Genomic DNA, 57,671 nt, shown 5'->3' on the forward strand with positions numbered 1-57,671 from the left:
CTCTTTCATCTATTTATTACCTCTCATTTTAAGATACATTAATAGTACTTGAATATCTGCTGGAGAAACCCCTGAAATTCTTGAGGCTTGACCTATGTTATACGGTCTAACTTGCTTAAGTTTATCTTTAGCTTCTTTAGGCATATTTTCTAAAGAATCATAATCCATATCTTCAGGAAGTTTTTTAGTTTCCAATCCTTTATGTTTTTCTATCATTTTTAATGATTTTTGAATATATCCAGAATATTTTACTTGAACTTCAACTTGGTATTCTGTATCTTCACAATATTCACCTAAGTCAAACTTCTCTATTAATTCAGAAATATACTTTATATCAGAATAAGTTACTTCCGGTCTTCTCAATAATTCTATTAATGTTATTCCAGACTTAACTTCAGGTTCGTTTGCTCTTAATAACACTTCATTCACTCTTGGATTACTACTTCCAACGTGTTGCTTTTCTAACTTATCAATTATTTCTGCTACATCTGACTCTTTCGTTTGTACTCTTCTGTATTCTTCATCTGAAACAAGCCCAATCTCATGACCTATTTTTGTCAATCTTAAATCAGCGTTATCTTCTCTTAAAACTAATCTATACTCACTTCTAGCTGTAAACATTCTATATGGTTCATTTGTTCCTTTTGAAACCAAATCATCTATCAATGTTCCTATATACGAATCTGCTCTATCTAATATTACAGGCTCTTTTCCAAATACTTTTCTAGTCGCATTTATTCCTGCCATAAGCCCTTGAGCTCCAGCTTCTTCATACCCTGATGTTCCATTAATTTGTCCCGCTAAGAATAAATTCTCTACTTTTTTAGTTTCTAAGGTATACTTTATCTCTTCTGGAATTATATAATCGTATTCTATTGCATAAGCATATCTCATTATCTTTGCATTCTCTAATCCTTCAATACCTTTTAACATTTGATATTGAACATCTGTTGGTAAAGATGATGAGAATCCACTTATATAAACTTCATTTGTATCATAGCCCTCTTTCTCTAAAAACAGATGATGTCTATCTTTATCAGGATATCTGAATACTTTATCTTCGATTGATGGACAATATCTTGGTCCAGTTCCTTGAATTGTTCCATTGAATAATGGAGATCTATCTTTATTTGAAATAATTGTGTCGTGAACCTCTCTATTTGTAAACACCATATGGCAAGGTATCTGCTTTCTTGTTAAAACTTCTTCGTCTGTTGTTCTGCTTGAAAACTTTAGAACTCCTTCGTCACCAGGTTGAATTTCTACTTTTGAATAATCAATTGTTCTAGCATCAATTCTTGGAGGTGTTCCTGTTTTAAATCTTCCTAATTTTATTCCTAAGTTTGCTAGCGATACAGGTAACTCTTCTGAAGACAACTCTCCCATTCTTCCACCTTGGAATTGTTTCTCTCCAATATGAATAAGTCCTCTCATAAATGTTCCTGTTGCAATAACAACAGCTTTAGCCCTATATTCTACACCCTCTTTTGTTTTTACTCCAACAACTTTATTGTTTTCAACAACAATATCAGTTACCATACCTTGAATTACATCTAAATTATCTGTATTTTCTAGAGTTTTCTTCATCTCTTTACTGTAGTTTACTTTGTCAGCTTGAGCTCTTAAAGATCTAACCGCTGGTCCTTTTTTTGTGTTCAGAACTCTTATTTGAATAAATGTTTTATCTATATTTCTTCCCATCTCTCCACCTAGAGCATCAACCTCTTTCACTAAATGTGATTTAGCCGGTCCTCCTAAAGATGGATTACAAGACATGTATCCTATATTATCTAACAGTATTGTGAACACTGCTGTTTTGGCACCCATTCTTGCAGCAGCTAGTGCGGCTTCACACCCTGCATGCCCTGCTCCTACAACTATAACATCAAAATTTTGCATTTCTACTCCTCTCTATTACTTTAAATTCTTTAGTTCTGCAGCTGTTTTGGCATCTGTTATTACAAGTAAAATATCTCCTTGTTCTATAACTGTATCAGCTGATAAATTAGGAATAAAGTTTCTATTTCCTTTTTTTATTCCTACTATATTTACATTATACCTTTTTCTTATGTCTAATTCTATTAAAGTTTTATTCCAAAAACTTTCTGGTGATTTTATCTCTGCTAATAGGAAATCTTTTGAGAATCTAAAATGTTCAATCATATTTGGATCCATTGCAGCTAGTGCTGTTCTTTTTCCCATATACTCTTCTGGATAAACAACTTGATTAGCTCCAATTTTTTCTAGAACTCTTCCATGTCTTCTTGATATTGCTTTTACAATAATTTTTTTTACACCTAATTCTTTTAAATTCAATGTAACCATTATACTTGGCTCAATAGCTCCTATACATACAAAAGCTACATCAAATCCTTCTAGTCCTATATTTTTCAATTCCTTATCATCTGTTGCATCTGCAACAACTGCATTTTCAACTATCCCACTGTTTACAGCCTCTTGGATTGTATCTTCAGATTCATCTATTGCTAAAACTTCTTCGTTTGATTTATATAAAGTCTCTGCAACACTTGCTCCAAATCTTCCCATACCAATTACTACATATTGCTTCATTTTTCCTCCATTATTAACCAACTAAAATATTTTCTTTCGGATATCTTAAACTTTGTTTAACTTTCTTTTCTCCCAATGCTAAAGCAAATGTCATTGGACCTAATCTACCTATAAACATTGTTATTATTATCAATATCTTTGATAATGCCCTTAAATCAGCTGTTATCCCCATAGATAACCCTGCTGTTCCAAACGCTGAAACAACTTCAAAGGCTATTTTGTCAAAGCTTACCCCTGTTTCTATTGTCATAACAGCCATTATTATTATAGAAACATATATTATTGATATTACTAATATTGCTAAGGCTCTATTTAATATATCCCAACTGATTCTTCTATTGAATACATTTATATTTTCTTTTCCTTGAATAACTCCTAAAACATATAAAACAATTACCCCTATTGTAGTTGTTTTTATTCCTCCACCTGTAGATCCAGGGGAAGCTCCTATGAACATCAATATGCAAAACATGAATATCGTTGCTGGATTTAAAGTTCCCATTGGAACTGTATTAAACCCCGCAGTTCTCGTTGTAACACTTTGGAAAAAAGAAGCTAAAATTTTATCAAACCAACTCAAATTTCCTATAGTTGTAGGATTTTTATACTCTAATAAAAAGAATAAAATCATTCCAACAAACGTTAAAAACATCGAAACTAAAATAGCTACTTTTGAAGTCAAAGTAAATCTTTTTACATCTCGTCTCACTGCAATTAAAACTGAGTTTATTACAGAGAATCCTATTCCACCTAAAATAATCAAATATGCAACTGTCATATTCATAAGAACACTTCCTGCATAATTTTCTAAATTGTTTGAAAACAATGAAAATCCAGCATTACAAAAAGCTGATATCGAATGAAATATTCCAAAATATAAAGCTTTTGAAAATTCAAAAGTTTTTAAAAATTCCAATGTTAAAAAGAACGCTCCTATTCCTTCTATCAATAGTACAATTATTACTATTTTTTTTATAAAATCTACTACTTCACCACTACTTTCAGCATTTCTTTCCTCTTTTATAAGTTCTCTATCTTTGTAACTCATCTTTTTTCCAATCAATAGGAAAAAGAGTGATGAAAATGTCATTACACCAAGTCCACCTAACTGAATAAATACTAGTAAAATTATTTGTCCTTCAAATGACAGTACCTGACTTATATCTATTACAGATAATCCTGTTACACATATTGCCGAAGTTATTGTGAACACCGCTGTCAAAAAACTTATTTTTTGCCCATTTTGCAACGAGAATGGCATATATAGTAATATAGACCCAAATAAAATTGCTGCAAAAAATCCAAGTATTAACTTTCTCGAAAGAGATAGTCGACCTATTGGGCTTAAAAATTTGCTTATCATCTATTTCCTCCTATGAAAAAATGCTTTTGAAATTATACATTATTTTTATCATTTTTTCAAGTTCACTAAATAATTAACAAGGATAGAATTAAGAAATCCTATCCTTGTTTTAATTAATATTTTTTTATCTATATGATTTGTAATCCGGATTTACACCTTTCTCTAAAAGTAATTTTTCTAGATTCTTATAACCTAATCTTTTTACTTTTAAATAAACCTCACCTAATATATTCTCACCATATATATTTTTTTCATCAAGATTATATTGAGCATCTAATAGCACACTTATAACCTCTTCTGAATTAGCATAATATATCGGATAGTTTCCTTTTTTATCTTTTAACAAATATAAGCTTTTATCTTTAGTTAACATTCTTTTTAAAATCTCTTCATTCTCTATATTCACAGCCCAAAAAATTGGATACCATTCACTCGAATCAAGAATTTTTAATTGAACATCGTTATCTATTAATACAATAACTAAATCTTCCGGCTTTGTTTTTATATAAAAATTTAAAAGTAACTGTCCATCACTTGTAAATGCATTTAAATTCGATCTTTCATTTAAAAACATTTTTAAAGCATCCATGCTATTAACATAAAATATTGGTGGTCTTGGGGAAGTTACCGTATTGATTCCGATATTTTTTTTTGCAGGTAAATCTTTATTTAAATCAGCACCATTAGCTAATAGTGAAGATATTACCTGAAGAGAGTCCTCTTTTAAAGCTAAGCTTAAAAGAGTATCTCCATTTTTTAACTGTTGATCTATGTTAAAACCATTCTTTATTGCTCTATTTAATATATATACATTATCCACAACAACTGCTGCTATTATTTCATCTTCTGTATATATTTTTCTATTGAAACTACTACATCCCACTAATGTCAGAAGTAATAAAAATAAAACTAATAATTTTTTCATAGACTACCTCTTAATTTTTTATGTATTATTTAGAGTTTTTTCTTCTATCGCTTTCTTTTAAGAACTTTTTTCTTATTCTGATGTTTACTGGTGTAATTTCTACTAACTCATCATCAGCAATATAGTCTAAAGCTTGCTCAAGAGTATATTTTCTTGGTGTTGCCATTTTTATAGCATCGTCACTTCCTGAAGCTCTCATATTAGTTAATTTCTTAGCTTTACATACGTTTACTACTAAGTCATTTTCTCTATTGTGCTCTCCTACGATCATTCCTTCGTAAACAGCAACTCCTGGTTCAGTAAATAATACTCCTCTGTCTTGTAATCCACCTAAAGCATAAGCTACAGTAGTTCCTTGCTCTAAAGAGATTAAAACTCCCTTAGGTCTTGTAGGGATTGGCCCTTTGTAAAGTTCGAAATCATAGAATGAATGGTTTAAGATTCCTGTTCCTTTTGTATCTGTTAAGAATTCGTTTCTGAATCCGATTAATCCTCTTGCAGGTACCTTGAACTCTAATCTTGTGTATCCATCAGTTCCTGGAGTCATTGTTATCATTTCTCCTTTTCTGATTCCCATTTTTTCAATTACAACACCTACGAATGCATCGTCAACGTCAACCATTGCTAACTCGATTGGTTCGAATTTTTCTCCGTCGATATCTTTTAATAATACTCTTGGCTTTGAAACTTGAATTTCAAATCCTTCTCTTCTCATGTTTTCTAAAAGTATAGAAAGTTGAAGTTCTCCTCTTCCTTTAACTACGAATGCATCCGCATTTTCTGTAGCTTCTACTCTCATACTTACGTTAGTTTGAAGTTCTTTTTGTAATCTATCCCAGATATTTCTAGAAGTTACAAACTTTCCTTCTTTTCCAGCGAATGGAGAATCATTTACCATAAATGTCATAGCAAGTGTTGGCTCATCTATATCGATTACTGGTAATGCGATTGGCTCATTGAAATCAGCAATTGTTTCTCCGATATCTATATTATCTAATCCTGCTACACAGAAGATATCTCCTGAGAAAGCTTCTTGAATCTCTACTCTTTTTAGACCTTCATATCCATACATTACAGATACTTTTCCTCTAACTTGTTTTCCATCTCTTTTTATTAACATAACCTCTTGGTTTCTTTTTAATGTACCGTTATAAAGTCTTCCAACAGCAAGTTTACCAACATAGTTATCATACTCTATATTAGTTATTAAGAACTGAGTTGGTTTAGCGCTGTCTCCCTCTGGATCTTCAACGTGCTCTAAAATTGTCTCAAATAATGGTTGCATGTTGTCGCTGTTATCTTCTAATTCTTTCTTAGCAAATCCAGCTTTTCCTGAAGCGTAAACAACAGGGAACTCTAATTGTAAATCATTTGCATTTAATTCTATGAATAAATCATAAACCATGTATAAAACCTCTTCAGGTCTTGCGTTTGGTCTATCTACTTTATTAACAACAACTATTGGTCTATGCCCTTGCTCTAAAGCTTTCTTTAAAACATATTTAGTTTGTGGCATTGGTCCTTCAAACGCATCTACTAGTAAAACAACACAGTCAACCATCTTCATGATTCTTTGAACTTCTCCTCCGAAGTCCGCATGTCCTGGAGTATCTACTATGTTAATCTTGTAATCTCCATATCTTACTGAAGCATTCTTAGAGAAAATTGTAATTCCTCTTTCTTTCTCAATATCATTTGAATCCATTACTCTTTCTGCAACTTTTTCAAGTTCGTGAGCTCCGAAAACTCCTGATTGTCTTAATAAACAGTCAACCAGAGTTGTTTTTCCATGGTCAACGTGCGCTATAATCGCAATGTTTTTTATTTTCATAATCTCTTCCTCTCTATTAAAATTAATAATACTTATAACCTTTTAACAAACCGTTTGTAACTTCACCTAAGCCTATAAATTTATTCTTAGAATAAACACTATATTTTCCTTCATTTATTCTTTTTTTACATCTTTGTCCATTTACAAAAAGTTTTAAATCATTCTCATCTTCAATATCTGTTCTTGGGAATTTAAAATAATCCTCTACAGAAATTAAAAATGAAAAATTATTCTCTGCAACCATTTCCTCTATTTTCTCTAAAGTAAACGATCTATCTAAATCCTCTTTTCCAACTCTAGTTCTTCTTAATCCTGTCATTGTAGCAAAAGTACCTAGCTTTTCTCCTAAATCATAGATTAAACTTCTTATGTAAGTCCCTTTTGAAACTGTACAATTAATTTTAGCTTTGATTCCATCAAAAGATATTGTTTCTAAGTTTGTTATACTAACATCTCTAGCTTTTCTTTCGATTTCTACTCCCTCTCTAGCTAATTCATAAAGTTTTTTTCCATCAACTTTTATTGCTGAATACATCGGTGGTATTTGTTTTATATCACCCTTAAATGTTTCTAAAGTCGCTTTAAAAGTTTCATCAGATATATTGAAATTTTCTACTCTATCTAAAGTTTTTCCTTCTATATCATAAGTGTCCGTTTTAAAACCAAGTTCTAAATCTGCAACATATTCCTTTTCATATCCTTCTATATCTTGAGCTAATTTCGTAGCTCTTCCAACACAAATCACTAGAATTCCTGTTGCCAACGGATCTAAAGTTCCTGTATGTCCAATTCTTCTCTCTTTTAAATTCCTTCTCAAAACCCTTATGACATCAAAAGAAGTTATACCGATAGGTTTATCTATAACTATTATTCCTTCCAATTTTTTCTCCTTCAATTTAGTCAAATGACATTATATCATACACTATACTTTTTTTAAACATTTATTTTTAATTCGCTGTAATCTTGTAATTATTGCTAGGACTCCACAATAGATACTCTGTCACACCTAAATCATTCATCGCTTTTATCTGTTCTCTTATCTCTTTCTCATTATAAGGAATATACCCTTTTACCCATTTAGCTGTAAAAGCTTGAATCCAAGGTCTCACAGTTGCTGGCGAAGCAATATTTTCACTTCTATTTATCGAATCTCTAACAGAATGATATATAGTTTTATATGGTTGCGCATCTGGAACAGGAATTCCATACGCTCCATTTCCATAATGACTTGGATACATCATAGGCGATATATAGTCTACAACTTGACTTACTGTTTCCCAATGTTGACCTAATCCCATATCATCACTAAATGTTCCAACCTGACCATATACATCTGCACTTGTATAAACTCCTAATGCATTGATTCTTTGTCTAGCGTACTTTAAATATTTTTGAATTGTTTCAGGTTTAGATTCATTTTTAGTGTTTCTATAGTTTAATTTCGCATCTAGTTTTCCACCATTTGATGCAGGGAATCTTACATAATCAAATTGAATTTCATTAAATCCTGCTTTAGCTGCCTCCTCTGCAACAGCCAAATTATATTCCCATAAATTTCTATCATGAGGTGAAACCCAAATTATCCCATCACTGTTTGTATAAGGTTTACCTGTATCTCTTGAAATAATCACTTTATCAGAATTAGATTTAGCATATGTAGGATCTTTAAAAGACACTATTCTTGCGATAGCATAGATATTATTCTCTTTTAATTTTTTCATAAATAACTCTATATTTTTTATAGGATAATTCTTTGTAGCTTGCACCCCAAACTTCTTAGGTGCTTCCATCTCAAACGATAAAACCCCATTATCATCTTTTACATCTATTACAAAGGCATTAATTTCAGTTGTTTTAGCAAGCTCTATTAATCTCTCCATTTTCTTTGTACTTCCTATAGTATAGATGTTTAAATAAATCCCTTTTACATTTACTCTTGGATTATTAGCAAAATTATTCATAGGATAACTTGTGTTAAAATCTATATTTTTCCAATTAGCCGGCAAAGTTTCATTAAGAGTCTTAGCCAACTCCACTTTTCCAATCCAACCAATCTTATCTTTCAAATCTTTTCTATAAGATATTTTTAGAACACTTTTTTTCAAGTCGCCCTCTCCTATAGTTTTCTCTTCTAAAACTTCAACTTTCGTACTCTTTCTTAATGTATCAACTCTCTCCTTTTGATTTTCATCTTTAAATACAAAAATTGATTGATTCTTTATAAAATTAAATTTTTTAGGCTGATTTTCTATTTTTTCTTCTTTTTTCTCTTCGAAAATTACCTCTTTCGTCTCCTCTTCTTTTTTAACCTCGATTAACTCTTTTTTTTTAAGTTCTAAAGGAGTATTATCTTTATTCAAAGATAATACATCAACCTTTATTTCATCACTTACCATCTCTACTTTTTTAGGTTCGTCATTAAATACAAATCTTTTTACTCCACAAGAGATTGTAAAGATAAAAATCACCAGTAATATTAGAAATCTGAAAAATTTCCTTTTGTCTTTTATTCTCACGCCAGCCTCCACTAATAATATTTACTTTATATATTTTATCAATTTTATATAAAAAAATCTACTAAATAATCCTTTTAATAAAAGATATAAAATGTTACTATTTATCTATATCATAACGAACTTACCGAGGAGGATTTTATGAATAAACGAATATCATTTACCATCTTATTTTTTTTATTTTTACAAATTTTTTCTTTTTCAAATTCTATTCACAAACTAGTTCCTTCTGAGAATCTCATCTCTGGAAAACTAGATAATGGTTTAGAATACTATATTCTTAAAAATACAAAACCTGAAAATAGAGCTTCTTTAAATCTAGTTGTTAAAGCTGGATCACTTCTAGAAGATGATAATCAACAAGGCTTAGCTCATTTCTTAGAACATATGGCCTTTAATGGAACTACTAAATATCAAAAAAACGAACTTATCCAGTATTTACAATCTCTTGGTCTTAGTTTTGGTGGAGATTTAAATGCCTATACAAGTTTTTCTGAAACGGTTTATAAGCTTCAAGTTCCTACTTCTGAAAAAGATTTATCTATTGGATTTGATGTGTTAAAAGAATGGTCTTCTGAAATAACATTAGATCCTAAAGATGTTGAGAACGAAAAAAAGATTATTATCGAAGAATGGAGGCTTCGTCAGGGTATTTCACAAAGAGTTGGAGATTTACAGAAAAAAATCTTATACGGAAACTCATGCTATTCAAAAAGATTTCCTATTGGCTTTCCCAAAACAATTAATGATGCTACCCCTGAAGTTTTAAGAGATTATTACACTAAATGGTATCAACCTCAAAATATGGCTGTAGTTGCTGTAGGAGATTTTGATGTTGCTGTAGTAAAAAAACTTATACTAGACAACTTCTCTTCATTGAAAAATAAAACTTCCCCTGAAAAAAAGGAGTTTGATATAGCATTATCCAAAGAGGACTCAGTTACAATATTTACAGATCCCGAATTAACTACAACTAATCTTAATATTATGTGGAAAGAAAATATAGAGCCTGTAAATAGTGAGGAAGCATTTAAAAAAGGTCTTGAAAAAATATTATTTAACTCAATCTTAAATACTAGATTTTCTATTTTATCCAAAAATAAAAATTCTCCTTTTGTTTATTCGTCAATCTACAATTTTTCTTTAAATGATAAAACAGGATTGTATGCAGTCTCTAGTTTAATCAGAGAGGATAGTGTAAACGAAACTGTATCAGTTATTATTAACAACCTTAAAGATATTTCTATCAATGGAATCTCATCTAAGGAATTAGAGAATGAAAAAATTAATTTAATCAATAATTTAAAAACACTAACAAATAATAAAGAAAGTATTAAGAATGATACATACATATCTTCTATTGTGGATTACATACTAAACAATAATACTTTTTTAAGTCCTGATGAAGAGTATAATCTAACTTCAAAACTTATTAAAGAGATTTCTGTTGAGAGTTTAAAAAACTTGAGTTTTAATATTCTATCTTTAAATTATGATGTCTTAATTACATCTAGAGAAAACATGAAAGACACTCTACCCAAAGAGAATGATTTAAAAAAATATATTGATACCCTACTTATCCAAAATACTTCTAATATAAAATCATTAGATTTTAATATTGAAATACCCGAGATAAAAAATGAACCTGGAAAAACTGAAATAATCAAAAAAAATAAAGACTACACACAACTAAAACTTTCTAATGGGATTGAAGTATTTTTTAAAGAGACTAGTTTTGATAAAGATAAAATAAACATCAATCTAATCAAACTTCAAGGAAGCTCTAGCTTAGATTATTCAGAATACATAAATACGCTTTTCATTCCTGAAATTCTATCAAATTCTGGTGTTGGAAATATCGGATACGATTCTTTAGAAATATATTTCAAGGGAAAAAACTTTAGTGTTGATAGTTATATAAATGATTACACTCAAGGATTTAAAATAGTATCTAATAAATCGGATTTAAATGAAGCTTTAAAATATTTCAGAACTTTAATTAACAAACCGAAATTTGATGATAATATTATCGAAACGACTTTAAAAACGAATAGAGAACTGATTAAAAATCGTGATTTTTCTCCTAGATCTACTTTTAGAAAAACTTATCTTGAAACTTTAAATTCTAATCATCCTAGAAGAACACCTCTAGAAATAAATGATCTTGAATTTATAACAAAAGAGAATCTAGAAAAAACTTACTTAGATCTTTTTAGTAGTTTTAAAGATTATAAATTAGTTATTACTGGTTCAATTGACGAAAATCAAGTTATCAGTATTTTAAACAACTACTTTGCAAATCTTCCTACAGAAAATATTTTATCTAATTTAAAACCATTAGATGTAAAATATCCCCAAGAATCGCTAAAGAAAACTATCGTTCAGGGTATCGATAAAAAAGCAACTGTTGTTTTAACATTTCCATATAAAAGTACATTTAATATAGAAAATAGAAGTTTATACAATGGATTATCAAGCTTGTTGAATATCTTACTTATCGAAAATGTTCGTGAAAAAATAGGTGGAGTTTACTCTATATCTTCTTCAACAAACTTGGAGAAGCTAAATTTTGGAGAAAACTATCTACAGATAATGTTTAGTACAGATACTAAAAGAGTTGAAGAGGTTATTTCTAAAACTAAAAGTGTTATTGAAAACATACAAAAGGGAGAGTTTCCACAAAATAAGATTTTGGATATTCAAAAAAATTATGAACTCACTTTTGAAACAGCATTAAAAACTAATAATTTTTGGAACAACTACCTTGAGAAAAAAATTTTAATATCAGACTATGAATTTTATACTCCTATGAGGTATAATAAAATTGTAAACTATAACTCTATTGTTAATTTTTCTAATAGAGCACTTAATATAAATAACTGTGTAGAAGTTATTCTTCTACCAGAAAAGGAGGACTAAAATGCCACACTTAAAATTTAGAGGTATTGACAAGAAAATTTTAATCGAAAATAGCAAAGAATTAATCGATGGTTTAACTAATATTATCAAATGTGACAGAACTTGGTTCACAATTGAGCATACTGAAACTGAGTACATCTTTGATGGAGCTATCGTTCCTGGATATATATTTGTTGATGTTGCTTGGTTTGATAGAGGACAAGAAACAAAAGATTTAGTTGCTAACTTTATTACTAAATTTTGTAAAAAACTAACTAATGATAATGATACTACTGTTATCTTCTATCCCCTTGAAGGTTCTGATTATTATGATAACGGAGAGCATTTCTAAGTTTTATGAAAGCTAATATTGCTCTCATAGGCTTTATGGGTAGCGGAAAAACTACAATTGGAAGAATTCTTGCTAAAAGTCTAGATATGAAGTTTATAGATATCGATCGTTGTATATCTATCAGAGAAAAGAAAACTATCTCTGAAATATTTGAAGAATATGGTGAAAAATACTTTAGAGATCTTGAAAGAAAAATTATCGAAGAGGAGTCAAGAGATAATAATATTATTATTTCAACTGGGGGAGGCGCTATCGTTGATAATGTGAATATCAAAAACTTAAAGACAACATCTTTTGTTGTTTATTTAGATTGTGATATAAATACAATTTACGAGAGAGTTAAACGAAGTAAGACTAGACCTCTTCTAAATAACTCTGAAGATATTTTTAAAACCATTGAAGAGCTTTACGAAAAAAGAAAAACACTTTATAAAATCTCTTCTGATTTTTCAATTAAAATAGATTTAAACACAAATATTTATGATAGTGTTGAAAAAATAAAAAATGCTTATATTTTAAGCTAAGGGGGTTTCTATGAACAAATTATATGGTAAAACGGTTTTCATTACAGGTGCTACAAAAGGAATCGGAAGAAGTTGTGCTCTTGCATATGCTGAAAAAGGTGCTAATCTAATTTTAACAGCGAGAAGCTCTGACCTTCTTGATTCATTAAAAGAAGAGCTTATTAGAAAATATGGAATTAGAGTTTATACTTTAGTTATGGATGTAACTAAAAGCTCAGATATCGAAGAACAAGTAAACTCTCTTCCAGAATCTTTTAGAAAGATTGATATTTTAATCAATAATGCCGGATTAGCTTTAGGTTTAGATAAAGTTTATCTTGCATCACCTACAGATATCGACACTGTTATCGATACTAATATAAAAGGAATGCTTTATGTAACTAGTACTATTGTTCCTTTAATGTTAAAAAATGATAGTGGACATATCGTTAACATCGGATCTATCGCTGGAGATTGCGCTTATGCTGGTGGGGCTATCTACTGTGCAACGAAAGCTGCTGTAAAAACATTCTCTGACGGTCTTAGAATCGACCTTGTTGACACTAATATCAGAGTTACAAATATCAAACCTGGCTTAGTTGAAACTGAATTTAGCAAAGTAAGATTTAAAGGTGATAGTGAAAAAGCGAAAAATACTTATAAGGGTATTGATGCTTTAACTCCAGATGACGTAGCAGATGTTGTTATCTATGCCACTGGTTTACCTGAAAATGTTCAGTTAACAGAAATTGCAATGACACCAAACCATCAAGCTGATGGAAGAACTGTTCATAGAAACAAATAGTAATTTAAAAGAGGAGTACGCTTAGAATTAAGCGACTCCTCTTTTTTTATTAATCGTTCATATATAACTTTTTATAGATTAAAGGTAAGAATAAAGCTCCCGATAAGAAGTTTCCTATTGTTACCGCCAAGAAATGAATTCCCATCTCAGTTGGAGAATAAACTGATGACATTAAAATCTTTCCCATACTTATATAATACATATTTGCAACAACGTGCTGGAACCCTCCTAAAATGAACAACATAATTGGGAACCAAATTGCTAAAATTTTTCCTGCTAAATCTTTTGCTGCTAATGCAAACCATACCGCTATAGCAACTAAAACATTACATAAAAAGCCGCTAGCTAAAGCTTCTACGAAAGTTAAATGCACTTTATGTTCTGCAACTCCAACTACATATTTCGCAAATTCAGGAGATGAATAATTTCCTGCTAAATAAGACACATAAGCTATAAATATTGATCCTAAAAAGTTCCCTATCCAAACTGCACTTAAATTTCTCACATATGTTGTCTTTTCTACTTTACCCTTTGTAAATGCTAATAATCCTAAACAATCTCCAGTAAATAGTGATCCCCCAACCAAAACAACTAACATCAATCCTGTTGGGAAAACTGCAGCACCAATAAACTTCCCTGCCCCTCCACCTACAGTAAAGTTAGCAATTAAATTTCCTAATGCTGAAAGAGCTATATATACACCTCCCATAAATCCTAGTAAAACTGTTTTTGTAAATGTGTAATGCCCTTTGTTTTCTCCTAAAAGAAGAACTTGTTCTGTTGTTTCTTTGTTTGTTAAATAAACCTTCACTTTTTTCCTCCTGATTTCTTTTCGTACAGTTTCGAATTATACACCCTTTCCCCTTTTTTTTCAAGTGAATATTTAAAAAAAACTCAATCAAATTTGATTGAGTTCATTTTTAATATATTAAGTATATACAAACAACTTTTTTATTATTTTTTTGTTATTTTTGCCAAAACAAAGGCTACTATTCCCGGTACTATCCAAGGAAAACCTAAATCTGCAAGTGGAATAATTGATAAATCTATCTTTAATACCTCTAGTGTACTAACTATCAAAGTAACTAAAGCTGTAAAAATATAACAATTTTTATTTTCAACACCAAAAACGTTTAAAACAATTAAAACAATTGTCAATGGATATAATATTACTAATACAGGAATAGCTAAGTTAATTATATAATCTAATCCCGCTACTGCTAAAACTGCTGAAAATACACAAGTTATAATCGCAACATTTTTATAAGAAATTCCCATTAACTTTGAGAACCAATCACTAACTAAAGCTGTCAATCCAACAGATGTTGTCAAACATGCTGCCGCAACGCATATTCCAAATGCCAATTTACCCGAACTACCAAGTGTTAATTCTGCTATAGTCAAAGCTATTTGAGCTGTTGATAAATTTTTCATAAAACTAATTTGAGACCCCAAGTATATCAAACTAAAATATATTACTCCTAGTCCTATTGCTGCTATTACTCCTGCTCCCGTTAAGAACGATTTTTGTTCTTTAGAATCTTTTATTCCTTTCGTTTCTAAACCTTTAATTATTACAACTCCAAATAAAACTGAAGCTAAAGCATCCATTGTTTGATAACCATTTATAAATCCATATGCAAATTGACTTCCTTTTACAGTTGTTGGAATTGCTTCTCCAATTGGATTCAAAATACCAAATATAGTTATAAGAACTAATATAACTAAAATAATTGGTGTTAAAAATTTTCCTAGAATATCTGTTACCTTAGATTCATTCATTACTAAAAATAATGTAATCGTAAAAAACAGTACTGAACACGCTATCGCCATCAATTTAGGATTTGCTCCCCCTATTAATGGTAGAACTCCCATTTCAAATGTTGTCGATCCGGTTCTAGGGATTGCAAATAATGGCCCTATAACTAAAATAAGTGTTGTTAAATAAGCCTTGTTAAATTTTTGTGATACTTTACTTGCAAACTCATCCAATGTTCCACCTTTTGTAAAGGCTAATATTCCCAATAGTGGCAATCCTACTCCAGTTACAAAAAAACCTATTCCAGCTGAAATCCAACTTTGCCCAACTGCAACCCCTAACGAAGGGGGAAATAATAAATTTCCTGCTCCAAAAAACATTGAAAATAATGCCAACCCTAAAACAACAATCTCTTTTCTCTTATTCATACGTCCTCCCCATATAAAATTTATTAAAAAAGCAATCTTGAATATTAAGATTGCTTTTTATTTTAATAATTATTTTTAATTTTTGTTAATAATAACACTTTTTTTTCGTTATTTCAAGTGTTTATACAATTCTTATTCATATATCTTATATGCTTCTAAAAAAGATTTCTTCAATTCATCCTTTAATTTTTGAGGTTCTATTATTCGTACTTCTTTCAAAAAAGATGCAAAATAAAATTTCGCATTTTCCAAAGTCATTTCAAAGAAATATATATCCTCTTCTTTTTTTATCAACTTCGGTTTATAGTTTGTAAAACTTTTTAGCATACTCTCACCTCGTGGAGTAAATCTTGCTTTTATTATTAACCTCTCACCTAAAAATGGATCAAAGTTTTTTCTCATATTTTCAATATACTTTTTATCTCTAACTTGAATCTTTTCATTTAAAGTTCCTAAAATAATAGCATCCTTTAATTTTATACTTCTATATATTTTATTTTCATCATCATATGCAAATATAAAGTTTTCGTCTCCTTGATCCTCTCTTTTTATAAAATATGGTGATATTGTAAAACTCTCTTCCATGTATAAGATTCTCATTTTAACCTTATTTTTTATTGCTTCTAAAACAGCTTTATAGGTTTCTTGAAATATAAAAATTTCTCTCTGATATTTAAATTGAGATGAATAAACTTCAAATAATTCTCTAAAAAATTCAGCTTCAACATCTACATCATTTGCTTTCAATATATCATAATATATCCCTTTGTTTGCAACATTCAAATCAAATTGTATAACTTTTTTCAAAGGTCTTCCTTGAGGTTCAATAAATCTATCAAGATCAAACTTTTTAGAATATTTAAATTTATCTAAAATAAAATTACAAAGTTTATTGTTGTTTATCCCGAACTCTTCTGAATCTTTTTTTAAAAGTCTCCAAATATCTTCCGAAACTGTAACCCTAATCTTCTTCATCATCTATCTCCCATATTTTTCTTTGTATTATTATATATTAATTTTTTAAAAAAATCTATGAGAATATCCTGTCACATTAAAAACCTTTTAATAAAATATCTATTTCTGGACCTATAGGAAATCCACTTAACATCCATATCGCTAAGAATATAGACCACCCAATCATGAATACAATAGAGTATGGTAGCATTATAGATATTAAAGTTCCAATCGATGATTTCTTATCATATTTTTGCATAAATACAATTATCATAGCAAAATATGACATTAAAGGAGAGATTATATTCGTAGTCGAATCTCCTATTCTATATGCTAATTGAGTAAATTCAGGTGAATATCCTATTCTCATTAACATCGGTACAAATACTGGAGCTAAAATAGCCCATTTAGCTAACGCCGACCCCATAAATAGATTCAAGAATCCTACAATCATTATAAATCCTATAATTAATGGGATTCCTCCTATTCCTGTTGTTTCTAAGAAGTCTGCACCTTTTACAGCTAGTATCGTTCCTAAATTTGTATATCCAAAATATGCTATAAACTGAGCTGCAAAGAATACCAAAACTATATATCCTGCCATACCTTCCATAGACTTTGTCAACATCCCCATCACATCATTATCATTTTTTATTGTTCCAATAGATTTACCATACGCTAATCCTGGAATTGCAAAGAATAAAACAATTGCAGGAACTAATCCACTCAATAAGAAATTTTTACCTAAAGCAAAATATACTGGAATTAATATTATAATTACTACTATTGTGGCTATTCCGGCAATTCTTAAAGCATTTTTCTCCTCTTGAGTTATCTGTTCTAATTCTATTTTTTCTTCTCCAAGATATTTTCCTAATCTTGGTTCAACAATTTTAGAGTTTACTAAAGTTCCTAAAATAGTAATTACAAATGTTGAGGCAATCATAAAATACCAATTTGCAGATGGTGAAACAACATAATTTGGATCTAGAATCTTAGCAGCTTCAGTTGAAATTCCTCCTAAAAGTGGATCTAAAGCTCCTATTAACAAGTTAGCTGAAAACCCTCCTGAAACTCCTGCAAACGCAGCTGCTAAACCCGCTATAGGATGTCTTCCAAACGATAAGAATATCAATGCAGCTAAAGGTGGTAATACTACATAACCTGCATCTGCCGCTACATTCGACATTATTCCTAAAAATATAACCATCATAGTCACCATTTTTTTAGGTGTTGATAATGCTACCTTTCTTAAAATAGTTGCAATTAAGCCCGATCTTTCAGCTATTCCTATACCTATCATAGCCACTAGTACTGTTCCTAGCGGAGCAAAATCTGTAAAGTTTTTTACCATAGAATTAAATATATAGTTTATACCCTCTTTTGTCATTAGAGAATTAGTATAAATTGTCATCTCTTCTGTCTTTAAACTTCTTCCGTTTATTCCTACAAAACTCACTGACCAGCCTAAAGCTCCACCTATCCCTGATATTAAAATAACAACTAAAGCTAGTATTGCAAATAAAGTTCCTGGATTAGGTAAAGCATTCCCACCTTTTTCTATTATATTTAAAAAACTATCCACTAAGCCTTTTTTCTTTTTTTGTATCTCAGTCTGCATTTTTCCTCCCGTTTGTAATTTTTTATGTATAAACCTATTTAATTAAAAAATGCATACTCATTTTTTTAATTACTCAATAGTGTTTCTGTTAAAATGTTTTTTAGATATTTATTTTTCTTTTATCTTTTATTTTCGCTTCATATCTTTCTAAGTGTGATACCGCTTCTCCTATTAGTGGTGATATTGCTACTAGATTTAAAACTGTCATCAATCCTAATCCGAAGTCTGCTAGAGACCACACAAAGAAATTCTGTTCTACGGCTCCTATATAAACCATTGCTATCACAACAACTTGATACATTAAATTTACATTCGGATTTTCACTTATAAAATGAAGCGCATTTCTTCCGTAAAAAGTAACTCCTAATATTGTACTAAACGAGAAGAAGAATAGAATAACCACAGTAAATGGTGCTCCAATCCAACCAATATGACTTTTTAAAGCTTCTTGGAATAAAACCATTCCTCCTAATCCCTCAACAGCAACTCCATCTGCTAGTAATATAACAAAAGCTGTCGCACTACAAATTACTAACGTATCTACAAAAACACTTAACGATTGAACCATTCCTTGCTTAACTGGCTCATCGACATCTGCTAGTGCTGCTGCATAATTTCCATTTCCACTTCCTGCTTCATTTGAAAATAATCCTCTTCTAACCCCTTGCATTATAACTCCACCTAATGCTCCACCAGCAAATTGATTCACTCCAAAAGCAGCAGAGAATATTTTTGTGAATACAGCTGGAATTCCCGTTATATTTGTAATTAGTATGTATAATACCACTGCTAAATATGTAACTGCCATTGCTGGGACTATTTTATTTAAAGCTGCTACTATCTTATCTTTTTTACCTTTTCCAAAAATTGTCAGCGCCACTAAGCTCGATAAAATTATACCGACTATCATCGGTTTTATTTTATATGCTCCTACTATAGATTCTGTAACTGAGTTTGACATAACTTGGATAACCCCTACATAACACAGTAAAGAAGCTATTGCATAAGCCACTCCTAGCCACTTCTTTTTAAGTCTATTTTTTATTATCCACGGTGTTCCACCTCTATAACTTCCATCTTCAGATTTTTCACGATAAATAACCGCTAAAATCGATTCTATAAATGATGTCGATGCTCCTAATAGTGCCACAACCCACATCCAAAATAATGCTCCTGGCCCACCTATAGAGATAGCTGCCACAACTCCTGCTATATTACCTGCTCCAACTCTACAAGCCGTTCCCAAATAAAAAGCTTCTAGTGAACTCATTCCTTCTCCATCTGTATTTTCACCTTTTAAAGTTTTAACTATTTCACCAAATAATCTAACTTGCATGAATTTTGTTTTATAACTCGCATATAACGCCATCCCTATTAACATAACTACCAAAATATTTTTTTCCCATAGAATTGTATTAACAACATCTATTATTTGCTTTACCCATTGCATTTTTGCCTCCTTGATTGCTTATTTTTTAAGTATATTTCTTATCTATAATCCTAGCATTTATTATTTTTATTTAGTAGATAACAATTTTTTTATTTTTTTGTTCGTATTTTAAAACTATAAAAGCTTGATTTTATTGATGTTTCTCTTTTTAGTTGACGTTTTTTCTGTTCTATGTACTATTTTTTAAGTACACTTATGCTTTATTTTAAATATTTAAACTTGCTTTTTTTTCATTTTTTTGATACAATTTTGCTAATTATTTAAACACACACATTTTTTTAATACTATAATACTTAAATTTTGGAGGTTATAATGAACAAAAAGAAAGAGATATTAATTTTAGGGTTCGCCCTGTTCTCTATGTTTTTCGGTGCTGGAAACTTACTATTCCCACCTTCTGTTGGAGTTGCTGTTGGTCAAGATTGGTTTCAAGCTGGTTTAGGATTTTTCCTTACAGGAATTGGTTTACCATTATTAGGAATTTTAGCTTTTACCAAAGTTGGGAGTCTTGAAGAGTTTGCAAATAAAGTTTCAACTAAATTTAATACTGTTTATTCTACTGTATTGATATTAGTTATTGGTCCTCTATTCGCTATTCCAAGAACTGGCTCTACAACATTTGAAATGGGAGTTCTTCCTTTATTTCCAAATGCTAATCCAACTATTATTGCAATCATCACTTCAATAATATTTTTTGGTATTACTCTATTCTTAGTTTTAAATGAATCTAGCATAACTGATATTCTTGGAAAATTTCTTACTCCAGTTATTTTATTTATTCTATTTTTAATAACTATACTTGGTATTACTGGCAATCTAGGAACACCTGTCGAATCCACTATTTCAACTAATCCTCTTTCTTATGGATTTATAAGTGGTTATCAGACTATGGATGCTCTCGCTTCTGTTTTATTCGGAGTGATTATTATCAGTGGACTTGAAGGAAAAGGTATAAAAGATAAAAATGAACAAAAAATGTTTTTAAGTAATGCTGGTTTTATAGCTGCTATAGGATTAGGTTTTATTTATTTAAGTTTAATATATTTAGGTGCACAGATTAGTAGTATCAAGGGATTAACTACTGCGCAAACAACACTGACTCTTGCTCAGCTTACTTTAGGAGATGTTGGAAAAATCGCTTTTGGAATTTGCGTTGCTGCTGCATGTCTTACTACTTCTGTTGGATTAGTTGCTCTCGCTAGTGATTGGTTCTCAAAATTAACTAAAATTTCATATAAAAAAATAGCTATAGGTATGTGTATTTTCTCTACCATACTCTCTGTTGCTGGATTGGACTACATTATTAGTTTATCTGTTCCTGTTCTAGTTATACTATATCCTGTAACTATCGTGCTTATTTTATTAAATATTTTAGGAGTTAAAAATCACTTTACGTTCAAAGCTGTCGTAACTGTAACGCTTATTATCAGTATTGCAGAAACTTTTAAAATTGATTTAAACTTCATTCCTTTAGCTAAAGCTGGATTCCCATGGATTATGCCATCTTTAATAACTTTCTTTGGAAGTATGATTTTTAAAAACGAGCAAAATATTAATTTAGAAAATAGAGCTTAAATAGAAAAGGAGTTTATCACTCAAGATAAACTCCTTTTTTTATTATTTAAACATTAATTCTACAACTGAGAAGAATCCAATTATCCACATAATTGGTTTTATATTTGTAACTTTTCCACTAAATACTGAAACTACTATGTAAGATATAAATCCAAATGATATTCCAATTGAAATACTATAAGTCAACGGCATCATTATTATTATTAAGAAACATGGAATTGCTACTTCTATATTATGGAAATCAATATCTAATAGATTTTTAAACATATATACTCCAACTAATATAAGCGCTGGTGCTGTTGCAAATGCAGGTACTACCCCAATGATTGGTGAGAAGAATAATGATACCGCAAACAATATCGCTGTTGTTAGTGCTGTAAGACCTGTTCTTCCTCCTACCGCTATTCCAGATGCAGATTCTACGAACGTTGTTGTCGTTGATGTTCCTAAAAGTGATCCAATTACTGTTGCTATCGCATCAGCTTCTAATATTTTGCTTACATTCTTTATTTTACCCTTTTCATCTATCATTTCTGCTTCGTGAGCACAAGCCATTATTGTTCCTAAAGAATCAAATAAATCAACAAACATGAATGAGAATATCGATCCTAAGAATATCGGTTTTATTGCTCCTAAAACATCTAACTTTAAAGCTATTGGTGCTGGACTCGGTGGCATTGAAATTATTTGAGAAGGTAGTTCTACCGCTCCAAATATTATTCCTAGAACTGTTGTTGTAACAATTCCTATTAATATTCCACCTTTTACTTTTTTCATCTCTAATAATCCCATGATTGCAAATCCAACCAATCCTAAAACTACATTTAAATTAAATTTTCCTAAGGCTACAATTGTTGCTGGATTACTTACTATAAGTCCCATTCCTTGCATTCCTAAAAACGCTATAAACAACCCTATTCCTGCACCAACAGCTAATCTTAACTCTGCTGGTATTGCATCAATTATTTTCTCTCTTAATCCTGAGAATGTTAATGCTAAGAATATAACCCCAGATATAAATACCACTCCTAGAGCTTGCTCCCAAGTCGCTCCGTTTCCTAAAACCAATGTAAAAGTAAAGAATGCATTTAATCCCATTCCTGGTGCCATTGCTAATGGAGCGTTAACCCAAAAAGCTGTTATCGCAGTTCCTATTGCTGATGCTAAACATGTTACAGTTATTAAAGCTCCTTTATCCATTCCAGTCATCGATAAGATTGACGGATTAACAAATATAATATACGCCATTGTTAAAAATGTTGTAACCCCTGCTATTATCTCCTGTCTTACTGTTGTTCCGTGTTCCTTTAATTGAAACAATCTTTCCATGTTTCCCTCCTAAATTTTATTTTAAATATTTTTATTATTATTTACTCTGAAAATAAAAAAAACCTGTGTAAACAGGTCAAAAAAACTTAAATAAAAAATCTAAGTTTTGACCCATAGAAAGCTATTTAAGGTAGCTCGTAGAAACTCTTCGCCGTATTCGAAGTATATATGGTTCAAAATATAACTTTACTTCAATATTAAAGTTTTATTTTAAATTTGTCAAGTTTTATTTAATTTCCATTCACTCTTTTAAGTAAACGACTATTAATGTAATTAATCAACACATAAGTTTTTTTTATTGTTCAAAAAAATATAAATAATTTTCTAGGAAAATATTTAATACTTATGATATAATTTATTTATAGTACATAGAGTTTTCTTTTATTCTTTGTATGCTTTTCTTTAAAAATATTATTGATTTAATGAACTAAATGTGAAATAATACTACATATGTTTCGCATTTAATTTGAAAGGAGATTTGACTATGGGATTATTTGATTTCTTTAAAAAGAAAAAAGAGGATGAGTGGTTCAATATTTACTCACCATTAAACGGAAAAGTTATTCCTTTAAGCGAAATACCAGATGACGCTTTCTCTCAAAAAATGATTGGAGACGGATGTGGAATCGACCCTACTGAGGGAGCTATATGCTCACCTGTAGCTGGTGAAATTGATATTTTCGCTACTAACCACGCAGTTAGTTTTGAAGTTTCTAACGGACTTGAGTTAATTGTTCACTTTGGTATTGACACAGTAAAATTAAACGGAGAAGGATTCACTAGAGTCGCTGAACCTGGATCAACTGTAGAGGTTAAAGATGAACTTATTAAATACGATTTAGCTTATATTAAAGAAAATGCTAAATCAACTAAAACTCCTGTTATTATCGCTAACATGGACCAAGTTGAAGCATTAGAAGTTGTTGCTTCTGGGGATGTTAAAATAGGAGACCTTTTAATGAGAGTTAAAATCAAAAAGTAATTTTTTTAAGAAGGTACCTCTTTGTTGTTTTTAATAAAGATGGTGCCTTTCTTTAATTTTATAGACAAAAAGCATACACAGAAATTAAGGAGGAAAAAATGAAGGTACTAGATTTAGATTTAGTTACTAATGAGGTGGCTAGACTTTGTATTGAAGCCAACTACTTCATTGGAAATGACGTTCTAAACAAGATTAAAGAATGTCAAACTACAGAAACAAGTGAATTAGGTAAGGTGATTTTAAGCCAAATCATCGAGAATGATGAGATTGCTGCTAAGGATAATGTTCCTATGTGTCAGGATACTGGTCTCGTTGTTGTATTTTTAGAAATTGGAACAGAAGTAAAAATTAATGGGGATATCTACTCTGCTGTAAACGCTGGAGTTGCTAAAGGATATAAAGATGGATATTTAAGAAAATCTGTTATAAAACATCCTCTTGACAGAATAAATACTCAGGATAATACTCCTGCAGTTATTCACACTAAGCTTATCCCTGGTTCAGATAAAGTTAAAATAGTAGTTGCCCCTAAAGGTGGAGGCTCTGAAAATATGAGTACCTTAAAAATGTTCAAGCCAGCTGATGGAGTTGAAGGTATTAAAAAATTCGTAGTAGATAGTATCAAAAATGCTGGTGGAAATCCTTGTCCCCCTATCATTGTTGGTGTTGGAATCGGTGGAAACTTTGAAAGATGTGCTGAACTAGCTAAAGAAGCACTTTTAAGAGAGATTGACGATATTAATCCTGATCCAATTGCTGGCGCTTTAGAAGCAGAACTTTTAGAATTAATTAACAATACAAATGTTGGCCCTCAAGGTCTTGGTGGAAAAACTACAGCATTAGCTGTCAAAGTTGAAACTCAAGCTTGCCACTTCGCTTCTTTACCTGTTGCTGTTAATTTGAACTGTCATGCCGCTAGACACAAGGAGGTTACATTATGATTAAACTAACTACTCCACTAAGAGATGAAGATATTATAAAATTAAAATCTGGTGATGCCGTTTCTATTACAGGAACTATATATACTGCTAGAGATGCTGCACATGCTAGACTAGTTAAACTTCTAGAAGAAGGTAAAGAGTTACCTTTCGATGTGAAAGGTCAAATAATATATTATGCTGGTCCTACTCCAGCAAAACCTGGTCAACCAATTGGAAGCTGTGGACCTACTACTAGTTATAGAATGGATTCTTACTCTCCTGAAATTTTAGACCAAGGTCTTAAAGGAATGATTGGAAAAGGTGCTAGAGACCAAAAAGTTAGAGATTCCATTGTTAAAAATAGTGCTATCTATTTTGCTGCAGTTGGTGGTGCTGCTGCTCTTATAGCTAAATCTGTTAAAAGCAGTGAAATTATCGCTTATGAAGATTTAGGTGCCGAAGCTATTAGAAAACTTGAGGTTGTTGATTTCCCCGCTATTGTTATAAACGATACGGAAGGAAATGATTTATACGAAATTGCTAGAAATAGCTCAAAATAAATAATAAAATAAATTTAATTAAAGGGGTAATTTTTATGTCTACAGTTTTTGAAAAATCTTTAGAATTACATGAAGCTCACTTAGGAAAAATCGAAGTGATTTCAAAGGTGGCTGTCACAAATAAAGAGGAGTTAAGTCTTGCTTATTCTCCAGGAGTTGCAGCACCTTGTATGGCAATTAAAGAAGATGTAGAGAATGTTTATAAATACACATCAAAAGGAAATATGGTTGCTGTTGTAACTGATGGTTCTGCTGTTTTAGGTTTAGGAAATATCGGTCCTGAGGCTGCGCTTCCTGTTATGGAGGGAAAAGCTATTCTCTTTAAACAATTCGCTGGAGTAGATGCTTTCCCAATATGTTTAGATACTCAAGATACAGAGGAGATTATAAAGGCAGTTAAACTTATAGCTCCTGGATTTGGTGGAATAAATCTTGAAGATATCTCTGCTCCTAGATGTGTAGAGATTGAAACTAGACTTAAAGAGGAACTAAATATCCCTGTTTTCCACGATGATCAACATGGAACTGCAATTGTTGTTGTTGCTGCTCTTATCAACTCTTTCAAGTTAGTTAACAAATCATTTGAAACTGCTAAATTTGTTGTTAGTGGTGCTGGAGCTGCTGGAAGTTCTATTATCAAGCTTCTTATCAAAATGGGTGCCAAAGATATCGTTGTTAATGATATTGATGGTATAATAACTAGAGATAATAAAGCTCAATACAACTTCTTAAAATCAGAAATTGCTGATATTACAAATCCTAATAACATCAAAGGAAGTTTAAAGGAAGCAGTTGAGGGTAGAGATGTATTTATTGGAGTTTCTGCGGCTAATATTCTTTCAATTGAGATGGTTAAAACTATGAACAAAGATTCTATAGTTTTTGCTATGGCTAATCCAAATCCTGAAATCATGCCCGAAGATGCAATTGCTGGAGGTGCTAGAATAGTTGGTACAGGAAGATCTGATTATCCTAATCAAGTTAATAACGTTTTAGCTTTCCCTGGAATCTTCAGAGGAGCTTTAGATGCTAAAGCTAAAAAAATAACAGAAGAGATGAAGATTGCTGCTGCTGTTGGAATTGCTAAGCTTGTTTCTGAAGAGGAACTAACTTCTGAATATGTTATTCCTAATGCTTTTGACCCTAGAGTTGCTACAGTTGTAGCTGATGAGGTTAAAAGAATAGCTAAAGAACAAAATATAACTAGATAATAAAAAAAGTGGCCTTAAAATTTAAGGTCACTTTTTTTATTATTCATCAATACTTTCTTTTAATTCTTTATCTTCTTTTATTACTAACAACTGATCTATTTTAAAATTATCTACATCTACAACTTCAAAACTATATCCATTATATTCTATATGTGCTCCCTTTTTAGGGATACTTTTTAGCATATACATCATAAATCCTGCTATAGTTTCATAACTATCCTCTTCTGGGAATGATTCTATCTCTAAAACTTTTTTAACATCTTCTATTGCCGTAACACCATCTATCAACCAAGAACCATCGCCTCTTTTTATTATATACTCCTCTTGCATCGGATATACAACATCTCCCATCAAAGTAGATACAACATCATTTAAAGTTATCACTCCAACAACATGAGCATACTCATTTAAAATCACCGCGAAATCTTCTCTAGCTTCATTAAATCTATCTAACATTTCAGATAAAGTTAAAGTATTTGGTATAATCAAAATATTTCTATTTGTAATCTCTTTTATATTTTGAAGGCCACTTGATTCTCCTTTTAAAATTCTTGGAAGAATATCTTTTGATCCAACATAACCATAAATAGAATCGATATCACTCTCACAAACCAAAAACTTTGAATGAGGATACTCTGCAATCTTTTGCTTTATACTTTCTTCTGTCTCTTCTAATGTAAAATAAACTATCTCATCTCTTGTTGTCATTGCTGATGACACCCATCTTTGCTCTAACTCAAAAACGTTCTCTATCAAGTGATGTTCTTTTGTATGAACAACTCCTGCTTCCGCTCCAGCATCTACTAGTGCAAATATATCATCATGAGTTATCAATTCATCTCTTGAAATAGGTGTATCAAAAATTTTAAATACCATATTTGCGACTCCATTAAAAACCCATACAATAGGTGTTAATAATTTTATTGTTAAACTCATTGGATTCACCAAAGTTACCGCTATCTTTTCAGGATAAACCATCGCTAATCTTTTAGGAATCAAATCTGCAAATTCAACAAATGCACCTGTTACAAAAGCAAATGATATTAAAAATGCAACTGTTGGATTTGAAATATATTTATTTAAAATAGGTGATAAAATACCATCTCCTATTATCCCGGCTAATATCGCTACAATATTTAACCCTATTTGAACTGTAGTAAAAAAATTCCCCGGATTACTTTGTAAATCTATTACTTTTTTCGCATTAAAATTTCCCTCATCAACTAGAAGTTGCAACTTTATTTTTCTAGCTCCTGCTAATGATATCTCTGCCATTGAGAAAAAGGCACTTATTAAAATCAAAAATATTATAAATACAATTTTTTCTGCTATTCCCATTCTATCTCTCCTTTAAATGTGGTCTCTGCTGCTCCTGTCATAAAGATATCTTCTCCATCTATCTTAATTTTTAACACTCCACCCTCTGTTTCTACCATAACCTCTTCATCTACCAAATCTAACAAATTGGCTATATACGCTCCTGAACAAGAACCCGTTCCACACGCTAGTGTTCTTCCAGCACCTCTCTCCCACGTTTTTATTTTTAATCTTTTTTTATCTAAAATCTCTATGAAGTTTACATTAATTCTCTTTGGAAATACTTTATGTTTTTCCATCTCTTCTCCAACTTTATTTACATCAACTCTCTCTAAATTATCTTTTATTATAACTGCATGTGGAACTCCTATCAGCACTGCTGAGTATTCAAACTCTTCTCCACCTACACTAATTATCTCTCTTAATATATTTTTAGAATTTGAATCAACAGGAATCTCTTTTGGAGTCATTCTTGCTTTTCCCATGTAAATAGTAACCTCTTTGACAATATCTTTTTCTATTTTTAAATATGATGTTTTTACTCCATCACCCGTTTCTATTTTTATCTCATCAGTATCTACAAGTTTCTCTTCATATACAAATTTCGAAAAACATCTAATTCCATTTCCACACATTTCACCTTTTGACCCATCTGAATTATAGTACACCATTTTTATATCTGCAATTTCACTCTTCTCTGCTACCATTAATCCATCGCCACCAATACCATAACGTCTATCACAAAGCTTTTTAGCTATTTTTGAATAGTCTTCATAAGTATTTCTTATCCCATCTAATAGTATAAAATCATTGCCTGCACCTTGCATTTTTTTAAATCTCATAATCAATCACCTCATTAAATTTAAACTATTCTCTTACACTATATTCTACCCTATCCTTTCATATAACGCAAGCTTTCCCTTTTGTTTGATTCTACTTTACTTTTTATATCTTTTATGTTACTATTCCCGAGTAATATAACACATTCTCAAGGAGATTTTATGATTGAAAAAAGAAATATTCAAAATCATGTTGAACTTCTCCAAAAAGGAAATAAGGGATTGTATGGTCTTTCAATACTAGTCGGTATTACAACTGGAATAACTGTTTCAGTTTATAGATATGGACTATCTTTTGCAGAACATCTTAGAAGTCAATATCTTAATAAAGAACTGTTAACCAATCCAATAAAACTTATTTTTATTTGGGGTATTTTTATCGCAATAGGACTTTTCGTAGATTACATATCTAGAAAATTTCCTACAACTGGAGGAAGTGGTATTCCTCAAGTGAAAGCTCTAATTTTAAGAAAATTAGATTATCTATTTTGGTTTAAAGAACTGCTTGTAAAATTCTTTGGAGGTTTATTAGGAATTGGAGCTGGTTTATCTCTTGGTAGAGAAGGACCTTCTGTACAATTAGGATCATATATCGGATATGGTGTCACTAAAATTTTCAAAAGAGATTATACTGATGAAAAATACTTAGTGACTGCGGGATCAAGTGCTGGATTGGCCGGAGCTTTTGGAGCTCCATTATCAGGAGTTATTTTTAGTATGGAAGAACTTCATCGTTTCTTCTCATCTAAACTAATCATTTGTACTTTCTTAGCTAGTATCTGTTCAAACTTTATGGCTAGAAGAATTTTTGATATGAATCCATCTTTTGATTTATATACTAAATATCCTACAAATATAAATCCATATCTTCAATTTTTATTTTTTATAATTTTTGGAGTTATCCTTGCGTTTTGTGGAAAGTTTTTTACTTTTTCATTAATTAAAACTCAAGATATTTTTAAAGGAGTAAAATTATCTCGAGCTTTTAAAATATCATTTGTAATGACATTATCATTTATAATATGTTTTATTATGCCTGATATAACAGGTGGTGGACATCATTTAGTTGAAGAACTACCACATTTAAATCAAACAATCATATTTTTAATATTTGTTCTATTAGCTAAACTTTTTTTCACAACAATATCATACGCTACTGGTTTCCAAGGTGGAATTTTTTTACCAATGCTTGTTTTAGGGGCTATTTTAGGAAAAATATACGCTCTTATACTTATTAGTAACTTTGGTGTTGGAAATGACTTTATTGTCCATTATATGATTTTAGGTATGGCTGGTTTCTTTGTTGCTGTAGTTAGAGCACCCATAACCGGAACAATTTTGATTCTAGAAATGACTGGAAGCTTTGATCATCTCTTAGCTATTGCTACTATATCTATCGTAGCCTATTATATAACTGATATTTTAAAACTTGAACCTATATATGAGATTCTTTATGATAGAATGCCTAAGAAAAAGCTAAACGATGATCTTGAAGAGGACCGTCACGAACATCTAGATAAAACACTTATCTGTATTCCAGTTTCTGCTGATTCAGATTTTGAAAACAAATTGATAAAAGATATCAACTGGCCAAAACATACTCTAGTCGTTGCTATTAGAAGAGCTGAAGTTGAGTATATACCTAAAGGAAGTTCTCAAATTTTAGCAGGGGATGTTCTTGTTTTACTACTACCTAGTAAACAAGCAGATAAATTAAATGAAGACCTATTCAAAATGGGAACATCTCATTAATTTTTTTAGGAAATCATTGACATTTTTTTTAAATAATTATACTATTAAATGACACATGTATTTTATAGGAGGATCTTATGAATAGAATAGAAGGAAAAATTGCTTTAGTAACTGGTGGAGCTAGAGGAATTGGAAGAACTATAGTTGAAAAATTAGCTTCTGAAGGTGCTGAATTAGTTATCTCTTGTGATATGGGAGAAGCAACTTTCGAGCAAGCAAACGTTAGACACGAAATTTTAAATGTAACTGATAGAGATGCTATTAAAGAATTAGTAAAAAAAATAAAAGAGGAATTTGGAAGAGTTGATATCCTAGTTAACAATGCTGGAATAACTAAGGATGCTCCTTTTGTTAGAATGAGCGAAGATGCTTGGGATGCTGTTATCAGTGTTAACTTAAAAGGTGTTTTCAATGTTACTCAAGCTATTGCACCTTTAATGACTAAAAATAAAAAAGGTTCAATCATAACTATATCATCTGTAGTTGGATTATACGGAAACATTGGACAAGCAAACTACTCAGCAACTAAAGGTGGAGTTATTGCTATGACTAAAACTTGGTCTAAAGAATTAGCTAGAAAAGGTGCTCAAATCAGAGCTAACTGTGTTGCACCTGGATTCATTGCTACTCCTATGACTGATGTACTACCTGAAGATGTAATCAATGGAATGCTTGAGAGAACTGCTTTAGGGAAATTAGGAATGCCTGAAGATATCGCTAATGCTGTATTATTCCTTGCAAGTGACGAATCAGCTTATATCACTGGACAAACTATTGAAGTTAGTGGTGGATTAGCACTTTAATTTTTAAAATAATTAATCAGATTTTAAAGGCAAGAATTCTATTTCTTGCCTTTATTTTTTTGGAGGATTTTATGAAAAATAAAACAAAAATATTTTTTTTAGCAATCATAGCTTCAGTTATCTTAGGCTCGATTGGAAAAAATATCTACTTTAAAAGGATTTTAGAAAAAGAACTTTCTAAATCACTAAAACAAAATGTTACTATAAAAAAAGCTAATTTAAATATTCTTAGCAACTCATTTAAATTAGAGAATACCATTTTTGAAAAAGATAAAATACAGATAACTCATCTTTACACAGAGATGAGCTTCAAGGAATTTTTGAAAGATAAAAAAAATTTTACAATAGAATCAATCGATATTAAAGATATTATTTTCATTAACCAATCTGAAGTTTCTTCATCTACGAATTCAAAAGATGAAACTATCACAACTAAATTTCCTGAACACAATATTTCTGCTAAATCAGAGATTAAAAATGAAAAAACATCTCAATTTTTAAACGAGATTGATAAACAAATTAAAAATGATGGCGGACTTTCAAATATTTTTAATTCAGCTTTAAATAAAGAAAATTTTTCTAAAAATATGTCAAATAATTTAACTAATTTTCTTATAAAAAATGCAGATTTTATCGATATTATTCTTCAAACTGAAATAAATTCACATCTGAAAAATAGAATAAACTCTTTTTCTAAAAATTCTAAAGAATTTATTTATAAAATAAAAATAAAAAATAATGAAAATAATATCCTAATTAAAAATATATCGTTTTCAGGCTCTAATAACAATATAAAGTTTTTGGGAAACTTTAAAAATTTCAACACTGATTTTTCTAAAAACACTTTGCTTCCGATCAATATAACTCTTTCAGAGATTAATGGTAATGGTGAAGGGAAAATCTATGGAGATTTAAATAGTAATACCCTTTCTGGAAACATTTATATGAAGTTAAATAATTTTAAAGCTACCTCATTTAATAATATTAACACTTATTTATCTGATGGAAATATAAACAGTGAGCAGATAATCAATATAAATGGAGAAATTATTAAAATCGATGGTACAACAGAAATCAGTCATATACAAATAAATAAAAGTACTATTCAAAATTCAAATAGTTTAGATAACTTCAAGAAAAATATTTTAAATGAATTTATCCGATTAACTGAAACAAAAGAGTATAATTTGAAAGTTTACAATAACTTTTCAACTAATACAAATTTTATAAACATAAAAACTACATTACCTGAGGAAATCAGAAGAACCTTAATTAACAATCGAGTTACATTCAATGATTTTTTAGAAAATCAATTAAAAAATCAATATAAAAATAGTTTTGAAGAAAAGAAAAATAAGGTGAAAAATTTCTTTAAAAATATTTTTTAATATTTTCACTTGTATTTTTTATTTTTTAATGGTATAATTACAAATGTCACAAGTGTGGTGACAGGAGCCTTATGGCGTATTAGTATCGAACCGTGTCAGATCTGGAAGGAAGCAGCACTAAGGTATTTAATGCGGGTATAAGATTACTCCTGTTATCCCTTGTGACTCTTTTTATTTTTTGTAAAAATAATGAAATAAAAAAAACTGAGGCTAGCCTCAGTTTTTTAATTTACTATCTTTTGATTCTTTCAACGTATTCGTTTGATCTTGTATCAATTTTAATCCACTCATCTTGCTCAACGAATAAAGGAACTTGAATTTCGAATCCTGTGTTTATTTTAGCAGGTTTCATTACTTTTCCTGAAGTATCTCCTCTTAATCCTGGCTCAGTATAAGTTACTTGTCTTTCAACGAAAGTAGGTAACTCTACTGCAACTGGAGTTGACTCATAGTAAACTACTTCTAATTCCATTGCTTCTTCTAAGTAATTTAAAGCGTCTCCTAAATCCTCATCTTTTAATTCGATTTGATCCCAAGTTTCTGGGTTAGAGAATACATAGAAATCTCCATCGTTGTATGAGTAAACAGCTTTAACTTTATCAAGTCTGATATCGTCCATTTTATCGTCAGCTTTGTATATAGCGTCAGATATGTTTCCGTTTAATAAGTTTTTCATCTTGTACTTCATCACAGCAGCGTTTCTTCCTGATTTGTTGTACTCTGCTTTTAGAATTACGTAAGGATCGTTTCCAATCTTTACTGTACTTCCAGCTCTTAGTTCTTGAGCAGTTTTCATAATTGAACCTCCTAATATTTTAAAATAAATCTATTTAATTTATCTATAAGATTACACTTTAGTTCGATATACTCTGAATAAGCTTTAGTCAGTTGAGAAATCTGTTCAAACTCTTTAAAGAATTCCTCATAATTCTCTCTACCTAGCTCTAAAGAGTTACTATCTCTTAAATTATAATCTCTTAATAGCTTTGTCTGTATATTTAAAGGAATTTCTAAATTAAATTCCTCTAAAACTTCTTTATATCTTTCTATAAAACCATCTATTTTATCCATATGCGCCATCTCTTCTTGTAAATAGATATGCCACATAAATGGCTTTCCTGTAAGAAGTGCTCTTACAAAAGAATCTTCTCCTCTTACAAAATTATAATCAACAACGTTTATTAACTCTTCATACTCTTCCTGCTCTAAAAAAGGCATAAATTTAATTTTTAAATTTCCCATTTCATAACTGTCTTTTGATACTTCAACAAAATCTAATTTTTCTAAAATTATTTTTATACTATCTTGAGATTTTTGTCCTAATACCAGTAGACAATTATTTTTACCATTTTTTAATAAGACATTTAAAAGAGGTAAAAAGTTTTTTTCATAACTAAATATAGTTCCTATAAAATAATCTCTATCACTTAAATCTGGTAAGTATTTTTCTATATAGATACTCTTATTATTTTGTACCTCTAACTTTCTATTTAAAAATAACTTATCCACTATAACTCCACCTGTATTCTCTTTAAAGCCAGGCATAAAGAAATATTTTCTCAACTTTTTTGCTCCAATAGGCGACTCCATCAAATGAACTTCCTCTATCCAGCTTTCTCCAGATAAATATTCTAGATTTATAAGTAAAGATGATTCATCTTTAGCTTTATTCAAATATCCCTCTAAAATATTACATCCAAAGGCCTCTATTATAACATTTGCAGGAGAAAATGTACATATATTTTTAGCTAAATATTCATTAGTTATATACTCTATTCCATCTATCTTTTGATAACCAACATTTTTAGCTCTTTTGTTTAAAGGTAAAAACTCATCCAATCGATTTAAAAAAACTCTAATCTCTATGTTTTCATTATATATACTTTTGAACTCTTTCGCAACTCTATAAACAACACCTATATCACCAAAGTTATCAATTATCTCACAGAAAATATCTAAACTTTTTATCTCCATTAGTCCACCATTTTTCCTGTTCTTTTAAAATACTCTTTTTTAGCAAATTGAACCCAATTTGGTCTTGCAATCATTCCTCTACCTATTGCTACTAAATCTAACATTCCACTTTCAATCAAAGTACTTGCTTGTTCTTCAGTTTTTATATTTCTTACACCTATAACTGGTACATTTACATGCTTTTTTATTTCTACTCCTAAATAAACTACCCAGTCAAATTCAAAATCTTCCGGTATATCAACTTTAACGAGTTGTTTCTTTTCTGGATCTGGAACTCCCGAAGAAACATGGATAACATCCACTCCAATTTTTTCCAAATATTTAGCTATCTCTATTCCATCTTCTAATGTAGGTTCATTTCCACCCATTCTATAACCCAATATAAAATCTTCATCAAAAAGCTCTCTTGTTCTTTCTATTAACTCTTTTGTGAAAAACATTCTTTTTTCAAAACTTCCACCATATTTATCATTTCTAACGTTCCAAAGTCTTGAATTAAGTTGAGATAAAAGATATGTATGTGCACCATGTATCTCTATTCCATCAAACCCGGCTTTTTTAGCTCTTTTAAAGGCTTCTACAAACTGTTCTAAAATTTTATCTAAAGTTTCTTCAGATACAGTTGCAACTTCCTCTTTAAATCCCGCATGATGAATCTGAATCAACATTGGAACATCGTATTGCTTCCCGATATCTGCAACTTTTGATAATCCTTCTATAAAATCATCACTCCAAATCCCTATTTGGTTATCTCTTAACTTTCCATCTTCTGCAACACAACTAGCTTCAACTATAATTAATCCTGTTCCACCCTCTGCAACATCTTTATACCAATCTAATAAACCCTCTGTTACATATCCATCTTTTTCTACCATAGAAAATCTAACTAATGGTGGTAAAACTACTCTATTTTTAAGTTTTTTATTTCTTATATTCAAAGGAGTAAATAAATTCACTATTCTTCCTCTCTTTCTTCTTTTATTGTATAGAATATTTTAACATAATTTAAAAAAAAAGAAAATATATTATGTTTGTTATTATTAAAATTCATGGTATAATAATTAAGATACGTGTTTAAAAATAAAATTTATATTATAAATATTTAGGAGGAATTTTTTAAAATGATAGCAACTAGCAATCTAAGTATGAGATTCTCTGGTAGAAAACTTTTCGAGGATGTAAGTGTTAAATTTACTCCTGGAAACTGTTATGGACTTATTGGTGCAAACGGTGCCGGAAAATCAACATTTGTTAAAATACTTTCAGGAGATTTAGATCCTACTGAAGGAGATGTAATCTTTGATAAAAACAAAAGAATGGCTGTTCTTAAGCAAGATCACTTTGCTCACGAAGAAGATACAGTTATAAACGTTGTTTTAATGGGACATACTAAACTTTGGAAAATTATTGAAGAGAGAAACGAGATATACGCTAAAAGTGAGTTCTCTGATGAAGATGGTATGAGAGCTGCTGAATTAGAAGGTGAATTCGCTGAATTAAATGGTTGGGAAGCTGAAACTGAAGCTGAAATGCTTTTAACTGGTCTTGGAATTACTGCTGATTTACATTATAAATACATGAGAGAACTTAGCGAGCCTGATAAAGTAAAAGTTTTATTAGCTCAAGCTTTATTCGGAAACCCTGATGTTCTATTATTAGACGAGCCTACAAACGGTCTTGACATTCAAGCTATTGCTTGGTTAGAAGAGTTCTTAATGAATCTAGAAGATACTACTGTTATTGTTATATCGCATGATAGACATTTCTTAAATAAAGTTTGTACTCACATAGCTGATATCGATTATGGTAAAGTTAAAATGTACGTTGGAAACTATGATTTCTGGTACGAATCAAACCAATTAATGCAAACATTAATTAACAACAAAAATAAAAAATTAGAACAAAAGAGACAAGAACTTCAAGAATTCATTGCTAGATTCAGTGCCAACGCATCTAAATCTAAGCAAGCTACTTCTAGAAAGAAGCAATTAGATAAATTACAACTTGAAGATATGCAAATCTCTAATAGAAAATATCCATTCGTTGAATTTAAACCTGAAAGAGAGGCTGGAAACAACCTTCTTAAAGTTGAAAATCTTACTAAGATTATCGATGGAGTTAAGATTTTAGATAACGTATCATTCACAATCAATACAAATGATAAAGTTGTATTCATATCTCAAAACGATATTGTTAAAACAACTCTATTCTCTATCTTAGCTGGAGAGATGGAAGCTGATAGCGGTACTTATACTTGGGGTGTTACAACTACTCAAGCTTACATGCCAAAAGATAACTCTGTATTCTTCGAAAACTGTGACCTTGACTTAATCGACTGGTTAAGACAATATTCACCTGATCAACACGATGCATTCGTAAGAGGATTCTTAGGAAGAATGTTATTCTCTGGAGAAGAAGCTACAAAAAGAGCTAAGGTTCTTTCTGGAGGAGAAAAAGTAAGATGTATGTTATCAAGAATGATGTTAACTAATGCTAACGTTCTAATCTTCGATAACCCTACAGACCATTTAGACCTTGAGTCTATTACATCTCTAAACAAAGCTTTAACTAACTTTAAAGGAACAATTCTATTTGGAGCTCATGACCACGAGTTCATCCAAACAGTTGCAAACAGAATAATAGAAATCACTCCAAGTGGACTTATTGATAAGTTAACTGAGTACGACGACTATATTTCTGATGATGAATTACAAGCAAAAATTAAAGAGATGTACAACGTATAATAAAACTTTATAAAAGCAGAGGACTACCTCTGCTTTTATTTCAATTTAAGGAGGATTTTTATGCTAGAACTTTTTCTTACTTTCTTTAAAATAGGAATGTTTACTTTCGGTGGTGGATACGCTATGATACCTCTTATTGAAAGAGAGATGATATATGGTAAAAAATGGATTGATAAAGATGAATTACTTGAAATTATTACAATTTCACAAATGACACCAGGGCCTATTGCTATAAATGCTGCCACTTTTATAGGAAAAAAAAGAGCTGGGATTTTAGGTTCTGTTGCTGCTACTTTGGGTGTAATAGCTCCATCGCTTTTGGTTATAACTATAATCTCTGCATTCTTCTCTAAAAGTTTTTTAAATCCTACAATGCAGAAGATTTTTATTGGACTTAGAGCTGGGATTGCTGCACTTATTTTATCTTCGGTTATCAAACTATCAAAAAACACTTTAATTGATTACTTTAGTTATATTGTTTTTATAGTTTCATTAATAGGGCTAGTTTTCTTTAATATCTCACCTATTACTTTAATTCTATTTTTTGGTGTTGGATGTATTATATTCTTTACAATTAGAGGTGAAAAATGATTTATTTAATACTTTTTATCGAATTTTTTAAAATAGGAATGTTCTCTTTTGGTGGTGGATTAGCTATGCTTCCACTTATGCAAGAAGTAGTATTTAAGTATAGCTGGTTAACTGAAAGCGAATTTTTAGATGTCATCGCTATATCACAGGTTACACCTGGTCCTATAGCAATCAACACAGCCACTTTCGTTGGCCATAAAGTTGGGGGAACTCTTGGTGCTCTGGTTGCAACTGCCGGGTCTGCTTTACCTTCTTTTATTGTTATTATTATTATCGCAAGCATCTTTTCTAAAATTAAAAACAACCCTAAAAAAGAGTTCTTTTTTAAAGGTGTTAAACCAGTAACTTTAGCCTTAATAACATTTGCTGGAATTATAATAGCTAAACCTACATTTTTTGTAAATGATTATTCTCAAAGTCTAAAAGCAATCTTAATTTTTATTATAGTTTTTGTAGGAACAAAGTATTTAAATAAGATAAATCCTATTATAATTCTTTTAACTACAGCTCTGGCTGGAGCATTTATTTTCTAATTTATCTATAAATTAAAATAGAGATAGAAATTTAAATTTTCTATCTCTATTTATATATGCGTCTTATTTTATTTTCTAATTTTTTAGACATTATAAAATCAAGTTCACTTATTTTTTGTAATGTATAATATGGTTTATTCTTATAATTTTTCCGTTCTCTCTCCTCTTGGCAAATCTCCTCTTCTATATCATTTTCGAACTCTATATAATCTCCAATAAACCTATTTACAATTCCTCTTATTTTCTTATTTTTCAGATTTGAACTATCTAGTTCTGTTTCATTTCTCCATCTATGATTATCTTTATCATAAACGGCTACATACGGTATTTTATAGCCATTCAAAACCTTTATAAACTGCGGAATGATACTTTTACTTCCACACTCTATAATAGAATAACTATAATTATATACCCCTATTTTTTTAGCCAAATAAGAAAGCGCTATCTTATCTGTTTGTCCTTCTACTAATATAACCTTTTTAGCAAAAAACATCTCTCCTCTATCTGGATTTATCCAATAGTTCATATTGAAATTCTTAATTTCATCTCCATTTAAAAGTTTCCCCGTATATTGAAAAACTTTAATCTCTCCTCTAATCTTCTTTATTAAGCAAATCGACTTATACTGTTTTAATCCCACAAAATAACTTGAGTGAGTTTCTAAAATTATCTGAACCCCTATTTTAGAAAGTTTTATTAATAACGAATACATCTCTCTGCTCTCTTGAGGATTCAAATGAAGTTCAGGTTCTTCAAATATTAAAAACAAGTCAGAAAGTTTTGACTTTATCTTTGTTTCGTATTCATCAATACTATACAAAATATTTTTTAGAAAACTAAATAAAATCTTTCTTTGTAAACTCTGGGATAATTTATTCTCCCCTAAATATTCTAATTTACTATTTAAATCTTTTATTATTTGACTATCCATAGTATCCATAAATATATCTCTTATTCTTAAAAGTCCTTCATATACTCCGTTATCTTTTGAACTGATAACTGCTCCTCTAAGAGATATATACTCTGCTCTTATTATTTCTAAATCAACTTTTGTTTCTATTCCGTGATCTACTATGTAATATTCTATCTCTTCGTTCTCTCTTTTCAATAATTTTAAAGTTAAAAAACCTCTATTAGTTTTATAACATTTAATTCTTATTTCAATCGGTCTAGTTCTATCTTTAAAGTCCTCTTTCTTTATCTCATACTGTCCGAAGAAAGCTGATAATGCCTTTAGAATACTTGTTTTTCCTCTATTAGATTCACCTATCAGTATCAATAATTTCTCTATCTCAATATTCACATACTCTATACTCTGCCAATTGGCTATCATAATCTTTTTCATATCCATTCTTAGAATCGTCCTCCTCATCTAAAATTTTAGAATACTCTTTCAATCCTCTCAATTCAAATAATTTTTTTAATATTCTCTTAGCCTCTTTTCTATTCATTGGATAACCATTTTTTTCTAGAATATGAAAGCCTTCATATGCTTTTTCCGAAACTTCTTTTAAATATCTCTCTTCTATAATTTCCTTGACGTCTTCAGAATACAATAACTTTGCCTCATACAAATTTACTTTTTCAGCTAGTTTATCTTCATCAATATCAAAAAATCATCCAAAGCTTGTAAAGACATTCCAATTTCATATATTGCCTTTGCACACTCTTCTAACTTTTTATTCTTTTCAATTTCTAGAGGTACCTCTAGGCTTATCTTTAGAAGCTCCCCCCCAATTCCATTATGAATTCTAGATAGAACATACTCTTCGTCTGGATATGTTTCATACTGCTTTCTATCTCTTAAACTTTCGCTTTCTGCAATCAAATATATCTTGTTAAGAATTTTTTGACTTAAAGAACTCTTAAAATCTATTTCTAAGCATGTTTTACTCAAAAAATTTTGACAAAACAACATCACTAAACTATTTGAAACCACATTATTTTTTAATCTATCTATAAAAATTATCCCTTTATTCTCATCATCTATTATATTATCTGTCGAAGTTACTATCTGTCTTAAATATAAAATAATTTTTCCATATTTAACTACATTTTTTTTAGATATTTTACAATCAATCATAATAGATAACATCAACAGTGTAAAAAAGTTTTTTTTAAACGATTCCATAAAATTTAAATTTTTAAACTCTACCTCAATCTCTTTTTGAAATTCTAAACTTTTCAGATCTTTTTGAATTTCTTTTTGAATTTCTTTCAAAATATTAAATGATTCTAAAAATAATTTTCCCATTAAAATATGTGTCTTCATAGTCCTCCTCTGATGCTAAACGTTCTTCTTAATAAACTACTCATAATTTCTTTTTTTCTTTTTTTTCTAAAAAAAAAGTGGAGCTTGAAACTCCACTAAAAAATTAAATTAAATATTGTATAATTTTTTCATTCTCTCTATTCTTGCTAAAGTTCTGTCTCTTCCAATAATAGAAACTAAGTTATATAAGTCTGCACCTTTTGGTAGTCCAGTCAATACTGCTCTTAAAGGCATGTAAACTTTTCCTGGTCCCTCTCCAATTGTATCTAGAGTTTCTTTTAATAACTCTTTTGCTCTATCAATTGATATCTCTTCAGATTCAGCTGCAATCTTCTCTTCAAATAAATTAATTGATTTCTTTCCAGCTTCATCTTGAATAACTGTATAAAGTCTTTCGATTCCTTTTACTTCTTTTTTATCTGTTTCTTCAGTTACAACTGGTAATGTGTACTCATCTTTGAAGTATACTTCTGATTGAGCTACAATCTCTTTTATTGTTTGAGCTCCTTCTCTTAATATATCAACAATTCTTGAAAGTGTTTCAAACTCTTTCTCTGTTAACTCTTCTCCGATTAATCCAGCATTTCTAAAGAATGGAACAGCTAACTCAGTTAACTCTTTTAAGTCTTTCATTCTCATATGTTGGTTGTTTACCCACCCTAATTTAACTAAGTCAAATACAGGACCTCCTAAAGATACCTTATCGATATCAAAGTTCTCATTGAACTCTTGTAATGTAAATATCTCTTTGTTTTCTCCAAATGAGTATCCCATTAATCCTAAGAAGTTTACGATACCCTCTTTTAAGTATCCTTCCTCTTTGTACCAGTTTAATGAAACTGGATTCTTTCTCTTAGATATTTTTGTTCTATCTGAGTTTCTAAGTAAAGGCATGTGTATGAACTCAGGTTCTTGCCATCCAAATGCTTTATAAAGTTGGATATGCTTAGGTGTAGATGCAATCCACTCTTCAGCTCTTATTACGTGAGTGATATTCATTAAGTAATCATCAACAACGTTTGCTAAGTGGTAAGTTGGGAATCCATCTCCTTTTAATAAAACTTGATCATCGATTTTGTTATTTTCAAAAACGATATCTCCTCTTAATCTATCCTTTATGATTGTTTCTCCTTCATAAGGCATTTTAAGTCTGATTACAAACTCCTCTTTAGCTGCTAATTTAGCATCTATTTCCTCTTTTGAAAGAGATCTACAGTGTCCATCATATCCTGGAGCTTTTCCCATAGCCTTTTGTCTTTCTCTTAATTTTTCTAGTCTCTCTTGAGTACAGAAGCAGTGGTAAGCTTCTCCCTTCTCAACTAATTTATGTGCATACTCTCCATATAAGTGGAATCTTTCAGATTGTCTGTATGGTCCAGTTGGTCCACCAACATCAGGACCTTCAGCGTAATCTAATCCTAACCACTTTAGAGCATCAAATATCATTTGCTCTGACCCTTCTGTATATCTGTTTTGGTCAGTATCCTCTATTCTTAGTATAAAGTCTCCACCATTTTTATAAGCAAAAGCTAAGTTGAATAACGCAATGTAAGCTGTTCCTACATGTGGATCTCCTGTTGGAGAAGGTGCGATTCTCGTTCTTACTCTTCTTTCCATCATAATCTCTCCCTTTTTTGTAATTTGTACCCTATATTATAATCCATATATTCAATAATTTCAAGATAGCTTGCTAGTTTTTATTTTTTGACCATCTTAAATACCCATTTATGAAGTCATCTATATCTCCATCCATAACGGCTCTAATATTTCCTGACTCCACAGCTGTTCTATGATCTTTAACCATTGTATAAGGCTGGAATACATATGATCTTATTTGATTTCCCCAACCAATATCACTTTGCTCTCCTTGAATTTTTTTCAACTCTTCCTCTTTCTTTTTCATCTCGATCTCTAGAAGTTTAGATTTTAAAAGTTTCATAGCCGTTTCTCTATTACTTAGTTGTGATCTCTCTCTTTGACAAGTTACAACAACCCCAGTAGGTATATGAGTAATTCTTACTGCTGAATCTGTCATATTTACGTGCTGTCCACCAGCTCCCGATGCTCTATATGTGTCAACTCTTAAATCACCTGGATCTATTGTTATCTCAACCGTTTCATCAACTTCAGGCATTATATCTACTGAAGCAAAAGATGTATGTCTTTTCTTATTCGCATCAAAAGGTGATATTCTAACAAGTCTATGTACTCCTTTTTCACCTTTTAAATACCCGTAAGCTCTTGTTCCTTCAACTAAAAGAGTTATCGATTTAATCCCTACAGAATCTCCCGCCATATAATCCATTTCAGTTACTTTGTATCCTCTGTTATTAAACCATCTCATATACATTCTATATAGCATATCTGCCCAGTCACAAGCTTCTGTTCCTCCTGCTCCCGAATGAATTGTTACTATAGCGTTGTTTCCATCATATTCTCCATCTAATAACATCTTTGTATCAAAATTTTCTATCGTTTGCATAAGCTTAGAGTGTTTCTCTTCTAACTCTTCTACAAAATCTTCCTCTCCTGAATCTACAAAATCTATTAAAATCTCTTCATCAAAAAACATATTTTCTATAGTTTCAAACTCTTTAACTATATCTTTTTCCTCGTTCATCTCTTTTATAATTTTTCCACTAGTTAATTTATCATTCCAAAATCCATCTTCTAAAGTTTTTTTCTCTAAAGATGAGATTTTCTCTTTTCTAGTATCTAAGTCAAAGAGACCCCCTTATAGCATCAATCTGATTTTTAAACTGATTGTATTCTCTTTTTAATTCTAAAATATCCATTAAAATTCCTCCTAAAACTTATTTTAAGTTTAATAATATCTTTTCTAACTCATCTAAACTTTTATATGAATAATATTCTTCATTTACTTTCAAAGCATTTCCCTTTGAACATCTTCCCAAGCAATGTCTTTCATCTATTACAAAATTAATCTTACTTTTAATCTCTGATATTTTCTCTTTTAATCCCGGCTGATTACAATTTCTTCCTGTACATATCTGTACATAAAATTTCGTTCTAGCTTTTTGTAGTTTTGGATAAAACCTTATCGTACTATCTAAAGAAAATGAAAATACATCTATTTTCTTAGCTACATAATCAATCACTTCATCAGGAATATATCCAAGTTCATCAACAACAAAAGAAAGTATTTTATAGTCATCTTTTTTATTATCTAAACTTTCTATAAAGTTATCTAACTCTTTATAAAAATCTTTCATTATTCCTCCCTCTCCATTATTATTGCAACAGCAGTTGCATAATCTTTACAATGTGAAATAGATATTTCTACATTTACATTTTTTTCTTTCAAATTTCCATAAAGTTTTACTTCAGGCTTTCCCAGTGAATTATTCAATATCTCAATATCTACAAGATTAAAACCTCTAACTCCTGTTCCCAAAGCTTTTGCGATAGCCTCTTTAGCTGAAAATCTTCCCGCATAGCTTTCACTTTTTCCACCTTTTGCTTCAATCTGCTCTATCTCTTTCTCTGTAAAAACACGTTCTTTAAAACCCTTTTTACTTATTGCACTCTCTATTCTAGATATTTCTACGATATCGTTTCCTATTCTTACAAACTTCATAGCCACCTATCCTATTTTATAAAGTTTTTTAGCGTTCTCTGTTGTCGTTTTTGTAACCTCTTCTACTGAAATCTCTTTTATTTCAGCAATTTTTTGAGCGACATGCTCTACATAAATAGGTTCATTTCTTTTTCCTCTAAAAGGTTCAGGAGTTAAGTATGGACAATCCGTCTCTATAACTATTCTATCTAGTGGTATATCTCTTACAACTTCAACGGTTTTCTTTGCATTTTTAAAAGTTAAAGTTCCACCTATTCCTAAGTAAAATCTATCTACTAAAACCTTTGCAGTTTCTAAAGACCCAGGATAACAATGAATAACCCCCTCTATCTCTGGATACTCTTTTAAAATATTAACTGTATCTTCCATCGCGTCTCTTGTATGAATAACAACAGGTTTACCTACTCTTTTTGCTAACTCTAACTGCTTCCTAAATCTATCTTGCTGAACCTCTTTTGGTTCTGTCATCCAATGATAATCCAATCCAATCTCACCTATAGCAACAACTTTAGAATCTTTTGCTATTACCTCTAGCTCTTTTTCTAGCTCGTCATTATACTCTGCTATATCAATTGGATGGACACCTACAACTGCATATATAAAATCATACTCTTTTGCTAATTCTAAACTTCTTTTTGAACTTTTTAAATCATATCCTATATTTACACAAAATTCTAATTTATCTTTTATTCTTTCTATAACTTCTAATCTATCTAAATCGAATTTTTCATTATCTAAATGGCAATGTGTATCAACTAATTTCATCTCTTCACCTCGTATATTTTAACTAAAACTCTTCCTATATTTTATCATAAATACGACATATTTTCCATATTCTCCTAATTTCATTTTTTATTTGTGTTTTTTTATGAGAAAAGTAAAGATTTTGTTGTTCTATTTTCAAAAAAATGATAAAATAATAAATAGACTTATTTAAGAAAAAGGAGAGTATTTTACATGGAACCAACTTTAATTTTTGGACACAGAAATCCAGATACAGATTCAATCTGTTCGGCTATATCACTAGCTAGATTAAAAGAATTAAAAGGAGAATCTGCTCAAGCTTGTAGATTAGGAAACATCAGTAAGGAAACTGAATTTGTTTTAAAAAGTTTTAATATAGATGCACCAAAATTACTTTCAACAGTAAGTGCTCAGATTTCAGACCTTACTCGTGTTGAAAAGAAAACTATCAATCACAAAGATTCTTTAAGAAGAGCTTTAGAAATAATGACTGAGGAAAACTTCTCTAGTTTACCTGTTGTAAATAGCAAAAATCACTTAAGAGGAATGATTCATGTTTCTGATATAGCTAATGCTTACTTAAACATCGATTACTCAGATCTTTTTGCTGCTTATCATACAACTTACGAAAACTTACAAGAAGTTTTAGAAGGAGAAGTTATCAGTGGAAAATATCCTTCTGGGAAAATCGAAGCTAATTTAAAAGGAGTTAGTGAATACAGAAATATCGCTGCTGGTGATATCGTTATTACTACAACTCTTTTAGATTCTATCGACGATTTAATCGATTTAGGAGTAAAGATGATTATTCTTTGCTGTGATAAAGATGATGTTATCCTTCCAAGAGATTCAAAAACTCCAATTTTAAGAGTAAACAAATCTCTATTTAAAGCGATTCCTCTAATATCTCAATCAGTATCAATTTTATCAATCTTAAACAACGAAAAGTTCTACTCTTTCTCTGTTGACGATTACTTAGCTGATATTAAAGATATTATGAAAGAATCATCACAAACTAACTTCCCTGTTATCGATAAAAACGGTGAAGTTTACGGAACAATTAGAACTAAAAATTTAATCAACTTCACTAGAAAAAATGTTATTTTAGTTGACCACAATGAGGATACTCAATCTGTTGCTGGTTTAAGAGATGCAAAAATAGTTCAAGTGGTTGATCACCATAAATTTGGAAACTTCGAAACTAATGAACCTGTAAAAATAAATGCAGAAACTGTTGGATGTACTTGTACAATTATTCTTGATCTGTATAAAGAAGCTGGAATAGTTCCTCCAAAAGAGATTGCTGGTTTAATGATGAGTGCTATTTTATCTGATACGCTTATGTTTAAATCACCTACTTGTACAGATAAAGATATCGCTGCTGTTAAAGAGTTAGCTACTATCTCTGGAATCGAAAACTTCGAAGCTTACGGTATGGATATGTTAATAGCTGGAACTTCTCTTTCTGACAAAACTCCAGAAGAGATTTTAACTATGGACCAAAAAGAATTCACTATGAATGGTATCAAATTAGCTATCTCTCAAGTTAATACTGTTGATGTTAAAGGTGTTCTTGATCAACAAGAAGCTTTAGAGAAAGCTATGGCTCATACTAATTCTAAACATCACTACCAACTATCTGTATTAGTTATAACTGATATCGTTAAAGCAGGATCAATGTTACTAGTTGTTGGAGAGCCTACTATCGTTGAAAGAGGATTCCACACTACTTTAGTTAACAATACTGCATGGGTTGATGGTGTTGTTTCTAGAAAGAAACAAGTGGTTCCTTTCTTAATGGCTGCTTCTCAAGGAGTGTGATTTTAAATGTTTCTACCTACTACAATGGAAGAGGTTAAAAAATTAGGATGGGATTCTTTAGATATTATTTTAATATCTGGAGATACATATCTAGATACCTCGTATAACGGTACTGCTATTATTGGTAAGTGGTTAGTTAAAAACGGTTTTAAGGTAGGAGTTATTGCACAACCAGATATCAATTCTGATAAAGATATAACTAGGTTAGGAACGCCCAATTTATATTGGGCAGTTTCTGCTGGTTGTGTTGACTCTATGGTTGCTAACTATACTGCCACTAAAAAAAGAAGAAAAAGTGACGACTTTACCCCTGGTGGAGAAAACAACAGAAGACCTGATAGGGCTACGATTCAATATACAAATCTAATTCGTCGTTTCTTTAAAAATAGCTCTGTTCCAATTGTACTAGGAGGAATAGAGGCTAGTCTTAGAAGAGTTGTACATTTCGATTATTGGAGTAACTCACTGAGACGTCCTATTATTTTTGATGCTAAAGCTGATATCCTTTCTTATGGAATGGGTGAAAAATCTATGCTAGCTCTAGCTAAAGCCATTCAGAATAAAGAGGATTGGAAAAATATAAGAGGGCTTGGATATATATCTAAAGAACCTAAAGAGGGTTATTTAGCCCTTCCAACTTATGAAGAGTGTTTAGAGAAAAAGGAAAACTTTGTAAAAGCTTTTGAACTTTTCTACCACAACTGTGATCCCATCACAGCCAAAGGAATCTATCAAAAAAATGCTGATAGATATTACATTCAAAACCCACCTTGTGAAAACTTCACCTCTGAAGAGATGGATGCTATCTACGGTTTAGAATTTGAGAGAGATGTTCATCCATATTACAAAAAAGATGGACATGTAAAAGCCTTAGATACAATTAGAAATTCTGTTACTACTCATAGAGGATGCTATGGAGAGTGTAACTTCTGTGCTATTGCTGTTCACCAAGGAAGAACTGTTATATCTAGAAGTGAAGACTCTATAGTTAAAGAGGTTAAAGAGTTAGCTAGTAAAAAAGGATTTAAAGGTCATATATCTGATGTTGGAGGACCGACAGCTAATATGTACGCTTTAGAATGTAATAAAAAATTAAAGCATGGTGCTTGTGCTCATAAAAGATGTCTTTATCCACAAACTTGTCCTGCTTTAAAATTAGATCATTCAAAACAGATAGATCTTTTAAGAAAATTAAAATCTATCGATAAAATAAAAAAAATATTTATTGCATCTGGAATTAGATATGATATGATTTTAGATGACAATAGATGTGGTGATAAATATCTAGAAGAAATTATTAAAGACCATATTTCAGGACAGATGAAAATTGCTCCTGAACACACAGAGGATAAAATTCTTTCTCTAATGGGTAAACAAGGAAAAAGCATATTAAAAGAGTTTAAAAATCGTTTCTACGAGCTAAATAAAAAGCATGATAAAAAACAATTCTTAACTTACTATTTAATAGCTGCTCATCCAGGGTGTAACGAAAAAGATATGTTAGATTTAAAAAGATTCGCATCCTCTGAACTTAAAATAAGTCCAGAGCAGGTACAAATTTTTACTCCTACTCCATCAACTTATTCTACACTTATGTATTATACTGAGATGAATCCATTCAATGATAAAAAAATATTTGTTGAAAAGGATAATGGTAAAAAACAAAAACAAAAAGATATTATCACTCAAACAAATAAAACTAGGAGGTATTAAAATTGAAACCAATTGTTGCAATCGTGGGAAGACCAAATGTTGGAAAATCAACACTATTTAATAAATTGGTTGGGGATAGAGTTGCTATCGTTGATGACCAACCAGGAGTTACAAGAGACAGATTATATAGAGAGACTGAGTGGGCTGGAAAAGAGTTCGTTCTAGTTGATACTGGAGGACTTGAGCCTAGAAATAATGACTTTATGATGACTAAAATAAAACAACAAGCTGAAGTGGCTATGAACGAAGCTGACGTTATTTTATTCGTTGTTGATGGGAAAAATGGATTAAATCCTTTAGATGAAGAAATCTCTTACCTATTAAGAAAAAAGAAAAAACCAGTTGTTTTATGTGTAAATAAGATAGATAACTTCCAAGCACAACAAGATGATATTTATGATTTCTGGGGACTTGGATTTGAACACCTTATCCCTATCTCTGGAGAACATAAAGTTAACTTAGGAGATATGCTAGATTTAGTTGTAAATATAATTGATGAGCATGTTGAAGAGTTCGAAGAAGAAGAGGGACTAAAATTAGCTATCATTGGAAGACCAAATGCTGGTAAATCATCTCTTGTTAATAGACTTTGTGGAGAGGAAAGAACTATCGTTAGTGATATCGCTGGTACTACTAGAGATGCTATAGATACTGCTATCGAATTTGATGGAAATAAATATGTTCTTATCGATACTGCTGGTATCAGAAGAAAATCAAAAGTTGAAGAAAGCTTAGAGTACTACTCTGTTTTAAGAGCGATCAAAACAATAAAAAGAGCAGATGTTTGTATCTGGATGCTTGATGGAAGCGAAGGATTAACAGAACAAGATAAGAGAATCGCTGGGATTGCTTATGAAGAGAAAAAGCCTATTATCATTGTTATGAATAAGTGGGATACTATCGAAAATAAAAAAGGTGACACTATGAAAAAAATGAGAGAGGAGCTTCTTGCAGAATTACCATTCCTATCTTATGCACCTGTAGAGTTCATTTCAGCTTTAACTGGACAAAGAACTACTAAAATATTAGAGCACTCTGAAGCTGTATTCGCTGAGTACAATAAGAGAATCTCTACTGGATTATTAAACACTGTTATCAGTGATGCTATTATAATGAATAATCCTCCTACAAGAAAAGGAAGAGTTGTTAAGATTAACTATGCTACTCAAATCTCTACTGCACCACCTAGATTTGTTCTATTCTGTAACTATCCAGAGCTTGTTCACTTCTCTTACGGTAGATATATTGAAAATAAACTGAGAGAATCTTTCGGATTTGAAGGAACTTCAATAGATGTTATTTTTGAAAAGAAAAACGGATAAGGTATAACACTATGAAGAAAGTTCTTATTGTTGAAGATGAAAAATCTCTAGCTAATATAATTTCTGATGCTTTAGAAGCAGAGGGATTCAGAACTGTAATTGTTAATAGAGGTGATTTGGCTATCGATTCATTTTATGAAGAAAAGCCTGATTTGATTTTACTCGATATAAATCTTCCTGGCCTTAATGGATGGGAAATTTGTAAGCAGATTAAATCTCTATCTCAAACTCCTATTATTATGGTAACTGCTAGAGATAATGAATTTGATGAGATAAAAGGACTTGAGTTAGGGGCTGATGATTATATCACCAAGCCCTTTACTCCTAAGCTCCTTATTATCAAACTAAAAAAAATCTTTAAATTAAATAATGATACATTTTTTAAAATTGGAGATATAACATTTGATTACAATACATTTGTACTCACAACACCTGAAGAAACAAATACTCTTCCAAGAAGAGAAGCTCAACTACTTGAGTTTTTCTTCAGAAATCAAAATATTATCTTCTCCCGTGAAACACTTCTAAATGAAGTTTGGGGATTTGAATTCTTTGGTGATGAAAGAGCTGTAGATACTATAATTAAAAGGTTAAGAAAAAAACTTGGAGACTATGATTTCTATATTAAAAGTGTAAGGGGTGTCGGTTATGTCTTTAAAACAGATTAATTTTCCAATAAAACTAAACTTCTTTAAAAAACTATTCCTATTGACTATAGGGGTAGTTTTTTTAACAATTATAACCAGTTTTATATTTAATTCTCTTTTCTTAGATAAATTTTATATCTACAGAAAAAAACAAAACATCGTTGAAATTAGAAATAGTTTAGTTAATGTTATTAATGATAAAGACAAATTAGAAAATTACATCTATTTTGCGGAAGATAGTTTCGGAGTTAAAATTGATTTAAATATTATTCCACAAAATAACCGTTCACATATGAGTGGTAATAAAAAAATTTATAACTCTTTGAAAACTAATGAATCTACTTTTAAAATTAGAGAGGTTGATGGAACTTCTGGTGTAATGTTTATTCGATACTATGAGCGTTTAGAAAACCGCTATCTTCTAAGTATTCGAAGCTCAATGGCTGTTATGGCTGAACATATTCATGATATCTTTATCTTCAACATATTCACATCTTTATTTTCACTTATTATGAGTAGTATATTGGTTTCTATTTTCTCTAAAAAAATTAATAGAAATATTACATATTTAAAAAATAGTGCTGAAAAAATAGCCAAATTAGAGTATCCTAAAAATATAGCTCTAAATAGTGGAGATGAACTAGAAGAGTTAAGTTCTAGTTTAAATGAGATGTCAAAAGAGTTATCTATATCTATTGAAAATTTAAAACTTTTTGTTTCAAATGCTTCTCACGAACTTAAAACACCTATTTCAGTTCTCTGTCTATATTCACAGGCACTTTCTAGAGGAAATGTTCCTGATAATAAAAAGAAAGAATATTACAAAACTATGCTTGATAAATCTTTAGAAATGAGAGCTTTAACAGAAAGCTTATTAACTTTATCCAAAATAAACTCACCTGATTATAAATTGATTAAAGAAAAAATAAATTTAAAAACTTTAATCAAAAATGCTTTAGAACAATTTGACTATTTGGAATTCGAAAAAAATATTGATATCAATACAAATATCTCAGATTTATTTATATCTGGAGATTTAAACCTTTTGAAAATCGCAGTGAATAATTTAATTCAAAATATGTTGAAGTACTCTCCTGAAAATAGTGAAGTCCTTATAAACTTTACTAATAATTCTATCATTTTTGAAAATACTATCTTATCAAATAAAAACATTGATATAAATGATTTATTTGAACCTTTTCATAGAGGGGAAAATGCTTTAAATGAAAATATTGATGGAAGTGGTTTAGGTCTTTCTTTAGTTAAGAAAATCCTTCAATTACATGAAATTGATTTTAATCTGACTATTGAAAATAATATTTTTAATTTTAAAATAAATATAAGAAAAACCGATTAGAATTTCTAATCGGTTTTTAATTTTAGTTATAACATTCTTTCTGCTAATTTTACTTTAGTTAACGCTTGAGTTAATGCTTTTTGCACATTTGCAATATCCATATCCTCAGCAGACTTTTCTAATTTTTCCTTAGCAATTTGAGCTTCTTTTCTAGCAGCTTCTAAATCTATATCCTTAACGTCCATAGCTTCATCCGCTAAAATAGTTACTACGTTATTAGAGATTTCTACAAATCCTCCTGATACATAGTAAAACTTCTCTTGCCCATTGTTTCTAACTTTCATTTCTCCAGTTGCTACACCAGCAACAAAAGGTGAGTGATTAGGTAATATACCCATATCCCCTTCTGTAGTTCTTAGCATTACAAAGTTTACCTCTTCAGATAAAACTTTATTTAATGGAGTTACTAGCTCTAGCTTAAATGAGTTTGCCATAATTACTCAGCTCCCTTCATAAGGTCTCTTCCCTTAGCTATTGCCTCCTCAATTGTTCCAACATAAAGGAATGCTTGTTCTGGAAGAGCATCGTGCTTACCTTCGATTATCTCTTTGAAAGCTCTTATTGTCTCTTTTACTGGAACATATTTTCCTTCCATTCCTGTAAATTGCTCAGCAACTGCGAATGGTTGTGAGAAGAATCTCTCGATTTTTCTTGCTCTAGAAACTGTTTGCTTATCTTCATCAGATAACTCATCCATTCCTAGGATAGCAATAATATCTTGAAGTTCTTTATATCTTTGCAGTATTTCTTGAACTTGTCTAGCAACTGCATAGTGCTCATTTCCAACGATAGCTGGATCTAAAGCTTTTGAAGTTGAATCTAGAGGGTCAACTGCAGGATATATTCCTAGAGATGCAATTCTTCTTGAAAGAACTGTTGTAGCATCTAAATGTGCGAACGTTGTCGCTGGAGCAGGGTCAGTAAGGTCATCCGCTGGTACGTATACAGCTTGAACTGATGTTATTGATCCTGACTTAGTAGATGTAATTCTCTCTTGTAATTTACCCATTTCTGAAGCAAGTGTTGGTTGGTATCCAACCGCTGAAGGTATTCTTCCTAATAGGGCAGAAACCTCTGCTCCGGCTTGAGTAAATCTGAATATGTTATCTATGAATAGAAGAACGTCTTGTCCTTCTTTATCTCTGAAGTTTTCCGCTACTGTTAGTCCAGTAAGAGCAACTCTTAATCTTGCTCCAGGCGGCTCATTCATCTGTCCATATACTAGAGATGTTTTGTCAATAACTCCTGACTCTCTCATCTCATCATATAAGTCTCTTCCTTCTCTTGTTCTTTCTCCAACACCCGCGAATACAGATAATCCTCCATGTCCTTTAGCGATGTTGTTGATAAGCTCCATTATTAGAACTGTCTTTCCTACTCCAGCTCCTCCAAACAGACCTATTTTTCCACCTTTGATGTATGGTGCAAGAAGGTCAATTACCTTAATACCAGTTTCGAATATTTCTACTTCTGTTCCTTGCTCATCAAAGTTTGGAGCTTCTCTATGTATAGGTAAATGCTCCTCTGTTGTTACTGGACCAGCTTCATCAACTGGTTCTCCTAAAACGTTTAGGATTCTTCCTAAAACAGCCTTTCCTACTGGAACTGTTATAGCTGCTCCTGTATCTATTACTTCCATTCCTCTTTGTAGACCCTCAGTAGCGTCCATTGCTACTGTTCTTACAACGTTGTTTCCAAGATGTTGCTGTACTTCAAGAACTAACTCTTTTCCATCTTCACCTTTAACTTTTAAAGCGTTGTAAATCTCAGGCAATCTATCATTGAACATAACGTCTACAACAGGACCTATTATTTGGGTAAGGGTACCTTTGTTTTCCACTATTGCCTCCTCATTATTCTTAATTTAACGCTGCTGCTCCTCCAACAATCTCAGATATCTCTTGAGTTATCGAAGCTTGTCTTCTTCTATTGTATTCTAAAGTTAATCCCTTTATCATATCTTCAGCGTTATCCGTTGCACTTTTCATTGCATTTTTTCTTGCAGAATGCTCACTAGCAGTATTGTCTAATAAAGCTTTATATAATTCTATATTTAAATACTTAGGTAGTAGAGATGATAAAATCTCTTCTGGAGATGGCTCAAATATATAAGCCTTATTCTCGCTTCCTTCAGCTCTTTCTATAGGAATTATTTTTCTTACTGTTAAATCACTTACTAAAGCTGATACGAATTTATTGTATATTACATAAACTTCATCAAAAATGTTGTTATAGTAATACTCTACAATATTTTCACTAATCTCTTTCGCTTTGTCATACATAGTTTCAGGGATTAATTGGATATATTCAGCTTTAACATCGTAATTTCTTTTTGCACAGTATTCTTTAGCTTTTTTTCCAACTGCAATTACAGAGACCTCTTTTCCACTATTTTCAGAAATTAACTTTTCTAAAGCTTTTAATGTATTACTGTTGAAGCTTCCTGCTAGTCCTCTATCTGATGACATAACAATAACTCCAACTTTCTTTACATCTTCTCTACCATCAAAAAGTGGGTGTCTTTCACTTTTAACACCAGCTGCTATATTTTGTAAAATATTAGCGATACTTTCTGAATATGGTTTCGATTGAGCTACTATTGTTGAAAATTTCTTAAACTTTGTAGTTGAAACAATTTCCATGGCCTTTGTAATTTGGTGAGTAGACTGAACACTTTTTATTCTATTTTTTATCTCTCTAGTTCCAGCCATGCTCCCACCTCTCTTTAATTAAAGTTCTTTTTGAATGCTACAACAGCATCAGCAATTTTAGCTTCAAGCTCTTTACTTAAGCTCTTCTTTTCTAAAATTTCATCTAATATAGTAGTTGTATTTCTAATTTCTGTAATTAATTCTCTTTCAAATCTTCTTACATCAGCAATAGCAATCTCATCTAAGAATCCATTGATTACTGTATAGAATGATACAACTTGCTCTTCAACTGGATAAGGACTGTATTGTGGTTGTTTTAAAACTTCCATAATTCTATGTCCTCTTTCTAATTGAGCTTTTGTAGCTTTATCTAAATCTGATCCAAATTGTGCGAATGTTAATAACTCAGTGTATTGAGCTAATTCTAACTTAACTTTTGCAGCAACTTGTTTCATAGCTTTTATTTGAGCTGATCCTCCAACTCTTGATACAGATATACCTGCGTTTATAGCTGGTCTGAATCCTGAGTTGAATAATTGAGCATCTAGGAATATTTGTCCATCAGTTATCGAGATAACGTTTGTTGGAATATATGCCGATACGTCTCCTGCTTGAGTTTCGATGATTGGTAGTGCAGTAATTGATCCTCCACCTAATTCATCTGATAACTTAGCTGCTCTTTCAAGTAATCTTGAGTGAAGGTAGAAAACGTCTCCTGGGTAAGCTTCTCTTCCAGGTGGTCTTTTTAATAATAGAGACATTTCTCTGTATGCTACCGCATGCTTAGAAAGATCATCATAAACTATTAATACAGCTTCACCTTTATCCATGAAGTACTCTCCCATAGCTACTCCTGAGTATGGTGCTAAGTATTGTAATGGAGCTGATTCAGAAGCAGTTGCAGCAACAACTATAGTATATTCCATAGCTCCTGCGTCTTCTAATCTCTTAACGATCTGTGCAACAGTTGATCTTTTTTGACCAATTGCAACGTAGATACATTTTACTCCTGTATTCTTTTGATTTAATATCGCATCAATAGCTACTGCTGTTTTACCAGTTTGTCTATCTCCGATAATAAGCTCTCTTTGTCCTCTACCGATAGGTACCATTCCGTCGATTGACTTGATTCCTGTTTGTAATGGCTCAGATACTGGCTTTCTTGAGATGATACCTGAAGCTTTTCTTTCAATCTCCATGTATTTCTCAACTTTTAATTCACCTTTTCCATCAATTGGCTCTCCAAGAGCATTAACTACTCTTCCTAATAAAGATTCTCCAGCTGGTACAGAGGCAATTCTACCTGTAGCTTTAACCTCGTCTCCCTCTTTAATCTTTGTATAGTCCCCTAGTATAACCGCTCCAACGTTATCCTCTTCTAGGTTTAGAACCATTCCTGTTATTCCGTTAGGAAACTCTAAAAGCTCACCTGCTTTTGCACTGCTTAATCCGTAGATTCTCGCGATACCGTCTCCTACTTCTAATACAGAACCTGAAGTTTTGACATCAAGACTCTTTTTGTAATTCTCGATCTCAGTTTTTATTATATTGCTTACTTCTTCTGGTCTGATTTTCAACTGATTACACCTCCTAATTTTACAAGTAGTTTTATTTTTGTGTTAGAGTTTCTAGCTGTCTACGGATACTTCCGTCGATTACTTCGTCACCTATTCTGATAATTCCTCCACCAATCAGAGACTTATCTACATTAACTACTAGCTTTATCTTTTTACCTGTTTTCTTTTCAAGATTTTTAGAAAGTTTCTCTTTTTGCTCTTCAGTTAATGAAGCAGCAAATGTAGCTTCTACATCTAGAATTTGATTCTTTGCATAATCTAACTTAACATACTCTGCTACAATCTCTCTAATTTGTGATATTCTTCCTTTTTCTAAAATATAGAAAAGAATTTCTAATCCGTCATTAGAATCTGAGAAAATTTTCTTTAAAGTTTCTTTCTTTTCATTCTCTTTAATTAGAGGATGAGTTATGAAATTTCTAAAATCAACATCAGTTTTATATAACTCCATTACAGAATTTAAAACTTCATATACTGATTTAACCTCATTTTTTTGCACAGCAACATCATATATTGCTTCAGCATATCTTTTACCAATTTGGTTTCCTATCATTTTACTCCCCCTACCTCATCTATAAATTTGTCAGCTAGGGCAGCTTCTAAATTAGAGTTTAAATTCTCTTTGATTATCTTCTCAGCTAATGTTACAGCTAGTTGGCTCATTTCAACCTCTAGCTCTTTCTTAGCTGCATGTTTCATCTTTTGAATTTCAAGCTCTGCTGATTTAAGCATTTTATCTCTTTGAGCTGTTGCTTCTGATAAAATTCCATCTTTTCTCTCATCAGCTTTTTTCTCTGCTAATTGAAGTATTTTTGTAGCTTCATCTTTAGCATCTTTTAAGATCTTTTGAGCCTCTTTATTTTTCAATACAGCTTCCTCATTGTTCTTTTGAGCTTCTGAGAACTCAGCTGCAATCTTCTCTTTTCTTGTATCCATTAATTTCATTAATGGAGCTTTAAAGTATTTATTAAATATAAACACTAAAATGAAGAAGTTAATTATTTGCCAAAACATGTTAATATCTATCGATACTGCAGGCATATTTGTTGGTGCCAAGTCTTCTACCTCCTTCCTAAAAGTATTTGATGTATTTTTTTAAAATTACCCTAACATTCCTACGAATGGGTTAGCGTATAATAAGATAAGTGCGATTACTAGTGAGTAGATACCTGTTGACTCAGATACTGCTTGTCCTAATACCATTGTAGAGATGATATCTCCTTTTGCTTCTGGTTGTCTAGCTACTGCCTCAACTGCTTTACCAGCTGCGTATCCTTGTCCAACTCCTGGTCCTATACCTGCGATCATTCCACATCCTGCTCCTACTGCAGATGCTGCTAATACTATAGTTTTTGCTAACATTAAATCCATAATCTTTACCTCCTAGTTATTTTAAAATTTAATCTTGTTAGTTTTTATTTATCATCGGGACACTCTGCATCCCCTAATGAACCTTGAATATATACCATACTTAGCAT

General features: G+C 30.9%; 55 protein-coding genes, 1 other RNA gene and 1 riboswitch (2 of these 57 cut by a window edge). Of the genes, 21 read left to right on the forward strand and 35 right to left on the reverse strand.

Translation table 11 applies throughout. The features are described 5' to 3' along the window. The 8 genes from rsmG to L988_RS00940 all read right to left on the reverse strand — a co-directional run. Window positions 1-9, reverse strand: the 5' end (the start) of a protein-coding gene (gene rsmG / locus L988_RS00905) for a 16S rRNA (guanine(527)-N(7))-methyltransferase RsmG (protein WP_047380610.1). 696 nt of this gene lie to the left of the window's left edge; 9 of the gene's 705 nt are visible here — the first part of the coding sequence; the start codon lies at window positions 7-9; its stop codon lies beyond the left edge, outside the window. After that, a complete protein-coding gene (gene mnmG, locus L988_RS00910; protein ID WP_047380611.1) occupies window positions 10-1,899 on the reverse strand; it encodes a tRNA uridine-5-carboxymethylaminomethyl(34) synthesis enzyme MnmG in 1,890 nt (629 codons plus the stop codon). A 15-nt stretch (window positions 1,900-1,914) separates the two neighbouring features. After that, entirely contained in the window at window positions 1,915-2,571 is a 657-nt protein-coding gene (locus L988_RS00915) for a TrkA family potassium uptake protein (protein ID WP_047380613.1), read from the reverse strand. 13 nt (window positions 2,572-2,584) lie between these two features. Beyond that, the gene (locus L988_RS00920) at window positions 2,585-3,934 is read right to left on the reverse strand and encodes a TrkH family potassium uptake protein (protein ID WP_047380615.1); all 1,350 of its coding nucleotides are present in this window, start codon (window positions 3,932-3,934) and stop codon (window positions 2,585-2,587) included. A gap of 124 nt (window positions 3,935-4,058) precedes the next feature. Then, on the reverse strand, window positions 4,059-4,859 hold the full coding sequence (locus L988_RS00925; RefSeq protein ID WP_047380617.1) for an ankyrin repeat domain-containing protein: 801 nt from the start codon (window positions 4,857-4,859) through the stop codon (window positions 4,059-4,061). A 25-nt stretch (window positions 4,860-4,884) separates the two neighbouring features. After that, window positions 4,885-6,690 (reverse strand): translational GTPase TypA, encoded by a 1,806-nt coding sequence (gene typA, locus L988_RS00930; protein WP_047380619.1) that lies wholly within the window; start codon window positions 6,688-6,690, stop codon window positions 4,885-4,887. Between the two features lie 22 nt (window positions 6,691-6,712). Next, window positions 6,713-7,570, reverse strand: coding sequence for a tRNA pseudouridine(55) synthase TruB (truB, locus tag L988_RS00935; RefSeq protein WP_047380622.1), 858 nt, complete (start codon window positions 7,568-7,570; stop codon window positions 6,713-6,715). 67 nt (window positions 7,571-7,637) lie between these two features. Continuing rightward, window positions 7,638-9,206, reverse strand: a complete 1,569-nt coding sequence (locus L988_RS00940; RefSeq protein ID WP_156111908.1) for a putative glycoside hydrolase — start codon at window positions 9,204-9,206, stop codon at window positions 7,638-7,640. A gap of 138 nt (window positions 9,207-9,344) precedes the next feature. On the opposite strand from L988_RS00940, the gene L988_RS00945 reads away from it, so the two are divergent. From L988_RS00945 to L988_RS00960, 4 genes are read left to right on the forward strand one after another with little or no spacing between them, the layout of a single operon-like run. Further along, window positions 9,345-12,122, forward strand: a complete 2,778-nt coding sequence (locus L988_RS00945; protein WP_047380624.1) for a pitrilysin family protein — start codon at window positions 9,345-9,347, stop codon at window positions 12,120-12,122. 1 nt (window position 12,123) lies between these two features. Next, window positions 12,124-12,453 (forward strand): DUF1904 domain-containing protein, encoded by a 330-nt coding sequence (locus L988_RS00950; protein ID WP_047380625.1) that lies wholly within the window; start codon window positions 12,124-12,126, stop codon window positions 12,451-12,453. Window positions 12,454-12,458: 5 nt separating this feature from the next. After that, window positions 12,459-12,977, forward strand: coding sequence for a shikimate kinase (locus L988_RS00955; protein WP_047380626.1), 519 nt, complete (start codon window positions 12,459-12,461; stop codon window positions 12,975-12,977). Window positions 12,978-12,987: 10 nt separating this feature from the next. After that, entirely contained in the window at window positions 12,988-13,761 is a 774-nt protein-coding gene (locus tag L988_RS00960; protein ID WP_047380628.1) for an SDR family NAD(P)-dependent oxidoreductase, read from the forward strand. 49 nt (window positions 13,762-13,810) lie between these two features. Here L988_RS00960 and L988_RS00965 read toward each other — a convergent pair whose 3' ends face one another. The 5 genes from L988_RS00965 to L988_RS00985 all read right to left on the reverse strand — a co-directional run bounded on the left by L988_RS00965 (window position 13,811) and on the right by L988_RS00985 (window position 19,973). Continuing rightward, on the reverse strand, window positions 13,811-14,572 hold the full coding sequence (locus tag L988_RS00965) for a formate/nitrite transporter family protein (RefSeq protein WP_052191621.1): 762 nt from the start codon (window positions 14,570-14,572) through the stop codon (window positions 13,811-13,813). A 143-nt stretch (window positions 14,573-14,715) separates the two neighbouring features. Further along, window positions 14,716-15,948, reverse strand: a complete 1,233-nt coding sequence (brnQ, locus tag L988_RS00970; protein ID WP_047380630.1) for a branched-chain amino acid transport system II carrier protein — start codon at window positions 15,946-15,948, stop codon at window positions 14,716-14,718. A gap of 132 nt (window positions 15,949-16,080) precedes the next feature. Beyond that, a complete protein-coding gene (locus tag L988_RS00975) occupies window positions 16,081-16,923 on the reverse strand; it encodes a WYL domain-containing protein (protein ID WP_047380632.1) in 843 nt (280 codons plus the stop codon). 76 nt (window positions 16,924-16,999) lie between these two features. Further along, window positions 17,000-18,511: an AbgT family transporter gene (locus L988_RS00980; RefSeq protein ID WP_047380736.1), complete on the reverse strand. Its 1,512-nt coding sequence runs from the start codon at window positions 18,509-18,511 to the stop codon at window positions 17,000-17,002. A 112-nt stretch (window positions 18,512-18,623) separates the two neighbouring features. Next, window positions 18,624-19,973, reverse strand: a complete 1,350-nt coding sequence (locus tag L988_RS00985) for a sodium:alanine symporter family protein (RefSeq protein ID WP_047380634.1) — start codon at window positions 19,971-19,973, stop codon at window positions 18,624-18,626. 312 nt (window positions 19,974-20,285) lie between these two features. On the opposite strand from L988_RS00985, the gene brnQ (L988_RS00990) reads away from it, so the two are divergent. Beyond that, entirely contained in the window at window positions 20,286-21,548 is a 1,263-nt protein-coding gene (brnQ, locus tag L988_RS00990) for a branched-chain amino acid transport system II carrier protein (RefSeq protein WP_047380636.1), read from the forward strand. 42 nt (window positions 21,549-21,590) lie between these two features. Here the strand turns inward: brnQ (L988_RS00990) and L988_RS00995 are convergent, their stop codons facing one another. Continuing rightward, window positions 21,591-22,877, reverse strand: a complete 1,287-nt coding sequence (locus L988_RS00995; protein WP_047380638.1) for an NCS2 family permease — start codon at window positions 22,875-22,877, stop codon at window positions 21,591-21,593. Window positions 22,878-22,971: 94 nt separating this feature from the next. After that, window positions 22,972-23,069, reverse strand: a riboswitch (purine riboswitch). A 292-nt stretch (window positions 23,070-23,361) separates the two neighbouring features. On the opposite strand from L988_RS00995, the gene L988_RS01000 reads away from it, so the two are divergent. The 4 genes from L988_RS01000 to L988_RS01015 all read left to right on the forward strand — a co-directional run bounded on the left by L988_RS01000 (window position 23,362) and on the right by L988_RS01015 (window position 26,550). Next, entirely contained in the window at window positions 23,362-23,859 is a 498-nt protein-coding gene (locus L988_RS01000; RefSeq protein ID WP_047380640.1) for a PTS glucose transporter subunit IIA, read from the forward strand. Window positions 23,860-23,957: 98 nt separating this feature from the next. Then, entirely contained in the window at window positions 23,958-24,800 is an 843-nt protein-coding gene (locus L988_RS01005; RefSeq protein ID WP_047380642.1) for a fumarate hydratase, read from the forward strand. Then, the gene (locus L988_RS01010) at window positions 24,797-25,339 is read left to right on the forward strand and encodes a Fe-S-containing hydro-lyase (RefSeq protein ID WP_047380644.1); all 543 of its coding nucleotides are present in this window, start codon (window positions 24,797-24,799) and stop codon (window positions 25,337-25,339) included. Before L988_RS01005 ends, L988_RS01010 begins: the two co-directional genes overlap by 4 nt. A 35-nt stretch (window positions 25,340-25,374) precedes the next feature. Continuing rightward, window positions 25,375-26,550: an NADP-dependent malic enzyme gene (locus tag L988_RS01015; RefSeq protein WP_047380646.1), complete on the forward strand. Its 1,176-nt coding sequence runs from the start codon at window positions 25,375-25,377 to the stop codon at window positions 26,548-26,550. Window positions 26,551-26,589: 39 nt separating this feature from the next. Here the strand turns inward: L988_RS01015 and L988_RS01020 are convergent, their stop codons facing one another. Then, entirely contained in the window at window positions 26,590-27,888 is a 1,299-nt protein-coding gene (locus L988_RS01020; protein ID WP_047380648.1) for a hemolysin family protein, read from the reverse strand. Beyond that, the gene (gene dapF / locus L988_RS01025; protein ID WP_047380649.1) at window positions 27,879-28,709 is read right to left on the reverse strand and encodes a diaminopimelate epimerase; all 831 of its coding nucleotides are present in this window, start codon (window positions 28,707-28,709) and stop codon (window positions 27,879-27,881) included. Before dapF ends, L988_RS01020 begins: the two co-directional genes overlap by 10 nt. Window positions 28,710-28,868: 159 nt before the next feature. On the opposite strand from dapF, the gene L988_RS01030 reads away from it, so the two are divergent. The 4 genes from L988_RS01030 (at window position 28,869) to ffs (ending at window position 32,807) form a co-directional block, all read left to right on the forward strand. Beyond that, window positions 28,869-30,458 (forward strand): ClC family H(+)/Cl(-) exchange transporter, encoded by a 1,590-nt coding sequence (locus L988_RS01030; RefSeq protein ID WP_047380650.1) that lies wholly within the window; start codon window positions 28,869-28,871, stop codon window positions 30,456-30,458. Between the two features lie 77 nt (window positions 30,459-30,535). Beyond that, entirely contained in the window at window positions 30,536-31,261 is a 726-nt protein-coding gene (fabG, locus tag L988_RS01035; protein ID WP_047380652.1) for a 3-oxoacyl-[acyl-carrier-protein] reductase, read from the forward strand. 71 nt (window positions 31,262-31,332) lie between these two features. Further along, the gene (locus tag L988_RS01040; RefSeq protein ID WP_047380654.1) at window positions 31,333-32,649 is read left to right on the forward strand and encodes a hypothetical protein; all 1,317 of its coding nucleotides are present in this window, start codon (window positions 31,333-31,335) and stop codon (window positions 32,647-32,649) included. Between the two features lie 58 nt (window positions 32,650-32,707). After that, an RNA gene (gene ffs / locus L988_RS13370) (signal recognition particle sRNA small type) lies at window positions 32,708-32,807 on the forward strand. Between the two features lie 74 nt (window positions 32,808-32,881). Here the strand turns inward: ffs and efp are convergent. Genes efp through L988_RS01055 form a run of 3 tightly spaced genes read right to left on the reverse strand, consistent with a single transcriptional unit; the run spans window position 32,882 to window position 35,582 of the window. Next, window positions 32,882-33,445 carry an elongation factor P gene (gene efp, locus L988_RS01045; RefSeq protein WP_047380656.1) on the reverse strand — a complete coding sequence of 188 codons (564 nt, stop codon included), beginning with the start codon at window positions 33,443-33,445 and terminating at the stop codon, window positions 32,882-32,884. 11 nt (window positions 33,446-33,456) lie between these two features. Continuing rightward, window positions 33,457-34,623: an elongation factor P maturation arginine rhamnosyltransferase EarP gene (earP, locus tag L988_RS01050; RefSeq protein ID WP_047380658.1), complete on the reverse strand. Its 1,167-nt coding sequence runs from the start codon at window positions 34,621-34,623 to the stop codon at window positions 33,457-33,459. Further along, the gene (locus tag L988_RS01055) at window positions 34,623-35,582 is read right to left on the reverse strand and encodes an NADH:flavin oxidoreductase (protein WP_047380660.1); all 960 of its coding nucleotides are present in this window, start codon (window positions 35,580-35,582) and stop codon (window positions 34,623-34,625) included. Before L988_RS01055 ends, earP begins: the two co-directional genes overlap by 1 nt. Window positions 35,583-35,744: 162 nt before the next feature. Between L988_RS01055 and L988_RS01060 the strand changes: the two genes are divergently transcribed. The 3 genes from L988_RS01060 to L988_RS01070 are packed head-to-tail and all read left to right on the forward strand — an operon-like array spanning window position 35,745 to window position 38,491. Then, the gene (locus tag L988_RS01060) at window positions 35,745-37,367 is read left to right on the forward strand and encodes an ABC-F family ATP-binding cassette domain-containing protein (RefSeq protein WP_047380662.1); all 1,623 of its coding nucleotides are present in this window, start codon (window positions 35,745-35,747) and stop codon (window positions 37,365-37,367) included. Between the two features lie 60 nt (window positions 37,368-37,427). Continuing rightward, entirely contained in the window at window positions 37,428-37,958 is a 531-nt protein-coding gene (locus L988_RS01065; RefSeq protein ID WP_047380664.1) for a chromate transporter, read from the forward strand. Next, the gene (locus tag L988_RS01070; RefSeq protein WP_047380666.1) at window positions 37,955-38,491 is read left to right on the forward strand and encodes a chromate transporter; all 537 of its coding nucleotides are present in this window, start codon (window positions 37,955-37,957) and stop codon (window positions 38,489-38,491) included. The genes L988_RS01065 and L988_RS01070 overlap by 4 nt, the downstream gene beginning before the upstream one ends. 46 nt (window positions 38,492-38,537) lie before the next feature. Here L988_RS01070 and L988_RS01075 read toward each other — a convergent pair whose 3' ends face one another. The 8 genes from L988_RS01075 to L988_RS01110 form a co-directional block, all read right to left on the reverse strand. Further along, complete coding sequence (locus L988_RS01075; RefSeq protein ID WP_047380668.1) at window positions 38,538-39,842, reverse strand: ATP-dependent endonuclease; 1,305 nt, start codon at window positions 39,840-39,842, stop codon at window positions 38,538-38,540. Continuing rightward, complete coding sequence (locus L988_RS01080) at window positions 39,784-40,047, reverse strand: hypothetical protein (protein WP_047380670.1); 264 nt, start codon at window positions 40,045-40,047, stop codon at window positions 39,784-39,786. Before L988_RS01080 ends, L988_RS01075 begins: the two co-directional genes overlap by 59 nt. A gap of 32 nt (window positions 40,048-40,079) precedes the next feature. After that, complete coding sequence (locus tag L988_RS01085) at window positions 40,080-40,763, reverse strand: hypothetical protein (RefSeq protein WP_047380673.1); 684 nt, start codon at window positions 40,761-40,763, stop codon at window positions 40,080-40,082. Between the two features lie 108 nt (window positions 40,764-40,871). Next, window positions 40,872-42,380 carry a glutamate--tRNA ligase gene (gene gltX, locus L988_RS01090; RefSeq protein ID WP_047380674.1) on the reverse strand — a complete coding sequence of 503 codons (1,509 nt, stop codon included), beginning with the start codon at window positions 42,378-42,380 and terminating at the stop codon, window positions 40,872-40,874. 73 nt (window positions 42,381-42,453) lie between these two features. Then, window positions 42,454-43,558, reverse strand: a protein-coding gene (gene prfB / locus L988_RS01095) for a peptide chain release factor 2 (protein ID WP_197053369.1) whose coding sequence is annotated in 2 segments (ribosomal slippage) — window positions 42,454-43,485 and window positions 43,487-43,558 — 1,104 coding nt in all. Because the reading frame shifts where the segments join, the coding sequence is not laid out codon by codon here. A gap of 18 nt (window positions 43,559-43,576) precedes the next feature. Next, window positions 43,577-43,996 (reverse strand): NAD(P)H-dependent oxidoreductase subunit E, encoded by a 420-nt coding sequence (locus L988_RS01100; RefSeq protein WP_047380677.1) that lies wholly within the window; start codon window positions 43,994-43,996, stop codon window positions 43,577-43,579. Next, window positions 43,996-44,361: a holo-ACP synthase gene (acpS, locus tag L988_RS01105; protein ID WP_047380679.1), complete on the reverse strand. Its 366-nt coding sequence runs from the start codon at window positions 44,359-44,361 to the stop codon at window positions 43,996-43,998. The genes L988_RS01100 and acpS overlap by 1 nt, the downstream gene beginning before the upstream one ends. Window positions 44,362-44,367: 6 nt before the next feature. Then, window positions 44,368-45,126: a TatD family hydrolase gene (locus L988_RS01110; protein WP_047380681.1), complete on the reverse strand. Its 759-nt coding sequence runs from the start codon at window positions 45,124-45,126 to the stop codon at window positions 44,368-44,370. Window positions 45,127-45,318: 192 nt separating this feature from the next. On the opposite strand from L988_RS01110, the gene L988_RS01115 reads away from it, so the two are divergent. The 5 genes from L988_RS01115 to L988_RS01135 are packed head-to-tail and all read left to right on the forward strand — an operon-like array spanning window position 45,319 to window position 51,965. Beyond that, window positions 45,319-46,926 carry a putative manganese-dependent inorganic diphosphatase gene (locus L988_RS01115; RefSeq protein ID WP_047380683.1) on the forward strand — a complete coding sequence of 536 codons (1,608 nt, stop codon included), beginning with the start codon at window positions 45,319-45,321 and terminating at the stop codon, window positions 46,924-46,926. Window positions 46,927-46,932: 6 nt separating this feature from the next. Beyond that, on the forward strand, window positions 46,933-48,639 hold the full coding sequence (locus L988_RS01120) for a YgiQ family radical SAM protein (protein ID WP_047380685.1): 1,707 nt from the start codon (window positions 46,933-46,935) through the stop codon (window positions 48,637-48,639). 2 nt (window positions 48,640-48,641) lie between these two features. Next, a complete protein-coding gene (gene der / locus L988_RS01125) occupies window positions 48,642-49,961 on the forward strand; it encodes a ribosome biogenesis GTPase Der (RefSeq protein WP_047380687.1) in 1,320 nt (439 codons plus the stop codon). 11 nt (window positions 49,962-49,972) lie between these two features. After that, window positions 49,973-50,629 (forward strand): response regulator transcription factor, encoded by a 657-nt coding sequence (locus tag L988_RS01130; protein ID WP_047380690.1) that lies wholly within the window; start codon window positions 49,973-49,975, stop codon window positions 50,627-50,629. Then, on the forward strand, window positions 50,610-51,965 hold the full coding sequence (locus L988_RS01135; protein WP_047380692.1) for a cell wall metabolism sensor histidine kinase WalK: 1,356 nt from the start codon (window positions 50,610-50,612) through the stop codon (window positions 51,963-51,965). The genes L988_RS01130 and L988_RS01135 overlap by 20 nt, the downstream gene beginning before the upstream one ends. A gap of 26 nt (window positions 51,966-51,991) precedes the next feature. On the opposite strand, the gene L988_RS01140 is transcribed toward L988_RS01135, so the two are convergent. The 8 genes in view from L988_RS01140 to atpB are tightly spaced (at most 45 nt apart) and all read right to left on the reverse strand, a layout consistent with a single transcriptional unit that may run on beyond the window. Continuing rightward, window positions 51,992-52,399 (reverse strand): F0F1 ATP synthase subunit epsilon, encoded by a 408-nt coding sequence (locus tag L988_RS01140; RefSeq protein WP_047380694.1) that lies wholly within the window; start codon window positions 52,397-52,399, stop codon window positions 51,992-51,994. Between the two features lie 2 nt (window positions 52,400-52,401). Further along, window positions 52,402-53,805 carry a F0F1 ATP synthase subunit beta gene (gene atpD, locus L988_RS01145; RefSeq protein WP_047380697.1) on the reverse strand — a complete coding sequence of 468 codons (1,404 nt, stop codon included), beginning with the start codon at window positions 53,803-53,805 and terminating at the stop codon, window positions 52,402-52,404. A 19-nt stretch (window positions 53,806-53,824) separates the two neighbouring features. After that, window positions 53,825-54,676, reverse strand: a complete 852-nt coding sequence (gene atpG, locus L988_RS01150; RefSeq protein ID WP_047380699.1) for an ATP synthase F1 subunit gamma — start codon at window positions 54,674-54,676, stop codon at window positions 53,825-53,827. A gap of 14 nt (window positions 54,677-54,690) precedes the next feature. Further along, window positions 54,691-56,193: a F0F1 ATP synthase subunit alpha gene (gene atpA, locus L988_RS01155; protein ID WP_047380700.1), complete on the reverse strand. Its 1,503-nt coding sequence runs from the start codon at window positions 56,191-56,193 to the stop codon at window positions 54,691-54,693. A 31-nt stretch (window positions 56,194-56,224) separates the two neighbouring features. Further along, the gene (gene atpH, locus L988_RS01160) at window positions 56,225-56,746 is read right to left on the reverse strand and encodes an ATP synthase F1 subunit delta (protein WP_047380702.1); all 522 of its coding nucleotides are present in this window, start codon (window positions 56,744-56,746) and stop codon (window positions 56,225-56,227) included. Beyond that, window positions 56,743-57,249: a F0F1 ATP synthase subunit B gene (gene atpF, locus L988_RS01165; RefSeq protein ID WP_052191622.1), complete on the reverse strand. Its 507-nt coding sequence runs from the start codon at window positions 57,247-57,249 to the stop codon at window positions 56,743-56,745. The genes atpH and atpF overlap by 4 nt, the downstream gene beginning before the upstream one ends. A 45-nt stretch (window positions 57,250-57,294) precedes the next feature. After that, entirely contained in the window at window positions 57,295-57,564 is a 270-nt protein-coding gene (gene atpE, locus L988_RS01170; protein ID WP_040407557.1) for an ATP synthase F0 subunit C, read from the reverse strand. A 44-nt stretch (window positions 57,565-57,608) separates the two neighbouring features. Continuing rightward, window positions 57,609-57,671, reverse strand: the 3' portion of a protein-coding gene (atpB, locus tag L988_RS01175; RefSeq protein WP_047380704.1) for a F0F1 ATP synthase subunit A. It continues 750 nt past the right edge of the window; 63 of the gene's 813 nt are visible here — the last part of the coding sequence; the start codon falls outside the window, past its right edge; its stop codon occupies window positions 57,609-57,611.

Origin of the sequence: Cetobacterium sp. ZWU0022, from assembly GCF_000800875.1 — a bacterium.
Classification (GTDB): Bacteria; Fusobacteriota; Fusobacteriia; order Fusobacteriales; family Fusobacteriaceae; genus Cetobacterium_A.

What these genes read in the sequence shown, in the direction of transcription:
- mnmG (WP_047380611.1), bottom strand. Translation starts at nt 1,899, where the DNA reads ATGCAAAATTTTGATGTTATAGTTGTAGGAGCAGGGCATGCAGGGTGT.
- L988_RS00915 (WP_047380613.1), bottom strand. Translation starts at nt 2,571, where the DNA reads ATGAAGCAATATGTAGTAATTGGTATGGGAAGATTTGGAGCAAGTGTT.
- L988_RS00920 (WP_047380615.1), bottom strand. Translation starts at nt 3,934, where the DNA reads ATGATAAGCAAATTTTTAAGCCCAATAGGTCGACTATCTCTTTCGAGA.
- L988_RS00925 (WP_047380617.1), bottom strand. Translation starts at nt 4,859, where the DNA reads ATGAAAAAATTATTAGTTTTATTTTTATTACTTCTGACATTAGTGGGA.
- typA (WP_047380619.1), bottom strand. Translation starts at nt 6,690, where the DNA reads ATGAAAATAAAAAACATTGCGATTATAGCGCACGTTGACCATGGAAAA.
- L988_RS00945 (WP_047380624.1), top strand. Translation starts at nt 9,345, where the DNA reads ATGAATAAACGAATATCATTTACCATCTTATTTTTTTTATTTTTACAA.
- L988_RS00950 (WP_047380625.1), top strand. Translation starts at nt 12,124, where the DNA reads ATGCCACACTTAAAATTTAGAGGTATTGACAAGAAAATTTTAATCGAA.
- L988_RS00955 (WP_047380626.1), top strand. Translation starts at nt 12,459, where the DNA reads ATGAAAGCTAATATTGCTCTCATAGGCTTTATGGGTAGCGGAAAAACT.
- L988_RS00960 (WP_047380628.1), top strand. Translation starts at nt 12,988, where the DNA reads ATGAACAAATTATATGGTAAAACGGTTTTCATTACAGGTGCTACAAAA.
- brnQ (WP_047380630.1), bottom strand. Translation starts at nt 15,948, where the DNA reads ATGAATAAGAGAAAAGAGATTGTTGTTTTAGGGTTGGCATTATTTTCA.
- L988_RS00975 (WP_047380632.1), bottom strand. Translation starts at nt 16,923, where the DNA reads ATGAAGAAGATTAGGGTTACAGTTTCGGAAGATATTTGGAGACTTTTA.
- L988_RS00985 (WP_047380634.1), bottom strand. Translation starts at nt 19,973, where the DNA reads ATGCAATGGGTAAAGCAAATAATAGATGTTGTTAATACAATTCTATGG.
- brnQ (WP_047380636.1), top strand. Translation starts at nt 20,286, where the DNA reads ATGAACAAAAAGAAAGAGATATTAATTTTAGGGTTCGCCCTGTTCTCT.
- L988_RS00995 (WP_047380638.1), bottom strand. Translation starts at nt 22,877, where the DNA reads ATGGAAAGATTGTTTCAATTAAAGGAACACGGAACAACAGTAAGACAG.
- L988_RS01000 (WP_047380640.1), top strand. Translation starts at nt 23,362, where the DNA reads ATGGGATTATTTGATTTCTTTAAAAAGAAAAAAGAGGATGAGTGGTTC.
- L988_RS01005 (WP_047380642.1), top strand. Translation starts at nt 23,958, where the DNA reads ATGAAGGTACTAGATTTAGATTTAGTTACTAATGAGGTGGCTAGACTT.
- L988_RS01010 (WP_047380644.1), top strand. Translation starts at nt 24,797, where the DNA reads ATGATTAAACTAACTACTCCACTAAGAGATGAAGATATTATAAAATTA.
- L988_RS01015 (WP_047380646.1), top strand. Translation starts at nt 25,375, where the DNA reads ATGTCTACAGTTTTTGAAAAATCTTTAGAATTACATGAAGCTCACTTA.
- L988_RS01020 (WP_047380648.1), bottom strand. Translation starts at nt 27,888, where the DNA reads ATGGGAATAGCAGAAAAAATTGTATTTATAATATTTTTGATTTTAATA.
- dapF (WP_047380649.1), bottom strand. Translation starts at nt 28,709, where the DNA reads ATGAGATTTAAAAAAATGCAAGGTGCAGGCAATGATTTTATACTATTA.
- L988_RS01030 (WP_047380650.1), top strand. Translation starts at nt 28,869, where the DNA reads ATGATTGAAAAAAGAAATATTCAAAATCATGTTGAACTTCTCCAAAAA.
- fabG (WP_047380652.1), top strand. Translation starts at nt 30,536, where the DNA reads ATGAATAGAATAGAAGGAAAAATTGCTTTAGTAACTGGTGGAGCTAGA.
- L988_RS01040 (WP_047380654.1), top strand. Translation starts at nt 31,333, where the DNA reads ATGAAAAATAAAACAAAAATATTTTTTTTAGCAATCATAGCTTCAGTT.
- efp (WP_047380656.1), bottom strand. Translation starts at nt 33,445, where the DNA reads ATGAAAACTGCTCAAGAACTAAGAGCTGGAAGTACAGTAAAGATTGGA.
- earP (WP_047380658.1), bottom strand. Translation starts at nt 34,623, where the DNA reads ATGGAGATAAAAAGTTTAGATATTTTCTGTGAGATAATTGATAACTTT.
- L988_RS01060 (WP_047380662.1), top strand. Translation starts at nt 35,745, where the DNA reads ATGATAGCAACTAGCAATCTAAGTATGAGATTCTCTGGTAGAAAACTT.
- L988_RS01065 (WP_047380664.1), top strand. Translation starts at nt 37,428, where the DNA reads ATGCTAGAACTTTTTCTTACTTTCTTTAAAATAGGAATGTTTACTTTC.
- L988_RS01070 (WP_047380666.1), top strand. Translation starts at nt 37,955, where the DNA reads ATGATTTATTTAATACTTTTTATCGAATTTTTTAAAATAGGAATGTTC.
- L988_RS01075 (WP_047380668.1), bottom strand. Translation starts at nt 39,842, where the DNA reads ATGGATATGAAAAAGATTATGATAGCCAATTGGCAGAGTATAGAGTAT.
- L988_RS01085 (WP_047380673.1), bottom strand. Translation starts at nt 40,763, where the DNA reads ATGAAGACACATATTTTAATGGGAAAATTATTTTTAGAATCATTTAAT.
- gltX (WP_047380674.1), bottom strand. Translation starts at nt 42,380, where the DNA reads ATGGAAAGAAGAGTAAGAACGAGAATCGCACCTTCTCCAACAGGAGAT.
- L988_RS01100 (WP_047380677.1), bottom strand. Translation starts at nt 43,996, where the DNA reads ATGAAAGATTTTTATAAAGAGTTAGATAACTTTATAGAAAGTTTAGAT.
- acpS (WP_047380679.1), bottom strand. Translation starts at nt 44,361, where the DNA reads ATGAAGTTTGTAAGAATAGGAAACGATATCGTAGAAATATCTAGAATA.
- L988_RS01110 (WP_047380681.1), bottom strand. Translation starts at nt 45,126, where the DNA reads ATGAAATTAGTTGATACACATTGCCATTTAGATAATGAAAAATTCGAT.
- L988_RS01115 (WP_047380683.1), top strand. Translation starts at nt 45,319, where the DNA reads ATGGAACCAACTTTAATTTTTGGACACAGAAATCCAGATACAGATTCA.
- L988_RS01120 (WP_047380685.1), top strand. Translation starts at nt 46,933, where the DNA reads ATGTTTCTACCTACTACAATGGAAGAGGTTAAAAAATTAGGATGGGAT.
- L988_RS01130 (WP_047380690.1), top strand. Translation starts at nt 49,973, where the DNA reads ATGAAGAAAGTTCTTATTGTTGAAGATGAAAAATCTCTAGCTAATATA.
- L988_RS01135 (WP_047380692.1), top strand. Translation starts at nt 50,610, where the DNA reads ATGTCTTTAAAACAGATTAATTTTCCAATAAAACTAAACTTCTTTAAA.
- L988_RS01140 (WP_047380694.1), bottom strand. Translation starts at nt 52,399, where the DNA reads ATGGCAAACTCATTTAAGCTAGAGCTAGTAACTCCATTAAATAAAGTT.
- atpG (WP_047380699.1), bottom strand. Translation starts at nt 54,676, where the DNA reads ATGGCTGGAACTAGAGAGATAAAAAATAGAATAAAAAGTGTTCAGTCT.
- atpH (WP_047380702.1), bottom strand. Translation starts at nt 56,746, where the DNA reads ATGATAGGAAACCAAATTGGTAAAAGATATGCTGAAGCAATATATGAT.
- atpE (WP_040407557.1), bottom strand. Translation starts at nt 57,564, where the DNA reads ATGGATTTAATGTTAGCAAAAACTATAGTATTAGCAGCATCTGCAGTA.